The sequence below is a fragment of the Streptomyces sp. NPDC029139 genome, assembly GCF_055564335.1.
In genome coordinates, this window is sequence record NZ_JBVHWN010000003.1 from 264,379 (window position 1) to 320,144 (window position 55,766).

General features: G+C 71.2%; 64 protein-coding genes and 1 pseudogene (1 of these 65 running past the window's edge). 45 read left to right on the forward strand and 20 right to left on the reverse strand.

Annotation, left to right across the window (positions count from 1 at the left end; translation table 11 throughout):
• Positions 1-164: 164 nt before the first annotated feature.
• Positions 165-1,085 carry a helix-turn-helix transcriptional regulator gene (locus ACZ4VW_RS09070; RefSeq protein ID WP_467960086.1) on the reverse strand — a complete coding sequence of 307 codons (921 nt, stop codon included), beginning with the start codon at positions 1,083-1,085 and terminating at the stop codon, positions 165-167.
• 200 nt (positions 1,086-1,285) lie between these two features.
• Between ACZ4VW_RS09070 and ACZ4VW_RS09075 the strand changes: the two genes are divergently transcribed.
• The 9 genes from ACZ4VW_RS09075 to ACZ4VW_RS09115 all read left to right on the forward strand — a co-directional run bounded on the left by ACZ4VW_RS09075 (position 1,286) and on the right by ACZ4VW_RS09115 (position 9,404).
• On the forward strand, positions 1,286-2,227 hold the full coding sequence (locus ACZ4VW_RS09075; RefSeq protein WP_467960088.1) for an FAD:protein FMN transferase: 942 nt from the start codon (positions 1,286-1,288) through the stop codon (positions 2,225-2,227).
• Positions 2,228-2,281: 54 nt separating this feature from the next.
• Positions 2,282-2,734, forward strand: a complete 453-nt coding sequence (locus ACZ4VW_RS09080) for a hypothetical protein (protein WP_467960090.1) — start codon at positions 2,282-2,284, stop codon at positions 2,732-2,734.
• 199 nt (positions 2,735-2,933) lie between these two features.
• A complete protein-coding gene (locus ACZ4VW_RS09085; RefSeq protein WP_467960092.1) occupies positions 2,934-3,275 on the forward strand; it encodes a carboxymuconolactone decarboxylase family protein in 342 nt (113 codons plus the stop codon).
• A 14-nt stretch (positions 3,276-3,289) separates the two neighbouring features.
• Positions 3,290-3,703 (forward strand): (R)-mandelonitrile lyase, encoded by a 414-nt coding sequence (locus tag ACZ4VW_RS09090; RefSeq protein WP_467960093.1) that lies wholly within the window; start codon positions 3,290-3,292, stop codon positions 3,701-3,703.
• A complete protein-coding gene (locus ACZ4VW_RS09095) occupies positions 3,700-4,725 on the forward strand; it encodes an alpha/beta hydrolase (protein ID WP_467960095.1) in 1,026 nt (341 codons plus the stop codon). Before ACZ4VW_RS09090 ends, ACZ4VW_RS09095 begins: the two co-directional genes overlap by 4 nt.
• An 84-nt stretch (positions 4,726-4,809) precedes the next feature.
• Positions 4,810-5,835, forward strand: coding sequence for an alpha/beta hydrolase (locus tag ACZ4VW_RS09100; RefSeq protein ID WP_467960097.1), 1,026 nt, complete (start codon positions 4,810-4,812; stop codon positions 5,833-5,835).
• Between the two features lie 20 nt (positions 5,836-5,855).
• Positions 5,856-6,629: an SDR family oxidoreductase gene (locus tag ACZ4VW_RS09105; protein ID WP_467960099.1), complete on the forward strand. Its 774-nt coding sequence runs from the start codon at positions 5,856-5,858 to the stop codon at positions 6,627-6,629.
• A gap of 173 nt (positions 6,630-6,802) precedes the next feature.
• A complete protein-coding gene (locus ACZ4VW_RS09110; RefSeq protein ID WP_467960101.1) occupies positions 6,803-7,654 on the forward strand; it encodes an aldo/keto reductase in 852 nt (283 codons plus the stop codon).
• Positions 7,655-7,808: 154 nt separating this feature from the next.
• On the forward strand, positions 7,809-9,404 hold the full coding sequence (locus tag ACZ4VW_RS09115) for a Na+/H+ antiporter (RefSeq protein WP_467960103.1): 1,596 nt from the start codon (positions 7,809-7,811) through the stop codon (positions 9,402-9,404).
• A gap of 646 nt (positions 9,405-10,050) precedes the next feature.
• On the opposite strand, the gene ACZ4VW_RS09120 is transcribed toward ACZ4VW_RS09115, so the two are convergent.
• Entirely contained in the window at positions 10,051-10,935 is an 885-nt protein-coding gene (locus tag ACZ4VW_RS09120; protein ID WP_467960105.1) for a helix-turn-helix transcriptional regulator, read from the reverse strand.
• Between the two features lie 198 nt (positions 10,936-11,133).
• Here ACZ4VW_RS09120 and ACZ4VW_RS09125 point away from each other — a divergent pair, with 198 nt between their 5' ends.
• From ACZ4VW_RS09125 to ACZ4VW_RS09170, 10 genes and pseudogenes are all read left to right on the forward strand, one after another.
• Positions 11,134-12,150 (forward strand): zinc-dependent alcohol dehydrogenase family protein, encoded by a 1,017-nt coding sequence (locus ACZ4VW_RS09125; protein WP_467960107.1) that lies wholly within the window; start codon positions 11,134-11,136, stop codon positions 12,148-12,150.
• Positions 12,151-12,177: 27 nt separating this feature from the next.
• Positions 12,178-12,588, forward strand: a complete 411-nt coding sequence (locus ACZ4VW_RS09130; RefSeq protein WP_467960109.1) for a (R)-mandelonitrile lyase — start codon at positions 12,178-12,180, stop codon at positions 12,586-12,588.
• Positions 12,589-12,723: 135 nt separating this feature from the next.
• A complete protein-coding gene (locus ACZ4VW_RS09135; RefSeq protein WP_467960111.1) occupies positions 12,724-13,389 on the forward strand; it encodes an SDR family NAD(P)-dependent oxidoreductase in 666 nt (221 codons plus the stop codon).
• 226 nt (positions 13,390-13,615) lie between these two features.
• On the forward strand, positions 13,616-13,966 hold the full coding sequence (locus ACZ4VW_RS09140) for a cyclophilin-like fold protein (protein ID WP_467960113.1): 351 nt from the start codon (positions 13,616-13,618) through the stop codon (positions 13,964-13,966).
• Between the two features lie 33 nt (positions 13,967-13,999).
• A complete protein-coding gene (locus tag ACZ4VW_RS09145) occupies positions 14,000-15,256 on the forward strand; it encodes an MFS transporter (RefSeq protein ID WP_467960115.1) in 1,257 nt (418 codons plus the stop codon).
• A gap of 53 nt (positions 15,257-15,309) precedes the next feature.
• Positions 15,310-16,076 (forward strand): annotated as a pseudogene (locus ACZ4VW_RS09150) (glucose 1-dehydrogenase).
• A 76-nt stretch (positions 16,077-16,152) separates the two neighbouring features.
• Positions 16,153-16,920, forward strand: a complete 768-nt coding sequence (locus tag ACZ4VW_RS09155) for an SDR family NAD(P)-dependent oxidoreductase (RefSeq protein WP_467960117.1) — start codon at positions 16,153-16,155, stop codon at positions 16,918-16,920.
• Positions 16,921-17,677: 757 nt separating this feature from the next.
• On the forward strand, positions 17,678-18,538 hold the full coding sequence (locus ACZ4VW_RS09160) for a hypothetical protein (RefSeq protein WP_467960119.1): 861 nt from the start codon (positions 17,678-17,680) through the stop codon (positions 18,536-18,538).
• 33 nt (positions 18,539-18,571) lie between these two features.
• Positions 18,572-19,102 carry a carboxymuconolactone decarboxylase family protein gene (locus ACZ4VW_RS09165; RefSeq protein WP_467960121.1) on the forward strand — a complete coding sequence of 177 codons (531 nt, stop codon included), beginning with the start codon at positions 18,572-18,574 and terminating at the stop codon, positions 19,100-19,102.
• Positions 19,103-19,186: 84 nt separating this feature from the next.
• Positions 19,187-20,461, forward strand: coding sequence for an MFS transporter (locus ACZ4VW_RS09170; RefSeq protein ID WP_467960123.1), 1,275 nt, complete (start codon positions 19,187-19,189; stop codon positions 20,459-20,461).
• Between the two features lie 269 nt (positions 20,462-20,730).
• Here the strand turns inward: ACZ4VW_RS09170 and ACZ4VW_RS09175 are convergent, their stop codons facing one another.
• The 18 genes from ACZ4VW_RS09175 to ACZ4VW_RS09260 all read right to left on the reverse strand — a co-directional run bounded on the left by ACZ4VW_RS09175 (position 20,731) and on the right by ACZ4VW_RS09260 (position 35,099).
• On the reverse strand, positions 20,731-21,795 hold the full coding sequence (locus ACZ4VW_RS09175; protein WP_467960125.1) for a SpaA isopeptide-forming pilin-related protein: 1,065 nt from the start codon (positions 21,793-21,795) through the stop codon (positions 20,731-20,733).
• Between the two features lie 81 nt (positions 21,796-21,876).
• Complete coding sequence (locus ACZ4VW_RS09180; RefSeq protein ID WP_467960128.1) at positions 21,877-23,586, reverse strand: MSCRAMM family protein; 1,710 nt, start codon at positions 23,584-23,586, stop codon at positions 21,877-21,879.
• 94 nt (positions 23,587-23,680) lie between these two features.
• A complete protein-coding gene (locus ACZ4VW_RS09185) occupies positions 23,681-24,157 on the reverse strand; it encodes a hypothetical protein (RefSeq protein WP_467960132.1) in 477 nt (158 codons plus the stop codon).
• A gap of 19 nt (positions 24,158-24,176) precedes the next feature.
• Positions 24,177-25,010 (reverse strand): SPDY domain-containing protein, encoded by an 834-nt coding sequence (locus ACZ4VW_RS09190; RefSeq protein ID WP_467960134.1) that lies wholly within the window; start codon positions 25,008-25,010, stop codon positions 24,177-24,179.
• Between the two features lie 11 nt (positions 25,011-25,021).
• Positions 25,022-26,218: a hypothetical protein gene (locus ACZ4VW_RS09195; RefSeq protein ID WP_467960136.1), complete on the reverse strand. Its 1,197-nt coding sequence runs from the start codon at positions 26,216-26,218 to the stop codon at positions 25,022-25,024.
• A gap of 46 nt (positions 26,219-26,264) precedes the next feature.
• Positions 26,265-27,527 (reverse strand): MFS transporter, encoded by a 1,263-nt coding sequence (locus ACZ4VW_RS09200; protein WP_467960138.1) that lies wholly within the window; start codon positions 27,525-27,527, stop codon positions 26,265-26,267.
• Positions 27,528-27,561: 34 nt separating this feature from the next.
• The gene (locus ACZ4VW_RS09205) at positions 27,562-27,720 is read right to left on the reverse strand and encodes a hypothetical protein (RefSeq protein ID WP_467960140.1); all 159 of its coding nucleotides are present in this window, start codon (positions 27,718-27,720) and stop codon (positions 27,562-27,564) included.
• Positions 27,711-28,619, reverse strand: a complete 909-nt coding sequence (locus ACZ4VW_RS09210) for a winged helix-turn-helix transcriptional regulator (protein ID WP_467960142.1) — start codon at positions 28,617-28,619, stop codon at positions 27,711-27,713. Before ACZ4VW_RS09210 ends, ACZ4VW_RS09205 begins: the two co-directional genes overlap by 10 nt.
• 44 nt (positions 28,620-28,663) lie before the next feature.
• Entirely contained in the window at positions 28,664-29,080 is a 417-nt protein-coding gene (locus ACZ4VW_RS09215; protein WP_467960144.1) for a hypothetical protein, read from the reverse strand.
• Positions 29,081-29,506 (reverse strand): hypothetical protein, encoded by a 426-nt coding sequence (locus tag ACZ4VW_RS09220; protein ID WP_467960146.1) that lies wholly within the window; start codon positions 29,504-29,506, stop codon positions 29,081-29,083.
• Positions 29,503-29,946, reverse strand: coding sequence for a hypothetical protein (locus ACZ4VW_RS09225; RefSeq protein ID WP_467960147.1), 444 nt, complete (start codon positions 29,944-29,946; stop codon positions 29,503-29,505). Before ACZ4VW_RS09225 ends, ACZ4VW_RS09220 begins: the two co-directional genes overlap by 4 nt.
• 429 nt (positions 29,947-30,375) lie before the next feature.
• Positions 30,376-31,011, reverse strand: a complete 636-nt coding sequence (locus tag ACZ4VW_RS09230) for a hypothetical protein (RefSeq protein WP_467960149.1) — start codon at positions 31,009-31,011, stop codon at positions 30,376-30,378.
• A gap of 203 nt (positions 31,012-31,214) precedes the next feature.
• Positions 31,215-31,556 carry an SH3 domain-containing protein gene (locus tag ACZ4VW_RS09235; protein WP_467960151.1) on the reverse strand — a complete coding sequence of 114 codons (342 nt, stop codon included), beginning with the start codon at positions 31,554-31,556 and terminating at the stop codon, positions 31,215-31,217.
• Positions 31,557-31,676: 120 nt separating this feature from the next.
• Positions 31,677-32,357 carry a hypothetical protein gene (locus ACZ4VW_RS09240; protein ID WP_467960153.1) on the reverse strand — a complete coding sequence of 227 codons (681 nt, stop codon included), beginning with the start codon at positions 32,355-32,357 and terminating at the stop codon, positions 31,677-31,679.
• Between the two features lie 12 nt (positions 32,358-32,369).
• Positions 32,370-33,026, reverse strand: coding sequence for a DUF3631 domain-containing protein (locus tag ACZ4VW_RS09245; protein ID WP_467960155.1), 657 nt, complete (start codon positions 33,024-33,026; stop codon positions 32,370-32,372).
• Complete coding sequence (locus ACZ4VW_RS09250; protein WP_467960157.1) at positions 33,023-33,538, reverse strand: type II toxin-antitoxin system RelE family toxin; 516 nt, start codon at positions 33,536-33,538, stop codon at positions 33,023-33,025. Before ACZ4VW_RS09250 ends, ACZ4VW_RS09245 begins: the two co-directional genes overlap by 4 nt.
• Positions 33,535-34,170: a DUF4913 domain-containing protein gene (locus ACZ4VW_RS09255; protein ID WP_467960798.1), complete on the reverse strand. Its 636-nt coding sequence runs from the start codon at positions 34,168-34,170 to the stop codon at positions 33,535-33,537. The genes ACZ4VW_RS09250 and ACZ4VW_RS09255 overlap by 4 nt, the downstream gene beginning before the upstream one ends.
• Before the next feature lie 173 nt (positions 34,171-34,343).
• On the reverse strand, positions 34,344-35,099 hold the full coding sequence (locus tag ACZ4VW_RS09260) for a DNA-methyltransferase (RefSeq protein ID WP_467960159.1): 756 nt from the start codon (positions 35,097-35,099) through the stop codon (positions 34,344-34,346).
• Positions 35,100-35,803: 704 nt separating this feature from the next.
• Between ACZ4VW_RS09260 and ACZ4VW_RS09265 the strand changes: the two genes are divergently transcribed.
• The 26 genes from ACZ4VW_RS09265 to ACZ4VW_RS09390 form a co-directional block, all read left to right on the forward strand.
• Complete coding sequence (locus tag ACZ4VW_RS09265) at positions 35,804-36,910, forward strand: C40 family peptidase (protein ID WP_467960161.1); 1,107 nt, start codon at positions 35,804-35,806, stop codon at positions 36,908-36,910.
• Between the two features lie 138 nt (positions 36,911-37,048).
• Positions 37,049-37,381, forward strand: a complete 333-nt coding sequence (locus ACZ4VW_RS09270) for a DUF6112 family protein (protein ID WP_467960800.1) — start codon at positions 37,049-37,051, stop codon at positions 37,379-37,381.
• Positions 37,381-38,067 carry a hypothetical protein gene (locus tag ACZ4VW_RS09275; RefSeq protein WP_467960163.1) on the forward strand — a complete coding sequence of 229 codons (687 nt, stop codon included), beginning with the start codon at positions 37,381-37,383 and terminating at the stop codon, positions 38,065-38,067. Before ACZ4VW_RS09270 ends, ACZ4VW_RS09275 begins: the two co-directional genes overlap by 1 nt.
• Positions 38,068-38,100: 33 nt before the next feature.
• Entirely contained in the window at positions 38,101-39,441 is a 1,341-nt protein-coding gene (locus ACZ4VW_RS09280) for an SCO6881 family protein (protein ID WP_467960165.1), read from the forward strand.
• An 86-nt stretch (positions 39,442-39,527) separates the two neighbouring features.
• Positions 39,528-40,988, forward strand: coding sequence for an SCO6880 family protein (locus ACZ4VW_RS09285; protein WP_467960167.1), 1,461 nt, complete (start codon positions 39,528-39,530; stop codon positions 40,986-40,988).
• A gap of 40 nt (positions 40,989-41,028) precedes the next feature.
• On the forward strand, positions 41,029-41,466 hold the full coding sequence (locus ACZ4VW_RS09290; protein ID WP_467960169.1) for a DUF6238 family protein: 438 nt from the start codon (positions 41,029-41,031) through the stop codon (positions 41,464-41,466).
• Between the two features lie 22 nt (positions 41,467-41,488).
• Positions 41,489-42,979 (forward strand): ATP-binding protein, encoded by a 1,491-nt coding sequence (locus tag ACZ4VW_RS09295; protein WP_467960170.1) that lies wholly within the window; start codon positions 41,489-41,491, stop codon positions 42,977-42,979.
• 65 nt (positions 42,980-43,044) lie between these two features.
• Positions 43,045-43,533: a hypothetical protein gene (locus tag ACZ4VW_RS09300; RefSeq protein ID WP_467960172.1), complete on the forward strand. Its 489-nt coding sequence runs from the start codon at positions 43,045-43,047 to the stop codon at positions 43,531-43,533.
• Between the two features lie 18 nt (positions 43,534-43,551).
• A complete protein-coding gene (locus ACZ4VW_RS09305; protein ID WP_467960173.1) occupies positions 43,552-44,139 on the forward strand; it encodes a hypothetical protein in 588 nt (195 codons plus the stop codon).
• Positions 44,140-44,177: 38 nt separating this feature from the next.
• Positions 44,178-44,909, forward strand: a complete 732-nt coding sequence (locus ACZ4VW_RS09310; RefSeq protein ID WP_467960802.1) for a glycosyltransferase family 2 protein — start codon at positions 44,178-44,180, stop codon at positions 44,907-44,909.
• A gap of 2 nt (positions 44,910-44,911) precedes the next feature.
• A complete protein-coding gene (locus ACZ4VW_RS09315) occupies positions 44,912-45,271 on the forward strand; it encodes a hypothetical protein (RefSeq protein ID WP_467960175.1) in 360 nt (119 codons plus the stop codon).
• Positions 45,272-46,003, forward strand: coding sequence for a hypothetical protein (locus ACZ4VW_RS09320; protein WP_467960176.1), 732 nt, complete (start codon positions 45,272-45,274; stop codon positions 46,001-46,003).
• Between the two features lie 40 nt (positions 46,004-46,043).
• Positions 46,044-46,472, forward strand: a complete 429-nt coding sequence (locus ACZ4VW_RS09325) for a hypothetical protein (protein ID WP_467960178.1) — start codon at positions 46,044-46,046, stop codon at positions 46,470-46,472.
• A 2-nt stretch (positions 46,473-46,474) separates the two neighbouring features.
• A complete protein-coding gene (locus ACZ4VW_RS09330; RefSeq protein WP_467960180.1) occupies positions 46,475-46,813 on the forward strand; it encodes a hypothetical protein in 339 nt (112 codons plus the stop codon).
• A 26-nt stretch (positions 46,814-46,839) separates the two neighbouring features.
• Entirely contained in the window at positions 46,840-48,060 is a 1,221-nt protein-coding gene (locus tag ACZ4VW_RS09335; protein WP_467960182.1) for an MFS transporter, read from the forward strand.
• Between the two features lie 29 nt (positions 48,061-48,089).
• Positions 48,090-48,587 (forward strand): hypothetical protein, encoded by a 498-nt coding sequence (locus tag ACZ4VW_RS09340; RefSeq protein ID WP_467960184.1) that lies wholly within the window; start codon positions 48,090-48,092, stop codon positions 48,585-48,587.
• 107 nt (positions 48,588-48,694) lie between these two features.
• Positions 48,695-49,114, forward strand: a complete 420-nt coding sequence (locus tag ACZ4VW_RS09345; RefSeq protein WP_467960186.1) for a hypothetical protein — start codon at positions 48,695-48,697, stop codon at positions 49,112-49,114.
• Positions 49,115-49,188: 74 nt separating this feature from the next.
• Positions 49,189-50,073, forward strand: coding sequence for a relaxase/mobilization nuclease (locus ACZ4VW_RS09350; RefSeq protein WP_467960188.1), 885 nt, complete (start codon positions 49,189-49,191; stop codon positions 50,071-50,073).
• Positions 50,070-50,720, forward strand: a complete 651-nt coding sequence (locus ACZ4VW_RS09355) for a hypothetical protein (protein ID WP_467960190.1) — start codon at positions 50,070-50,072, stop codon at positions 50,718-50,720. The genes ACZ4VW_RS09350 and ACZ4VW_RS09355 overlap by 4 nt, the downstream gene beginning before the upstream one ends.
• Before the next feature lie 31 nt (positions 50,721-50,751).
• Positions 50,752-51,516 (forward strand): hypothetical protein, encoded by a 765-nt coding sequence (locus ACZ4VW_RS09360; RefSeq protein ID WP_467960192.1) that lies wholly within the window; start codon positions 50,752-50,754, stop codon positions 51,514-51,516.
• Between the two features lie 227 nt (positions 51,517-51,743).
• Complete coding sequence (locus tag ACZ4VW_RS09365; protein ID WP_467960194.1) at positions 51,744-52,127, forward strand: hypothetical protein; 384 nt, start codon at positions 51,744-51,746, stop codon at positions 52,125-52,127.
• The gene (locus ACZ4VW_RS09370; protein ID WP_467960195.1) at positions 52,124-52,900 is read left to right on the forward strand and encodes an SPDY domain-containing protein; all 777 of its coding nucleotides are present in this window, start codon (positions 52,124-52,126) and stop codon (positions 52,898-52,900) included. Before ACZ4VW_RS09365 ends, ACZ4VW_RS09370 begins: the two co-directional genes overlap by 4 nt.
• Positions 52,901-53,252: 352 nt before the next feature.
• The gene (locus tag ACZ4VW_RS09375) at positions 53,253-53,837 is read left to right on the forward strand and encodes a DUF317 domain-containing protein (protein WP_467960197.1); all 585 of its coding nucleotides are present in this window, start codon (positions 53,253-53,255) and stop codon (positions 53,835-53,837) included.
• A 107-nt stretch (positions 53,838-53,944) separates the two neighbouring features.
• A complete protein-coding gene (locus tag ACZ4VW_RS09380; protein ID WP_467960199.1) occupies positions 53,945-54,448 on the forward strand; it encodes a hypothetical protein in 504 nt (167 codons plus the stop codon).
• Positions 54,449-54,645: 197 nt separating this feature from the next.
• Complete coding sequence (locus tag ACZ4VW_RS09385; RefSeq protein WP_467960200.1) at positions 54,646-55,158, forward strand: hypothetical protein; 513 nt, start codon at positions 54,646-54,648, stop codon at positions 55,156-55,158.
• Positions 55,158-55,766: the 5' portion of an SPDY domain-containing protein gene (locus ACZ4VW_RS09390; RefSeq protein ID WP_467960202.1), read on the forward strand. It continues 144 nt past the right edge of the window; only the first 609 of its 753 coding nucleotides appear in the window; it begins with the start codon at positions 55,158-55,160; the stop codon falls past the right edge of the window. Before ACZ4VW_RS09385 ends, ACZ4VW_RS09390 begins: the two co-directional genes overlap by 1 nt.

Genomic DNA, 55,766 nt, shown 5'->3' on the forward strand with positions numbered 1-55,766 from the left:
GACCCTTTTTTGGATTGTTTGTTCGCGTTCTTTTTGTCGTATGGGCTAGTTGGGAAGGATTTCCCCCCCCTCCCAGGAGGGGGGTTCCCCTCCCCCCCCCCCCCTCCCTCCCCCCCCCCCCAGCGCCCGCATTCGTTCCTTCGGGGAGAGCCCCGCGTCCGTGTCTACTTCTCGCGCCGCGACTCCGCGGGCTCGGCCGGCGCCGCCGTGTTGCCGGCCGTGTGGGACGGGGCGGTCATGTCCAGCAGCAGCATGGCGTCGTGATCGGGGGTGGCCGGCTCGGCGACGTAGACGCTGAGCCGGTGACCGGGGGAGCCTTCCAGCGGCATGCTCTGCCCCATGAGGGTCAGCGTGCCGACGGTGGGGTGCCGGAAGGTCTTGAGGGTCTTCTTGCGGCCGGTGACCTCGTACCGCTCCCACAGGCGGGCGAAGTCCGGGCTCTTGAGGAGCAGCTCGCCGACGATGGCCACGAGATCGGGTGCGTCGGGGTCGGCGCCGGCGACGGCGCGCAGCCGGGCGACGCAGGTGCGGACCAGGTTCTCCCAGTCCGGGAACAGCTCGCGGGCCGCGGGATGCAGGAAGAGGTAGCGGGCGAGGTTGCGCTGCTTGACGGGCCAGTCGTCCAGCCCGGCGTACAGGGCGAGACCGCCCGGGTTCCAGGCGAGCATGTCGAAGTTGCGTGACACGACGTAGGCGGGGCTGGGCCGCAGCGTGTCCAGCAGGATCCTGAGGTGCGGCCGCACGGTCCGGCTCGGCGGCTGGGGAGGTTCCGAGGCGTAGCGGGCGGCCCGGACGGCCAGCTCCCGCAGGTGCTCGTGCTCCTCCTCGTCCAGCTTCAGCGCGCGGGCCAGGGCGTCGATGACGGCCGGGCTGGGCCGGGTCTCCTTGCCGCGCTCCAGCCGGGCGTAGTAGTCGATGCTGACTCCGGCGAGCGTGGCGAGCTCCTCGCGGCGCAGCCCAGGGGTGCGGCGCATGCCGGTCCCCGTGGGAAGGCCGGCCGCTTGCGGGCTGGTCTGGGTGCGGCGGGCTCGCAGGAAGGTGCCCAGCTCAGGACCGCTGTCGTGCTGCGGTGACGGTGACTCCATGCCTTCCAGTGTGCTGCGCCCCGGTCATGATCGACAGTGCCGAGGGGGGACCTGTCACAGCCTGGCACAGCCCGTCCTGGCAGGCGGGCGCGGTACGGGGGACTGTTGTTCTGCCGGCCGGTCCGCCCCCTCCGGACCGGCCGCCTCTGCCCCCGACAGGCGCCCGCGAATGGCCGGCGCGCTCGTGAGGAACCGCTGTCATGACACGCACCGCACCCGCTGCCGCGCCCAGGGCCCGCTTCGCCTTCGAGGGCATCGGAGCCCCGTGGCAGGTCCTCACCGGACAACCGCTGCCCGAGGAGGTCCGTATGGCCGTGCTGGACTGCGTGGATCGGTTCGACGCGGTGTGGTCGCGGTTCCGGCCGGACTCGCTGGTGAGCCGGATCGCCGCCTCGCCGGGCGGCGGCCGGTTCGTCTTCCCCGACGACGCGACCGTCCTGTTCGACCTGTACGACCGCCTCGGCGCGGCCACGGGCGGCGCCGTCGACCCGCTCGTCGGCCGCCGCCTCGAAGAGCTCGGCTACGACGCGGCGTACTCCTTCCGGCCCACCCTCACCCCCGAGGCATATGCGACGGACGCATGGCAGCAGGGGAGGCCACTGTGGACGCGGGACGTACGACGCGACGGGCCGGTGCTCACCACCCGGCGCCCCCTCGTGGTGGACGTCGGAGCCGCGGGCAAGGGACGGCTGGTCGACCTGATCGCCGGCCTCCTGCACCGGGCCGGGGTCCGCACCTACGTGGTCGACGGCAGCGGCGACCTCGCCCACGCCGACACCACCACCAGCAGCACGTCGGGCTGGCCGCTGAGGGTCGGGCTGGAGCACCCGGACGACCCCACTCGCGTGATCGGCGTTGCGCGCCTGTACGGCCGCTCGCTGTGTGCCTCGGCCACCAACCGGCGCCGCTGGGGCCCTGGTCTGCACCACCTCCTGGACGCCCGCACCGGGCAGCCCGTCCACGACACCGTCGCCACCTGGTCCGTCGCCGACGACACGGCCACCGCCGACGGACTCGCCACCGCCCTGTTCCTCACCGGCCCCGACCGGCTCGCCGAACACTTCGACTTCTCCTGGGTACGCCTGGGCGCGGACGGCCGGCTCGACGCCTCGGCCGGCTTCGACGGCGAACTCTTCGCCTGACCCCTCCTGCGAACCGGCACACCCTTCCCCGCACCCGAAAGCGAGCACCGCGCCATGAACACCCTCGGAAAGAAGGCCGCCGCCGCGAGCGCCGCCGCCCTCATCACGGCCGGCCTGGCCGCCTGCTCCAGCGGCGACGGCGACACCCCTGCCCCCGCAACGCCCACCGCCTCCGCACCGACGTCGGCTCCGGCGGCCTCCTCCGAGGCCCGGGACCGCGACTACCGCGACGGCACGTACTCGGCGGACGGCGTGTACGGCAACAACTCCCGCATCACCGTCTCGCTGACCCTGAACGACGGCGTCGTCAACGACCTGTCGGTCACCCCGCACGCCACCAACCCGACCTCCCGCGACTACCAGCAGGACTTCGCGGACGCGGCCCCGGCCGCCGTCAACGGCAAGCCGATCGACGAGGTGGAACTCGACCTCCTGGCCGGCGCGAGCGGCACCACCGAAGGCTTCAACTCCGCCATCGACCTCATCCAGGGCCAGGCCGCCCGGTGACCCGAAGCCCGGACGGGATGAGGGCCGCCCCGCGCAGCCAGGCTGTGACAGGGCACCCCACACCGGTGGCCGCGCCCACACCGTGAAGCAAGAATCATCACAAATGCCGCGAATAAATCTGTTCCGGTATATGAGTCCGGCGGGCTGACCTGCTCGTTCTGCAGTGACCCGTCGACCGTACGACCGAAGGGAACGCCGCATGTCCGCCCAGCCCACCCGAGCCGAGCAGCTCCTCGGCGACCTCGCGCCCAAGATGGTGCAGCTCACCGACGACGTCCTCTTCGGCGACGTGTGGAAGCGGCCCGGTCTCTCCCCTCGTGACCGCAGCCTGATCACCGTGGCGATCCTTGCCGCCACCTCCCGCCCCGGCCAGCTCGACAGCCATCTCAAGCTCGCCCTGGACAACGGCATGACGCGGGAGGAACTCGTCGAGGCCCTCACCCACACCGCCTTCTACGCCGGCTGGCCGGCAGGCATGGGCGGTCTCGTCCAGCTCAAGGAGCTCGTCGGCCAAAGCAGCGAACTTCCGGCCTCGAAGTGACAGGAGGCACACCCATGGAACTGCTCCCGAAGACGCCGACCTCCCAAGGCCCCGCCGAACGCTTCACCGGGGACGTCTGGGTGGACATGCTCGCCGAAGCCGCGCCCTCCTCCCGCCTGACCGCCGGGATCGTACGTTTCGCGCCCTGCGCCCGTACCGCCTGGCACCGTCACGCGCTCGGCCAGACCCTGTACGTCACCGAAGGCATCGGTCTCGTCCAGACCCGCGACGGTCACACGATCGTGTTCCGCCCCGGCGACACGGTCCACACCCCGCCCGGCGAGTGGCACTGGCACGGCGCCGCCCCCGACCGCTTCATGACCCACCTGGCCCTGTCGGAACGAACCGGCGAACCCGGCACCGCGGACGTCGAGTGGGGCGAGCACGTCGACGACGAGACCTACCGGAAGGCCGCACAAGCACGATGAACACCACCCCGGCCCCCAGCGACGGCTTCGCTCCGCTGACCCTCACCGGTCAGGGATCCTTCGCCGCCGGCGGCACCACCCGCACCACCCCCGGCACCTTCGACCCGCGCCGCCCGACCGACCCGGCAGGCCAGACCCTGCACGGCGACCACGCCCGCGTCTTCTACCAGATCCCCGCGGACCCGCGACCGCTGCCGCTCGTCCTGTGGCACGGCTACAAGCAGTGCGGCTCCGGATGGGGATCCACCCCCGACGGCCGCGAAGGCTTCCAGACGATCTTCCTGCGCCGCGGGTTCCCGGTCTACACCCTCGACCAGCCCCGCCGGGCCTCCGCCGGCCAGACCACCCAGGCCGCGCCGGTCGACACCGCCACCACCGACCAGTGGTTCTACAACCAGTTCCGCTTCGGCCTGTGGCCCGACCGCTACCCCGGCGGCCAGTTCCCGCCCGGCGACGAGGCACTGGAGCAGTTCTTCCGATCCATGCTCCCCGACACCGGACCCATCGACGCCGACGTCCTGACCGCCTCCGTCGAGGCGCTGTTCGACCGCATCGGGCCGGGAGTCCTCGTCACGCACTCCCACGCCGGCGGGTTCGGCTGGCTGGCCGCCATGCGCAGTACCGGCATCAGGGGCGTGGTCGCGCTGGAACCCGGCAGCGGCTTCGTCTTCCCCGAAGGCGAGGCCCCGAACCCGATGGACTCCGCCGCCGGCACCATGGCCGCGGTCTCCGTACCGCTCGCCGAGTTCGAGCGCCTGACGAAGATCCCCATCGTCGTCTACTACGGCGACAACATCCCCACCGAACCGACCGACATCGCCGGCCGCGACAACTGGCGCACCCGTGTCGCCATGGCCCGCCTGTGGGTCGAGGCGGTCAACCGGCACGGCGGCGACGCCCGTCTCGTCCTCCTCCCGGAGGCCGGCATCACGGGCAACAGCCACTTCCTCCACGCGGATCTGAACAACCTGGAGATCGCCGACCAGATCTCCGCCTTCCTGGCCGAGAAGAACCTCGACTGACCACAGGACCGGCCCCTCCCCAACGACACGTACGACCCAGACCCCGCCCGACGACAGGGTGCGACATTGAGAAGGAGAAACTTGATGACTGACACGCGACCGGACGTGACCGGTCCGGGCCTGGTGCTGGACTACCGGGACAACCCGTTCGGCCTGGTCTACGAGTACGCGATCACGGCGAACGAACCGGGCAAGGTCAACATCCACCCGGTCAGCTACACCCTGCACGGGCTGAAGATCGTCGCGAACGTCTACACACCGGCGGACTACGACCCGAACGGCGCGTTCCCGGCGATCACGGTGGCCCACCCGAACGGCGGGACCAAGGAGCAGGTCGCCGGCCGGTACGCGCAGCGGCTCGCCGAACAGGGCTACATCACGATCGCCGCGGACGCCTCCTTCCAGGGGCACAGCGAAGGCGAGCCCCGCAACGTGGACAAGCCCTACCACCGCACCGACGACGTCCACGGCATGGCCGACTTCATCGCGGGCTTCCCCGGCGTCGACACCGACCGGGTGGGCGCGCTGGGCATCTGCGGGGGCGGCGGATACACCCTGAACGCGGCGAAGTCCGACAAGCGGTTCCGGGCGGTCGCCACACTCAGCATGTTCAACTCCGGCCTGGTGCGCCGCAACGGGCTGCAGGACTCCCAGGTGGACACCGTCCAGGACCGGCTGCGCCAGGCGTCCCAGGCGCGCGCCGAAGAAGCCGCGGGCGGCACGGTGCGCTACGCCGGAGACGCCGACCTGACCGACGAGCAGATCGCGGCCCAGCCGTTCGCCCTGTACCGGCAGGGCTACGAGTACTACTGGAAGACCCACGCCTGCCCCGGCTCGACCTTCAAGTACACGATGAGCAGCCTGCTGGACCTGATGGCCTTCGACGCCACCGACCACCTCGACCTGATCGACGTGCCGCTGCTGATGATCGCCGGAAGCGAGGCCGACACCCGGTACATGAGCGACGACGCGCTCCCGAAGGCGACCGGCACCGACGACAAGGAACTCTTCCTCATCGACGGCGCTCAGCACATCGAGACCTACTGGATCGACCGGTACGTCGACACCGCCGTCGACAAGCTGACCGACTTCTTCGCCAAGCACCTCTGAGCACCCCGTAAGGCACCCCCATGCCCTCACCCAACGGCACCCCCATCACCGACGTCCTCATGGTCGGCGCCACCGGCAGCATCGGCCGCCACGCCGTCACCTGGGCCCAGCGTCTGGGCCTGAGCCCGCATGCCCTCGTGCGTGACCTGGAACGTGGTGAGGCCCTGCTGCCCGGCGTCGAGCTGGTCCAGGGCGACCTCGAAGACACCGCCTCCCTGAAGGCCGCCGTACGCGGCGTACAGGCGGTGGTCCTCACCCACGGCTCCGGCGGCGACCCCGAGACACGACGCCGCGTCGACTACGGCGGCGTCCGCAACCTCCTGGCCGCCCTGGACGGCGAACAACCGCGCATCTCCCTGATGACGTCCATCTACTCCACCCGCGACGACATCCCCGGCAACTCCCCCTGGAAGCGCCGCTCCGAACGCCTCGTACGCGCCAGCAAGCTGCCCTACACGATCGTGCGCCCCGGCTGGTTCGACCACGCCACCGAGACCCAACGCCACCTCGTCCTGGACCAGGGCGGCACCGCCGACGGCGGCGTGGCCCGCACCCAGATCGCGGAAACACTCATCCGCGCCCTCCTCGAGGACACCGCGCTGTCCAAGACCTTCGAACTCACAGCGACCGATGGGCCTGAGCAGACGGACTGGAGCACCCTGTTCGCTCCCCTCAAACCGGACCACGCCGGATCCGCGGACGGCGTGCTCGACCCGCACACCCTGCCCCTCGACGAGGAACCCGCCGACATCCGCGCCGACCTCGTAGCCGCGCAAGCCGCGCGAGCCGCATGACCCGAAAGCCGCCGCCACCGTTGGGGTGCCCTGTCACACCACGGCTGGCCACTGCCCGGAAGATCGCGGTCTGCCACCACAAGCGTTCTTGCCCCATCGTCGATACAGGCAGGTAACCGCGCACCACACCGCCTCCTGTCTCCCCTGAAGTGCCGAACGAAGAAGGAACTCCCATGCAGCACGTCACCCTCAACAACGGCGTCGAGATGCCCATCCTCGGCTTCGGCGTCTACCAGATCCCGCCGGAGGATACCGAACGGGCCGTCTCCGAGGCCCTCGCCGCCGGCTACCGCCTCCTGGACACCGCCGCCGCCTACGGCAACGAGGAGGCCGTAGGCCGCGCGATCAAGAACAGCGGCATCCCCCGCGAGGAACTCTTCGTCACCACCAAGCTCTGGGTCCAGGACGCCCCCGCCGAACAGAACACCCGGCGCGCGTTCGAGACCTCCCTGAACAAGCTGGGCCTGGACCACGTCGACCTGTACCTGATGCACCAGCCCTTCGGCGACGTGTACGGCCAGTGGCGTGCCATGGAAGCTCTCAACCGCGAGGGCCTCACCCGGGCGATCGGGGTCGCCAACTTCTACCCCGACCGGCTGATCGACCTGATCCTCAACAACGAGATCACCCCGCAGGTCAACCAGATCGAAACCCACCCCTTCTTCCAGCGCGCCGACTACCAGGACCTCATGCGTGAGCACGGGGTGCAGATCCAGTCCTGGGGCGGCTTCGCCGAAGGCAAGAACGACCTGTTCACCAACCCGCTGCTCGCCGAGATCGGCAAGGAGTACGGCAAGTCCGTCGCCCAGGTCGTGCTGCGCTGGCTCACCCAGCGCGGCGTCATCGCCATCCCCAAGTCCGTCCGCGCCGAGCGCATGGCCGAGAACATCGACGTCTTCGACTTCGAGCTCACCGACGAACAGATGGCCCGGATCGCCACCCTCGACACCGGCAGCTCCCTGTTCTTCGACCACCACGACCCCGCCATGGTCGACTGGCTCGCCAAGCGCCGCCTGGAGAACTGAACGGGGCCGTCAGGCACCCTAGACGAGTCGCGCGTACACACATGACGGGCCGAATCCCATGCGTACGTAGCGGCACCGCCGAGGAGAGCCGCCGTCTTGGCGGCCGTCGACGTCGGCACACGGCAAGTCGTTGCCCCGGGGCAGGAGGTGACCCGTGGAAGGTCTTGAGTTCGTCGTGATCCTGGGGATCGCGCTGCTGGTGAGCGGTGTCCTCGCCCATCGTCTCAAGATCGCCCCGCCGGTGCTCCAGCTGGCGGCGGGCGTGCTGCTGGGATTCGTGCCCTGGCTACGGGAAACGGAGCTGCCGCCCGACGTCCTGCTGCTCGTCTTCCTCCCGGTGCTCCTGTACTGGGAGAGCGTGACGACCTCGCTGCGAGCGATCCGCCGGGACCTGCGCGGCATCGTGCTCACGGGCACGGTGCTCGTCGCCGTCACCGCGTGGGCGGTGGCGGCCGTCGCCCACGCCCTCGGCCTGCCATGGGGGCCGGCCTGGGTCCTCGGCGCGGCCGTCGCCCCGACCGACGCGACCGCCGTCGGAGTGGTCGCCCGGCTTCTACCGCGCCGCAACGTCACCCTGCTGCGCGCCGAGAGCCTGATCAACGACGGCACGGCCCTCGTCATCTACAGCCTGGCCGTCGGCGTCACCGTCGGCGCCGAACACCTCAGCATCCCGCATGTCGGAGGCCGGCTGCTGCTCTCGTACGGAGGAGGCATCGCGGCCGGAGTGGTCACGGCGTGGCTGGGCATCCAGCTCCGCCGGCGCCTCCGCCACCTGGACGACGCCCTCCTCGGCAACCTCGCGATCATCCTGCTGCCCTTCACCGCCTACCTGCTCGCCGAACTCGTTGAGGCATCCGGGGTTCTCGCCGTGGTGGTATGCGGGCTGGTCATGAGCCAGGCCGGACCGAGCCTGGGCCAGGCCGACGGCCGCCTGCAGACCCAGGCGTTCTGGTCACTCGCGATGTACCTCCTCAACGGCGCCCTGTTCGTCCTCGTCGGCCTGGAGGCCCAGGCAGCCGTACGGGGTCTGTCCGGCGTGGACCTGGGTGGCGCTCTCATCCTGGTGGCGGCGGTCGCAGTGGCGCTGGTCGTCGTCCGCTACGTGTTCCTCGTCATCTCGGTGTACGCGATCCGCCTCGTGGACCGACGCCCGCAACAGCGTGAACGCCGCATGGGCCCCCGCGCACGCGTCGTCAGCGCCCTCGCGGGCTTCCGGGGCGCGGTCTCCCTGGCCCTCGCCCTCTCCGTGCCGTACTCGATCGACTCCGGTGCCCCTTTCCCCGATCGCGACACGATCGTCTTCGTCACCGCCGGCGTCGTGGTCGTCACCCTGGTGGTCCAGGGACTCGTCCTACCCGGCGTCGCACGCTGGGCACGGCTTCCGGAGGACACGGACGGCGACCGAGAACTCCACCTGGCTCAGACCACCGTCACCGAAGCGGCCCTGGCCGCCCTCCCCGGCACCGCCGCCGAACTCGGCACCGACCCGGACGTCGCAGAGCAGCTGCGTACCGAGTACGAGACCCACCTGAGAACCCTGCGGGCCCGCGATGCCACGGACGAGTCGGAACCGCTGCTGCTCCACCATCGTGATGAGGTCGAACTGCGCCTCGCCCTTCTGGCCCACAAGCGCGCTGCCGTCATCGCTCTGCGCGACGCCCACCACATCGACGACGCCGTGCTGCTCCACGTACAGGAACGACTCGACACCGAACAAGTCCGCCTGTCAGGCCGCGAGGCAGCCACATGACCGTACGCAAAAGGTGGATAGCGATCTGCTTCGTGCCAATGCGTAATCCTGTAGACACAGCCCCGCCACCTGAACATGCTCAACCATCCGAAGCTCGACTCCTCACCGCTTGCCGTGCACCAGCTCGTTGAGGGAGCCGACAGCTACACCGGCCCGCCGGTTCACTGGGGGGTCGGACGAGCATTGGTGCGAAGGAGCCGGTGACGGCCGCGCCGAGGATGTCGAGCCCGCCATCGAGGCGGCAGGTCTCTCAGGCACGGATGGCACGCCAAGGATGTGCCACGGCTCGTGAGACTGGGCCCCCTGCCTTCACTGTGAGACGGCTTGAAAGCCGCTGGCCAGAAGCTCGGTCTGTGCCACGGGCCGCGAGATCCTACAGCTCCTGTGGGTTCTCAATAGCGGCGCCATATTCTCAGCGGCAATCACATTCGCGGACCACATATGGCGTGGCGCTGATAAGTGCAGCTGGGCACCCTCACTCTTTCGGGTGTTGTTGTCCCAACTCGACCGTCCTCTCCGCCAGCGCGCACTGCACCGGCTGGGGATTCGGGACACCGGATCCCCCACTTACGGCTCACCACCCTGTGCCGATGCCGGCCCGTATGCCGAGCGGGCACACGCGCTCCCGAACTGCGGTCCCGTCCGTTCAGCGGGTTGCCGATTCCGTGGCGGAAGCGGACTGTGTGGCCGCCCAGGAGGCGAGCAGGCGCAGCCCCTCGTCGGAGGGCGAGCCGGGTTCGGCGGTGTAGATGGTCAGAACGAGGCCGGGGTCCGCCGTCAGCTCCAGCCCCTCGTAGGCGAGGGTGAGGTCACCGACCGCCTCGTGGTGGAAGCGCTTCATGCCCGTGCCGTGGAGGCGGACGTCGTGGGCACCCCAGCGCGTGCGGAAGGCATCGCTGCGGGTGGACAGCTCCCCCACGAGGTCGTGGAGCTCCTTGTCGTGCGGGTTGCGGCCGGCCTCGGTGCGCAGGATGGCGACGGTGATGTCCGCGGCCCGGTCCCAGTCGGGGTAGAAGCGGCGCGAGAGGGGGTCGAGGAACTGGAAGCGGGCGAAGTTCGCCTGGTTGTGCGGGTTGGCGTAGAGGTCGTGGTGGAAGGCGCGGGCCAGGCTGTTGGTGGCCAGCAGGTCCATGCGGCCGTTGCGGACGAAGGCGGGGCATCCGGTGACCGCGTCCAGGGTCCACTGCAGGCTCGGGTGTGGCTTCCACTGCCGGGTCACGCGGCGTCGACGGCGGGTGAGGGCGTCGGAGCCGTCGGCTGCCTGGGCCAGATGGAGCAGGTGGGCGCGTTCGGCGTCGTCGAGCCGCAGGGCACGCGCGACGGCCTCCAAGACGGCCGGTGAGACGCCGGCGAGGTTGCCGCGCTCCAGTTTGGCGTAGTACTCGACGCTGACGTCGGCCAGCGCCGCGACCTCGCTTCGGCGCAGACCGGGCACCCGGCGCCGGGGGCCGGCGGGCAGTCCGGCCTGCTCCGGGGTGATCTTGGATCGCCGCGAGGTGAGGAACTCGCGGACCTCTGCTTGGTTGTCCACACCTCGACCGTACGGCCTGGCCGCCGCGGGAGGGATGTACTGCTGGTACACCCCTTGTCAGTGACTCGCTGCGCGCGCGAAGTGCCGGTTACCTGGATGACGTGATGGTTCCTCCCCTGCTCTTCCGGCAGGGCGGGAACGCCGGCACGCGGGCCGTTCCCGTACGGTGCGGCCCCTTCGTACGTAAGGAAAACCCTCATGCGCGGCACGATGATCTACGCCCCCGGTGACGTCCGTTTCGAGACCCTGGACGACCCGCAGATCCTCAAGCCCACCGACGCGGTCATCCGGACGGCCGTCACCTGCGTGTGCGGCTCCGACCTGTGGCCCTACCGGGGTGCGGAGCCGATCGGCGACCCGCACCCGATGGGGCACGAGTACGTCGGGTTCGTGGAGGAGGTCGGCAGCGAGGTCACCTCGGTCCGGCCGGGCCAGTTCGTCGTCGGCTCGTTCGCGACCTCGGACAACACCTGCGCGAACTGCAAGAACGGGTTCCCGTCGAACTGCCTGCACCGCGGGTTCATGTCCACCTGCCAGGCCGAGTACGTCCGCATCCCCAACGCCGGCGGCACCCTGGTCGCCCTCGACGAGATCCCGGACGAGTCGCTCTGGCCGAGCCTGCTCGCCCTCTCCGACGTCATGGGCACCGGCTGGTGGGCGGCGGAGGCCGCCGAGGTGAAGCCCGGCTCGACCGCCGTGGTCGTCGGCGACGGCGCGGTGGGCCTCTCCGGCGTGATCGCGGCGAAGGAGATGGGCGCGGAGCGGATCATCGCCATGTCCCGCCACGAGTCCCGCCAGAAACTCGCACTGTCCTTCGGCGCCACCGACATCGTCACCGAACGCGGCGATGAGGGCATCGCCCGGATCAAGGAGATGACCGGCGGCATCGGCGCCGACTCCGTGCTGGAGTGCGTCGGAACCGCCCAGGCCATGAGCCAGGCCCTGCACTCCACCCGCCCCGGCGGCAACGTCGGCTTCGTCGGCGTCCCCCACGACGTCGCCGTCGACGGCCAGGAGCTGTTCTTCTCCCACGTCGGCCTGCGCGGCGGCCCCGCTCCCGTGCGCCGCTACCTGCCGGACCTGATCGAGCGCGTCCTGACCGGCCGCATCGACCCGGGCAAGGTCTTCGACCTCACCCTGCCCCTGGAGCAGGTCGCCGAGGGCTACAGGGCCATGGACGAGCGCCGCGCCATCAAGACCCTCCTCACCCCCTGAACCGTCCACCGCCTGAAGGAGCGAATCATGCAGATCACCCGCAGCTCGATCGACACCGTCAAGGGCCCGGCCGACTGGTTCACCGGCGACGTCTACATCGACGCCGTCGCCGCCGCCCCGGCCCCGTCCCGGGTCACCGCGAACCTGGTGCACTTCATGCCCGGCGCCCGCACCCACTGGCACCGCCACCCGCTGGGCCAGACCGTCTTCGTCACCGAGGGCGTCGGCCTGTGCCAGCGCCGCGGCGGACCGGTGGAGGTCATTCGGCCCGGCGACCGCGTCCTGTTCGAGGCCGACGAGGAGCACTGGCACGGCGCCGCCCCCAACCGGCTCATGGTCCACCTGGCCATCAACGAGGGCGACGACGACCACGACGTCGTGCACTGGCTGAACCCCGTCACCGACGAGGAATACCACGCCGCACCGGCCACCAGCTGAACCCGGACAAGGTCTTAGACCTCACCACATCCCTCTACCAGGTCGCCGGGGACCGCAAGGCCACGGACAGGCGCCCGTGCCATCAACCCCCGCCCCTGAACCACCCCGCCCACGTCATTCGTGAGGAGAACCATCGTGACCACGTTCGCCCTCGTCGGAGCCGGCCCGGGCCTGGGCCTGGCGGCCGCCCGCCGCTTCGGCACCGCCGGCCACCGTGTCGCCCTCATCTCCCGCAGCATCCAGCACCAGGACAACCTGGTGGCCGAACTGGCCCGGGAGAACATCCACGCCCGCGGTTTCACCGCCGACGTCCTCAACCCCACCTCCCTCACCTCGGCCCTCCACGAGGCCGCCGACACCCTGGGGCCCGTCGAGATCCTCCAGTTCAGCCCGGTGCCCCGCGCCGACTTCATGAAGCCGGTCCTCGACACCACCACCACCGACCTGGACGACCCGCTGGCCTTCTCCGTCAAGGCCCCGGTGACCTGCGTAAACGCCGTCCTGCCCGGCATGCGGGAGCTGGGCCGGGGCACGCTGCTGTTCGTCAACGGCGCCAGCGCCGTGCGCCCGAACCCCCAGGTGGCCGGCACCTCGATCGCGTTCGCCGCCGAGAGCGCGTACGCGGCGATGCTCCACGACGCCCTCGCCGGCGAGAGCATCCACGTCGCCCAGCTGATCGTCCCCGGCGCGATCCGCACCGACTCCGAGCACTCCAGCCCGAAGGCCCTGGCCGAGCGCCTGTATGCCATCCACACCGAGCGCGGCGCCTTCCGGTATTACGCCGAGCCCATGTCCGTATGACGGCCCCGGGATCCCCTTCATGAACCCCACAGTCCGCCGTGGTCTCGTCCGCGTCGCTCCGGCAGCAGCCCTGCTCCTGGCTGTGACCGCCTGCTCCGGCGACTCGCCAGAAACCACGCCGCCCTCCGCATCATCCGCTTCCCCAGGACAGCAGGAGCCGGCGGCTCCCACCGCGCCGTCCACCACACCAGCCACCTCGTCGTCCGCCTCCGGCAGGAGCACTGCCATGGACGTCCGCCTCACCGTCGACGGCGACCCGGTCGCCGCAACCCTCAACGACAGTGCGACCGCCCGCGACTTCGCGGCTCTCCTCCCGCTCACCCTGGACCTGAAGGACTTCCACCAGGCCGAGAAGATCGTCGATCTCCCCCGCCCGCTGTCCACCTCCGGCGCCCCCAAGGGAGCCGCTCCGAAGGCCGGTGACCTCGGCTACTACGCGCCCTGGGGCCAGCTCGTCCTCTACTACCGCGACGTCCCCTACGCCGACGGCATCGTCATCCTCGGCCACCTCGCCGACAACCGTGACACCGACCGGCTGGCCACCGCCTCCAAGGTGACCATCGAAACCGCCCGCTGACCGACCCGCCCGAAACCTGGCAAGGACCCCCGCATGCCCACCGCTTCTGGGACCACCCCCGGCAAGCTGCCCTTCGTCGTATGGGTGCTCGCCGCCGGCACGTTCCTGATGGGAACCACCGAGTTCGTCATCGCCGGACTGCTCCCCGAGATCGCCTCCGGCCTCGGCGTCGGTGTCTCGCACGCCGGTCTGCTGATCACCGCCTTCGCCATCGGCATGATCGTCGGCGGGCCGGCCACGGCCCTGGCCACCCTGCGCCTGCCCCGGCGCCTGACCCTCGCCCTGGCCCTGGTGGTCTTCGCCCTCGGGCATGTCGTCGCCGCGCTCAGCTCCTCCTTCACCGTCGTCCTGGCCGCCCGGGTGGTGACCGCGCTGGCCACCGGCGCGTTCTGGGCCGTCGGCTTCGTCATCGCCACCGCCGCCGCGGGCCCCGCCCGGGCCACCCGGGCCGTCGGCATCATGATGGGCGGCCTGACCCTCGCCAACGTCGTCGGCGTGCCGATCGGCTCCTTCGTCGGCCAGTACACCGGCTGGCGCGGCCCCTTCTGGGCCCTGGCCGTCCTCGCCGGCCTGGCCGCCGTGTTCGTCGGCCGCTTCGTCCCCCGGACAGGGCAGCGGGCCGAGATGTCGGTCCGGGCCGAGGTCCGTGCCCTGCGGCAGGGCCGGCTGTGGCTCGCCCTGGCCGCCGCCGCCCTGATCATGGGCGGTGTCCTGGCCACGTACACCTACATCACCCCGCTCCTGACCGACCGCGCCGGCATCCCGGCAGGGGCCGTCCCGCTGGTCCTGGTCGTCTTCGGACTCGGCGCCCTGGGCGGCACCGCCATCGGCGGCCGGCTCGGCGACCGCCATCCCATGGCGACCACCATCGCCGCCGCCGCGGTCACCGCGCTGGCCCTGTTCCTGTTGATCCCGCTGTCGACCGGCCCCGTCACCGCCGTCGGCCTGGTCTTCCTCATGGCCCTGGCCGGGTTCACCGTCAACCCCGTCGTCACCTCCCTGGCCGTCCGTATCGCCGGCGACGCTCCCACCCTCACCTCCGCGCTGACCACCTCCGCCTACAACACCGGCATCGCCGCCGGCTCCACCCTCGCCGGCACGGCTCTGGACTCCTCCCTCGGCCTGACCGGACCGGCCCTGGTCGGCGCCGTCTCCGCCACCCTCACCCTCCTGCCGCTCATCGCCCTCGCACTCAGCGGCACCCGCGGTCCGACACGGATCGTGAGCCAGCGCACCACCCCGGTCCCCGTACACGACGAGACCACCGCACCGGTGCCCTCACGGCACTGACCCACCCCCTCGGACCCCTGGACGACGGCCCACCTCTCGACGGGAGAACACGCGTGACCACCACCTACGACTTCCACGACAAGACCGCCTTCGTCACCGGCGCCGCCAGCGGTATCGGCCGCGCGACCGCTCTTGCCTTCGCCCGTGCGGGCGCGCGGGTCGCCCTCGCCGACCTGTCCGCCGATGGCCTGCACGAAACCGCCCGCCTCATCGAGGCCGACGGCGGCGAAGCCCTCGCTCTCACCTGTGACGTCACCAGCGAAGAGGACGTCCAGACCGCGGTCGGCCGAACCGTTGAACGCTTCGGAAGCCTGGACGCGGCCTTCAACAACGCCGGCGTCGAACAGCCCATCCAATCGGCGGCCGACACCGCCAAGGAGGACTGGGACCGCATCCTGGGCGTCAGCCTCACCGGTGCGTTCCTGTGTACCCGCGCCCAGATCCGGCAGATGCTCCGGCAGGACGGCGGCGGCGCGATCGTCAACGTCTCCTCCGGCGCCGGCGTCAAGGGCTTCAAGGGCCAGGCCGCCTACGCCGCGGCCAAGCAGGGATCATCGGCTTCACGCGCTCCGCCGCCCTCGACCACGCCGCCCGGGGCATCCGTATCAACGCCGTCTGCCCCGGCATCATCGACACCGAGATGATCCGCCGCTTCGGCGACACCCGCCCCGGCGGACGCGAAGGACTCATCGCCGACGAACCCGTCGGCCGTCTCGGCAAGCCCGAGGAGATCGCCTCCGCCGTCCTCTGGCTCTGCTCCGACGACGCCGCCTTCACCACCGGCACCGCCCTCGTCATCGACGGCGGCCAAACCACCTGACCCCACCGGCATCCCTGTGGAAGACGTCCCGCCCGAATCGCCACCCCGCCGAAATCCCCACGTGAGGAGTCACCCCGTGAATCCCACCTACGACTTCACCGGCCAGGTCGCCTTCGTCACCGGCGCCTCCTCCGGCATGGGCCTGGCCACGGCCCGCGCCTTCGCCGAAGCCGGCGCCGCCGTCGGCCTCGCCGACATCGACGAGAACACCGTCACCAAGGCGGCGAAGGAACTCACCGACGCTGGCCACCGGGCGCTCGCCCTGGTCTGCGACGTGTCCGACGAGGACCAGGTCGCCGCAGCCGTCGACCGCACCGTTCAGACCTTCGGACGGCTCGACATGGCCTACAACAACGCCGGCATCATGCCCCCACCCACCAACGCCGCCGACGAAAGCGCCGAGCAGTTCGACCGCGTCCAGAACATCAACCTGCGCGGCATCTGGGCGAGCATGAAGCACGAACTGCGCCACATGCGCGACCAGGGCAGCGGCGCGATCGTCAACTGCTCCTCCCTCGGCGGCCTCGTCGGCAACCCCGGCCGCGCCGCCTACCACGCCACCAAGCACGGCGTGATCGGCCTGACCAAGAGCGCCGCCCTCGAATACGGCCCGCGCGGCGTACGCATCAACGCTGTGTGCCCCGGCACCATCGCCACCCCCATGGTCGACGCCATGGTCGAAGGCGGAGAACTCGACCGCGACCAGGCCGAAACCGGGCAGGCCATCGACCGCCTCGGCACCGCCGAGGAGATCGCCCAGGCCGTCCTGTGGCTGTGCAGCCCTGGCTCCAGCTACGTCACCGGCATCGCCCTCCCCGTCGATGGCGGCTACACCGCCCAGTAGCCGGACCACGGACGCGTGGCCCCGGACCAGGTGAAGCGGATAGAAGACGTTGTCACTCACCTGGACCGCTACCCCGAGCGGGGCGACGCCGTGGACCTGGCCTTCCGGGCAGAGCTCCTGGCGTTGCTCCACGGTCCGGGTCACCGATGCAACCCACCGCCGTCCGACAGCCGCGGCCTCATGCACAGGCGTCCGCTTCTCGCCCCAGCGCCACCCCTGCCTGAGGAAGTGCCATGGATCTGAGACAGGGTGCGGACACGCGCTCTGAGACTGCCCCAAAACCTGCTGATCAGCTCGCTGCGTCATGACAGGAGCCGCGAGAACCTACAGTGGTTGCGCAAGTTCCCGCCGCCCCCCTTTTCCCGTCGGCGAAGTGCACCGAGCAGCCAGTCGGGCAAGGGCTCCCGTACGCAACGAGGGGGACCGCTCGCCCACGGGGCATGCATCCCGTCGCCCAGGGGTCAGTGGACTGGCGGACGCCACCGAGCACACGAAGGCAGGCGACAGCTCCCCGGCTTCCTGTAGTCAGAACAGCTCCCGTCTTCACCTCCCAGTGCGGAGTCGCGTGCCTGCTCGTGGGCCGCTGACGCCGACTCCCAGCCATTGGCGGGTGCTCCACCCGGTCGATCCGCCTCAGTGAGACCCCTCGCGAGATTTCCCCCATCGAAGCCGCCGGAATACCCCCCAGGGGTATATGGTTACGATCAACGTCCTGAACGGACACCGCCAGAAGGCGCACCACAACCATGGAGATGTCATGAGGAATCACTCCGGCCACGACCAGACCAACCACGGCGCCCACGGGGGTCATGGCGGACACGGCGGAGCGCAGGCCGGGGGGCTGGCGGTCTCCGCGAACGGGTACACCCTCGAACTCGACGCGACGATCCTCACCGCCGGCGTGCAGCCGGTCAGCTTCAAGGTGATCGGCCCCGACGGGCAGGCGGTGACCGCGTTCGTCCCAGAACACGAGAAGGAACTGCACTTCATCGCCGTCCGGCGTGACACGGCCGGATTCCAGCACGTGCACCCCGTGAGGGACGACAAGGGCACCTGGAGCACCGAACTGGCCCTGGAGCCGGGCGACTGGAGGTTCTTCACCGACATCCACCCGGCCGGCCACGACGGGACCATGACGCTGGGGATCGACGTCGCGGTCGCCGGGCCGTACGACCCGCGCCCCCTCCCCGAGGCGACCCGCGTCGCGCGGATCGGCGAGTACGCCGTCGCGCTCGACGGCGACCTCGTGCCCGGCGAGGCCAGCGAGCTGACCCTCACCGTCAGCCGGAACGGCCACCCCGTCACCGACATGCAGCCCTACCTGGCCGCGTATGGGCACCTCGTGGCCCTGCGCGTCGGCGACCTGGGCTACCTCCACGTCCACCCGGAGGGCGAGCCCGGCGACGGCGTCACCGCGCCGGGGCCCGAAATCGCCTTCATGGCGGTCGCGCCGTCGGCCGGCACCTACCGCCTGTACCTGGACTTCCAGCACGACGGCGTCGTACGGACGGCCGAGTTCACGGTACGGACCACCACGGCTGCTCCCCACTCGGACCCGACGGCCCCGGTCGCATCGGGGCACGGTGGCCACCACCACGGCCACCACGCACACCACTGACCACGTGAACGCAGCCACATCGAAAGGAGCGTCATGCCCCGTCTGACCCGCCTCACGCCCGACACGGCGGTCGGCGCCTCGCGCGACCTCCTCGCCGACTTGGTCTCCCGCCATGGCCAGATCGGCGACATGGTCTCGACGATGGCGCACTCGCCGGCCGTCCTGGGCGGCTACCTTCAGCTCAGCCGCGCCATGGGACGAGCCAAACTCGACCGCAAGATCAGCGAGCGGATCTCGATCGCCGTCCAGGCACTCCAGGGCTGCGGGCTCTGCCTCGACGCGCACGTCAGTGCCGCCCGCTCCATGGGAGTGGACGAGGACGAGATCGAGCGCGCCCACGCGGGCACCTCGGCCGATCCCGCGATCGCGGCGATCATCACCGTCGCCCTCCAGGTCTACCGCGAGCCGACGTCGATCACCGACGAACAGGTCGGCGCGCTCCGTGAGCACGGCTACAGCGACCGCGCGATAGCCGATGTCGTCGGCGTCGTCTCGCTCAACATCCTCACCGGCGCCTTCAACCTGCTCGCCGGCCTCACACCGGGGAGCGACTCCGGTGCCTAGAGACACCCCCGCCTGTACTCGCGGGACACGGCCTCCACCAACCCAGGGCCGTGCCCCGCCGCATGGAAACGGAAGGAACCCGCCATGCGTCTGTTCGCCAACCGCGACTACCGCCACCTGTTCGGCGCCCAGGTCATCGCCCTCTTCGGCACCGGCCTGACCACCGTGGCCCTCGGACTCCTCGCCTACGACCTCGCCGGTCCGCGCGCCGGCATGGTGCTCGGCACCGCCCTGACCGTCAAGATGGTCATGTACGTGGTCATCGCCCCGCTGGCCGCCGCGTACGTCGACCGACTCCCCCGGAGAACCTTCCTGTTCGTCCTCGACGCGATCCGCGGCGTGGTGGTCCTCGCGCTGCCACTGGTCACCGAGGTCTGGCACATCTACGTTCTGATCGGCTTGCTCCAGGCCGCCTCCGCGGCGTTCACCCCGACGTTCCAGGCCGTCATCCCCGACATCGTCACCGACGAGGCCGACTACACGCGGGCTCTGTCCGCCTCCCAGGTCGCCTCCACCATGGAGAGCCTGCTCAGTCCCGTGCTTGCAGCCGTCGCCCTGACGTTCATGAGCTTCAACTGGCTGTTCCTCGGCACCTCCGCCGGATTCCTCGCCTCCGCCCTGCTCGTCCTGTCCACGCGCATCCCCGACGCCGGCCCCAGTACCCACACCAAGGGATGGGACAAGGCGGCAGCCGGGATAAGGACCTTCTTCAAGACACCGCGGCTCCGCGGCATCATGGCGCTCAACCTCGTGGTCGCGGCGGCCGGATCGATCGTCATCGTCAACACCGTCAACTACGTCCGCGACGAGCTCGGCGGCTCACAGTCGGACGTCGCCTGGATGCTCGCCGCCTCCGGTACGGGAACCCTCCTGGCCGCCCTGGTACTCCCCCGCGTCCTCGACCGGATCGCCCCCCGCACCGTCATGATGACCGGTGCCGGAGTCCTCGTCGCCGCCACGACCGCCGCGGTGACACTCATCGCGGCCGGCCTGACCACATGGACCGGCACGGCGATCATCTGGACCGTGATCGGCATCGGCATGGCGCTGATCATCACCCCGACCGGCAAGGTCCTGCGCGCCTCCGTCGATCGGGCCGCGATCCCCGAGGTCTTCGCAGCCCAGTTCTCCCTGTCGCACCTGGCCTGGCTGATCACCTACCCCGTCGCGGGATGGCTCGGCACGAGCGTCGGCTTCATCCTCGCCTGGTCCGTCCTCGTGGTCCTTGCCGGAATGGGAGCGATCGGTGCTCTCCTCCTGTGGCCGCGCCAGGACGGACGAGGAGCCACGACCAGCCTCGTGACAACTTCCCGGCACGTGCCCAGCACGGACCGAACCACCCTGGCCAAGGCCGCGTGAGGCGCCGCGTACAGCGCTCCGAGAGCGTCTATCTCGTGCGCAGCGCACACTGTTGGCCAGACACACCGAAAAGGCCGTGGCCGCCGTCCCGCTCCACGCGGGCAGCGGCCACGGCTCTCGTGTGAGAACGGGCACGACGAAGGAACGTAACGGCAGGACGAACCCTCGTCGCCATGGAGTGCCGCACTCGCGAAGTCACCGTCCACACAGCCGAAGGCCCCGGGAACCCTGCTCAGGTTCCCGGGGCCTTCGAGTGGGTTACGCCTGGATCAGTTGCCGTCGGTGCGTCGGTGTTGACCGGTGTCGGAGGTGGACTCTGTGCCGACTGCCTTCTTGCGGCGGCGGGAGAAGTAGACGGTGACGCCTCCCGCGACGAGGAGGACGCTACCGGCGACAAGCAACACGGGGGTGGCGTAGGTGGAGCCGGTGTTCGCGAGGGAGCCAGTCGGTTCGGCTCCGGCGGTCGGCGATGCAGGGACCGTGGTGGCGGGGCTGGTGGAGGAGGACGAGGAGGGAACCGCCCCCGTGGGGGAGGCACTGGCGGACGGAGAGCTGCCGGGTGTCGGCTGGTCGGTGGCTGACTCGGTGGGTCGGCTGATCGGTCGTTCGGTCGGCTTCTGGGCGGGGGGCGCCGTGTTGGTGGCGATGTTGGTCAGGGAGACGGTGACGGATGCGCCGGGGGTGGCGGTGACGTCGACGGGTGCGGCCTGCAGGCGGTGGCCAGCGGGTGCCTTGGTCTCGGTGGCGGTGTAGGTGGTGCCGGTCTTCTTCCCCACGGGGAGGGGAGACTTGGCGGTGCCGTCCTTGCCGGTGGTCAGGGTGAAGGCGCCCTTGGCGCCCTTGGCACCCTTCGGGGCGATGTTGACCACGGCGCCGGCCAGGCCCTTGCCGGTGGTCTTGTCGGTGACCTTGAGTGTGAGCTCGGCGGGCTTGTAGGGGTCGGTGATCTGCAGATCGGTGGGCTCGCCGGGGGTGATGACGACGTCCTGATCGGGCACGGTGCCGAGCAGCGGGCTGCCGGAGTTGACCTCCTTGAGGCGGGTAATGCCGGGGGCGATTCCGGTGAAGGTAAGGGTCCCCTCGGCGCTGGTCTTGCCATCGGCGAGGGTCTTGCCCGCGGTATCGAGCAGTTGGAAGACGGCACCGGCTGCCGGCCGTCCCTCGGGATCCTTCTTGTGGATGCGCAGCCCACCGACCTCCGTGGCCTCGACCTGCGCGGTCCGGGGTGAGCCGGTGGTGGGTGTCGGAGATGGGACCGGGGCCGCGAAGGCGGCTGGGGCGGTGGTGAGGGCGGTCGCGGTGAGCGCGAGGACGGGGACGAGACGGGTGCGCATGGCGGGGTCAGTGCTCCGGGCTTCGTGCGGGACGGGTCAGGGGGCGCCCCGGGGCCGGTAATGGCGTGCCCCGGGCGTGAGTCAGTCGGCGGACGTGTCAGTGCGTCGGCAGCGGCTGAGGAAGTAGAGTCCGCCGCCGGCGGCGAGGAGGCCGGTAGCGCTGGCGATCAGCCAGGGCGTGGTGTCGCTGCCGGTGTGGGCCAAGGAGCCGGAGGGCGGGGTGCTCGGCGAAGCCGGAGGTGTTGTGGGCGGGGCCGGGGACGTCGTGGGCGGGGTGCTCGGGCTCGGCGGCGGGGTGGTCGGGACGCGCTGGTCGGCGAGGGTGACCGTGACGTCGGCGCCCGGCCGGGCGGTGAAGGGGACGGGCGTGGTGTCGAGCTGGTAGCCGTCGGGAGCCTTTGTCTCAGCGGCCCAGTAGTGGGTGCCGGCCTTGAGTGTGACGTCGAGGTCGGCCTCGGCGGTGCCGTTCGTCCCGGTGGTCAGCGTGGTGACGACCTTGCCGGGGGCGTGCTTGCCGGTCTTGTCGGTCCGGTCGGCTCGGATGGCGATGGTCGCGCCCGCGAGCGCCTTGCCGGTGTTCTTGTCTATCTTCTTCACCGCCAGATCGGCCTTCTTGAACGGATCGACCAGGTCGAACGGGTTGGCCTGTGCGGTACGTCCGGCGGTGATCGTAATGGTCTGCTCGGGAACGAGGTCGTGGACGGGGCTGCCGGAGGAGGTCTCTCGCAGGCGGTAGGTGCCGGCCGGGAGCTGGTCGAAGGCGAGGACGCCCTGTGCGTCGGTCTTGCCCTCGGCGACCTTCTTCCCGTCCTTGTCCAGAAGCTGGAAAGTGACGCCGACCATGCGCGTGCCCTCGGGGTCCTTCTTCCGGATGGTGATGCCTCCGGTCGCCTCGCCCACGGTGACGGTGGCGGAGTCCTTCGCGCTCGTGGTGCCGCCCGCGAGCAACATGCGCTGGGCGGCAGCGTTCTTCGGCGTGAGGACCTGAAGGTCAGTGGCGGGCAGGCCGTCAGCCGTCGCGGTGACACTGGCGGTGCCCGCCGTCTTCGCGATGAACTCCCACTGGGCGGTGCCGCTCGTGCCGGTGGTGACCTTCCCCGAGGCGGTGCCGGAGCCGGACTCGGCCAGCGCGACGGTCACCTTCGGCACCGGGGCGCCCGCGCTCGTGGTGACCTTCACGGCGACGGTGACCTTCGTCCCGGCGGTGGTGGTCTTCACCGAGGGGGTGATGGTGAGGGTGTAGGGGCCGGCGAGCCGCTGGGCCTCGGTGATGTAGCCCTGGGCGAGGGTACGGGCGGTCGGGGACACGACGGGGTACGCGAGGCGCTGCTTGCCGCGGGCGCCGTCGAGGGCGTACGTGCCGCCGGCCAGGTACTCGTACACGACCGCGTCCACCGCCGCCGCCTGCGCGTTGTCACGAGTCTGCCCGTACTTGCCGATCACATACGCAGCCTGCGCAAGACGCTCCTTGGGCACGGCCTTGCCAGTCACCGACGACGTCCAGGAGATGACCGGTCGCGGGGTGCTGTAGCCGCCGGCGTCGGCAGGGCCCTTGCGCTCGGGATCGGCGCAGTAGGTCTCGATGTCGCCATGGACGGCGGGGCCGGGCGGGCCGTAGGCCCCGATGTGGCTGGAGGCGGCGTGGCCTTCGGAGTCCGGGATGGTGTAGCCCGGGCCGAGGATCTCGCCGACTGACGGCGCAGCGAAGGCGGGGGCGGCCAGGAGAGTGCCTGCGGCACACGCGGCGACGGCGACGGCCAGCTGGACGGGGCGAGCAGAGCGAAGACGCATGAAGATGGGGAAGTCCTGTCGATGTAGGAGAGGGAAGCAGGCTCGAGTCGGCGGACGAGGAGACGGGCGCCGAGGACGCCGGGGAGTGTGCGCGCTACCGGCTCCGAGCAAGGCGGGCGGCGGGCAACGCGGGCACAGCGGCGGGAGTTTTCGGTCCCGTATGGACCGACGGGGCACCGGGGAACCACAGCTGGACGTATCGATCGATCGCCCTCCGGAGGCCGGCGGTGCCGATTCCTTGCCACGGCGGGGTGTCGGTGGGGTGCCAGTCGGTGAAGGTGCCGTACCTCGCATCGTTCCGCGCAGTGTCCAGTCGCTTGTCGCGGGCTGCGAAGGCACCGTGCTCCGCGAAGTTCAGCAACTGGGCGTCGATCCGGCCCTGGTCGGGGTGCACGACTTCGATGCGCAGGGCGTCGTAGCGCTTGTGGTAGCTGGTATCGGCAAAGCTAACGCGCAACCGGAGACGAAGGTCGGGGGCGGGTCTGGCGTAGTAGGTGTCTCCCACGACGACCGCCTCCGGATACGGGAGGGTGAGGTGGTCGGCGAAAAACTGTTCGGCGAAGAGGGGCAAGGTGCGGGTTTCCTCGTGGTCAGCGGCGTGCGGCGGGCCGGGCGGGCAGGAGTGCCGAGGGGGTGGTGGTGCTCCAGCGCGGGACACTGCCGACGGCGACTGGCGGGCGGACGGCGATTCGGGACCGAATGTCGCGGGGCGTCGGGGCCGGCGACTTGGGCGGCTCGACCGGGGTGAGCGTGGCGTACGCGGCCAGACGCGGGTTGAGGGTCACGCGCCAGCGGGGTACGGGGGCCGGGTCGGTGAACGCCTTCGCGGTGGCGGCGATCAGGTGGGGCGGCGTCCGGGAGCTGAAGACGATCCCGGCGCGAGTGCCCCACCCGGCGGGCCCCGCCCACAGCGTGATCGACTCGTCGGGGTGCCGGTTGCCGACGTCTACGGTCACCCCGGCCTGCCCGTCAGGGGCGTTGATACGCAGCCACCCCCGGTCCAGTCCGCCGAGCGTCCAGCCGGCGGTGATCAGCGGTTCGAAGGCGTCGGACCGGCGGCAAGGGCCAGCGAGGAAGCGATCGCTGTCCTCCGCCCAGTCCTGTGCGAGCGCGGCAGTCAGGGCCCCGACTAGTTCCGCGGGCGTGTTCTGGTTGGCGACGGCCATCCACTGCGGCGGGGACATCGCGTCCGGTGCGGCGCTGATGGTCCACAGGTCGTAGTCGTCCCCGGCCCAGCCGATGCGGATCCGGTGGTCCGGGCTGGTGACGACGAGCTGGTGCGGGCCGTCGTCGAGGTGGTGGTGGGGCCAGTGGGCGACGGGTGCGAAGCCGGCGTGGCCGTCGCCGGAGGATCCGGCCAGGTATCGGGGGGTGACGTAGACGTCACCGTCCACGGGCAGCGGGGAGGACAAGGGCAACTCCACGATGGTGTCGGTCAGCGGGCGGCAGCTGCGGCAGCGAGGCGCGCGGGCGGGGCCGGAGGCAGCGCGGTGCCCAGCGGGCGAGGTGTCTGTGCGGCGGCGCGGGCCTCGGCGATGAGTCGGCGCTTGAGATCGGTCCGCTCCTTGGCCGACAGTTCGATCAGGCCGTCTCCGGTGATGTGTGGGCACAGTCCGGTCAGGAGGCGGGCTGCGGCGGTCGGCTGCTCGTTGACGAGGCGGTCGATGGCGGCACCCACGGCACGGCGCCGCTGTTCTTCCTCCGGGGTCGAGCGACGGCGTTCGGTGACGGTGGCGGCGTAGTGGTGGATGAGGCGCTTGTGCTCGGCCTGACGCTGCCACACGGCGGTGAGGAACCGGCGGGCGTTGAAGATCTTGTACGCGTCGGCCTCGGGCATGTCGTAGACGCCTTCGGGGAGCGGGCCGAGAGCGGAGGCACTGGAGGCGCGGGCCACGGGCACCGTGAGGTCGGTGAGTTCGGCCAGTGCCCTGGCCCAGCGCCGTTGAAGGAGCGGGTGGCGCAGCCCCGCCACGCGAGCGCTCTGGGCTCGGGCGTCGTCAGCGACCAGGCCGCGGAAGGCGACGGGACCCTTGGCGAACAGTTCCTCCGCCTGCGGCGTATGCGTCGCTGTGAGGTGTCCGTCGCGCCACCCCTCCTCGACGGTGTCGAAGACATCGGCCGCAGCCGGTCGGGGAGAGAGCCCCGCGTCGGCGAGCGTCTGGGTGAGCTGCCGGCTGAAGTGGTCGGGAAGGGCGTCGACGAGCCAGCTGCGAGCCGTGACGATCACATCGTTGGACAGCGGTTCGGCGTCGGCCTCCCGCCGACGTGCCTCGGCGTGCCGCGCGGCGGCGGCTTCGCGGTTGACCTCGTGCAGGGCGGTGCGGACCCTTCGCAGGAGCCGAGCGGTCCGTGCTGCGCGGGCGTCGTGCTGATAGGTCATCCGCTCGAAGCCCACCTGGAGGTCGCCCTCGGCGAAGATGAGGGCGTCGCGAAGCTGCTGGAGACGTTCGGGGGCGTGGAGGACGGTGTGCTGTGCGGGAAGGAGCCGGCCGTCGGCGTCGGCGATCGCGGCCGTGACCAGCTGGTCGAACCGCTCCCCTATATAGAGGTCGAAGGAGCGGTCGTCGAGGGCTGCGACGTCGCGCAGGCGCAGACGCGGTCCGTGCCGCTTGTCGTCGGTCGGCTGAGTCATGGCGGGTGCTCCTTCTACGGACGGTGTGAGCTGGGCCGGCGATGGGTCAGGCGGTCGCGGGGCGGCGGGCGGCGGGATGGGTGCGGAGCTTGGCGAAGGAGACGGCGAGTCCGAGGGCCTGCAGGACAGCGCAGGCGGTGATGGCGTGGCCCAGCAGGTCGGGCGGGGTGAGGGCGACGAGGGCTCCGGCGATCGGGAAGGGCGCCAGGAGCAGCAGGATGATCAGGCTCAGGGTGCTGCCGAAGACCTCGGCGGGTACCAAACGGGCGCGCAGGGTGCGCAACACGACGGTCATGCCGGCTTCGCCGGCCATCAGCAGGGCCACGAGGACCAGGAAGACGGTGTAGGTGTCGGCGGCGGCCAGGGCGAGGCAGGTGGCGGAGGCGAGGGCGGCGGCTGCGGCGCCGACCGGCCACAGTCCGACGCGGTCGATGGCGAGGCGGGCGAGGGCGACCATGGCGAGGGAGGCGACCGCCGCGGCCGACCAGACCAGACCGACCTGGCTGCTGGTGCCGCCGAGCTGCTGGATGACCAGCACGGGGCCGGCGGCCTGGACGAGACCGATCGCCGTGTTGGACAACAGCAACCCGACGCACAGCCAGCCCAGGGCGGGCAGTGAACGCAGCGTCTTCCAACCGGTCTTCATGCCCTGGACGACCGGGACGGGAGACTCCTGCGGCCAGGTCGGACGCTGGCGGGGGGCGAGCACGGCGCCGAGCAGGGAACAGGCGGCGATCGTCAGGAGCATGCCGGTCGCCCCGACGTACTGCAGGAGGACGCCGGACAGGGCCGGGCCGGCGAGCGTGGCGCACTGGTCGATGCCGAGCAGCACGGCCTGGACCCGGTGGGCATGCTCCCCTGCGTCCCGGCTCGCCACGCCGCCTGCGGTCTCGGCCGCGATGTAGGAGAACTCGGTGAGAACGCCGGTCACTGCGGCCAGGGTCATGACGGTGACCACGGCCCCCGCGCCGTCGCCCACGACGGGCAGGACGGCGGCAGCGGACAGCACGACCACGGCGCGCAGGACCGAGGCGATCCGCAGCACCCGAGTGCTGCCGACCCGGTCCACGGCCGCTCCCGCGAGCGCGAACGCCGAGAGTCGGGGCAGCCATTCGAGCACGAACGCCAACCCGGTCAGGGCAGCGGAGTCGGTGACGGCGAGGACGAGCAGCGGGATGCCGTAGGTGCTCATCGCGAAGGCACCGGCGTCCGCGGTGCGTGGTACGTAGACACCGCGCACAGGGCCGAAGGCGGGGATGCGGGCGTGGCGACCGGCCGGTGGGCGGGCCTGGGCATGCTTGCGGGACATCGGTGCTTTTTCCGGTGAGGTGGCGCGCGGTGCGTCAGCCGCGGGCGGAGCGGCGGACCGGGGCGGGACTCGGCGCGGTCGCGACGGCGGTGACGGGTCGGGTCGCGGGCTGGTAGGCGGCGCACAGGGCGATCACCATGGCCTCGCCCAGTCGGGGGTCCCGTCGCTGCCTCGTACGGCCGGTCACCGGCACGGCCCGGTGGTGGGCGAGGAGAACAGCTCGTTCGGTCGCCACGTCTTCGCAGGGGCGGGGGCGGGCGGCTGGGCGACCGGCACGGCGGCGCGCGCGGTATGCCGGACCTGGTGTGCGGCCCACTGTCCGGACCGCACGGTGGCCGGCAGCCGGACGGTCCCCCACAGAGGATGGTGGCCGGCATCCGTGTGCGGCCGGCCGGTCGCCCAGGCGGCCACGGCCTGGTACACCGGCGCGAGGGAGCGGGCAGCCGCCGTCAGGCTGAGCCTGGCGGTGTTGAGCGTCGGGGTGTCCTGATCCGCCCCTGCCTGGGGAGCGATGGTGACGAGGCGGTCCTCGCTCAGCTTGTACACCGGGTGGTAGACGGCGGCGACGCTGAGTTCCGGCATCGTCTCCTGGTGGAGGGCCGCCATGGTCGAGGAGCCGCGCTCCTTGAGCGTCCACAGCAACGCTGTGGCGTGCTTGTACGAGATCAGGGCGAGGGCGTCTTCGGCGTTCTGCGCGGCCGGTATCCGCTCGGGCAGCATCTCCACCTGCGTCGTGCCGTTCGAGGTCACCTTCGTTTCGATGAGCTGCTTGTCGAGGTGCTGGTCGCCGTAGGAAGCCAGTGCTTCCAGGGTCGGCAGCAGGGCCCGGCCCCGGTCGGTGAGCCCGTACGTGACGTGCTTGCGGGACAAGGCGGTGCGCTCGATCAGGCCGGCCTCGGACAGCGCGCGAAGGCGGGGAGTGAGCTGGCCGTCGACGAGCCACGGCAGTCGGGCGTTGACCTCGCTGTAGCGCAGCGGCTGGGTCTCGGCGGCGAGCGTCATGAGCACCCATACGCTCCAGCGCGGTGCGATCATCTCCAGCGCCTCGACGACGCGGGGCAGGTCGGTGGACGGGACTCGGGCAGCGGCCACGGGAGAACTCCAGACGGGGCGGAGGTACGAGGGAGGGAAGGGGGTTACCGCGAGCGGGCGGTGACCGGAGCGGGCGCCGACGGCAGGGCCGCCGTGGGTTCGCAGACCTTCGGGAGGTCGGGTGCGCCGTCGGGGACGCGGCGCAGGCTCTGCAGGACATCGCCGAGAACCCGTGCGTGGGAGTCGCGGGTGGTGACGGCGTGGGCGAGGCGACGGGCGCCGTCGATGATGTGGCCGACGTCCACGGCCTCGATGGTGCGGTCGGGGGCGGTCAGGCGGTGTAGCTGCTCGGTGTGGAAGACGACGCCGCGGTCGGCGTGCTGGAGGGCGTCGAAGCTGTTGAGCAGGGCGTAGCGCATGCTGCCGGCCTCAGCACTGGCGGCGAGTTCGGCGATCGGGCGGCCGTAGAGGGCTTCGATCCGTTCCCCCGCGGTCCGGGAGGCGGCGTACGGATCGGGCACTCAGCGGCCCCGGGCCAACACGCCCGCCTCCGCGGACGTGGCCGGTCGAGCAAGAGGAAGGCTGGTCTCCACAGCGGGTGCCGGCCGGGTGGTCAGCGGCGGCATGGCGGACAACAGCGAGTCCAGCGCACGGCGATAGCCGCGCCGACCGTCCAGCGCGGCCTCCAGCCAGTACACATCGGACTGGAGGACCTCTGCGGACAGCAAGTCCATGTCACCGTCCGGCCCCATGCTCGCGCAGACGCGGTCGCGGACCCGGACGACCTGCTCCTCGGCCAGGGCGAGGAAGGACCTCAACTCCAGGGCCCGGACGAGCGCGGGTGAGGCGCCCGGGCGCACGGCCTGCTCGTACAGGTCGGTCAGCGGGGCACCGAAGGCGCTCTCCAGAGCCTCGTCCTGGCTGCTCGGCTTCCGGGAGCCGGTCATCGTGCGACACCCGAGATCCGGACCGGCTGGGCCGAGGCAGCAGTGGGAAGGGTGGTGGTCAGGCGCGGTACCAGGCGTGTCCGAATGTCCGGCTTCCCGGTCGGCACGTCGAGGAGGAACCGCAGTCGCTCCGCGTTGGCATCACGCAGTTCAACGGCCTCGTTCACCCGCTGGGCCAGGCCCATGACCGGGTCGTCGAGAATCTCGCCCACGGCGGTCTCCAGCGCGGCAAGGAGTGCGTCCTCTGACTTCTCTACCGCGGACTGGGCCTGGGTGAGCAGGCCGTAGGCGTGGACGACGTTGGTGGCGCCGGCGTGGGCGTGCGGTGCGGTCTTCACGGCCCGGGCGAGCTCGGGAAGCGTCATCTCGAAGTGCGTCTCAATCTGCTCGGCGAGCACGGCCACGATCTCGCCGTCGAGGAAGTCGGGGGTCTCGGACACGGAATGGTGCTCCAGGGGAAGGAAACGGTGGGGAGGCGCCGGGCGGCTACGGGCGAACGCGCTCATCGCGGCGGAGTTGATCGGGGGTGTCCGACGCGGCATCGGCCCGTGCGTGGATGGCGAGGGCGAAGGGCGACGCGATCCACGGCGCCGGACGGCTCGCGGGTGCCGGAGCCGCGCGGGGATGGGTTGCCGCTGGGCCGCCATCAAGGACGACGGAGGTAATGGCGGCGGGCGAGTAGCACACGGCGAAGGACTCCAGACCAGGCTGAACAGGGAGAGAAGGCCGCCTCCACAGGCGTGGCGGGGACAGAGGCAAGGGTCCGGAGAATCCCCGGTTTCGGAAACCGGGCAACCGCCGATATATTGAGCCCCTCTTCCGCCCGCTGATCACGGAGTCAAGCCCCAACTCGGAGTCCAGAACCGGCTTCACCGGCTCCTGCCCTGAAGGCCCGTCGAGGTCGGCGGAACCGGCCGGGAGGCGCAGACTCCTCGCCGATGGACGGGCACTGGAGTGGGCAGCGGGGGCGGATCGCCTTGCTGCCAGGCGTTCCACCAGGCGCGCGCCTGGTCGTACGTGGCGAAGCCGCCTTCGCGCAGGGTGTGGGTACCGTGGTCGGTGTCGTAGCGTTCCCAGAGAATCCGGAACTTCGGCTCGACACCCGGGTTGGAGCGGAGCATCACCACGACCTGGAGTGGTTCGCTGTCGTGCGTGTAGCTGTCCAGCACAGCCAAGCGGACGGCGTCGCGACGGACACGGGCTTCCAGGGCGCGGGTGACATCGTCGGCAGCGACATGCACGTCAGGTGGCCCGATGGCACCAGGCGGACAGCCCCGGTCGAGGAGCCATGACTCCGCCATGGCGAACAACGGGAAGCCCTCCGTGGCGACTTCGAAGGTGCGAGCGTGCAGGTCCCGCGAGAGGTGCACGGCCCGAAGCTGGGGTGAGCCGGGGATGCCCCAGGTGGCGGACTCGTCATGAAGGATGAAGTAGCCGTCGGCCGGCGTGTGGGGTTCGGCCAGGACCTTGAGTTCCGGTGCCTCGACGCCGAGGAGGAGCTTCACCTGACTGTCGTCAGCCGGTTCGAAGCCATCAATCCCATAGTCGGGGTGCTGATAGAGCACGGCGGGAGGCGCTTTCGCGAGGGGAGTGGATGGGGATGGCAGAACGCGGACGACGCTCGGTGACGCCGACCCCTCTCGCGAGGAGAGGGGCCGGCTGGAGGGGGCGCGCCCTGCTGCGCAGGCAGCGACACGAGACAGGGATGTCAGTCGAGGCACATGTACGCGTCGCGGTAGACGTAGCTGCCGGACACCCAGCCCTTCACGCCCGTCGTGCGGTCCGTGATGTAGTGCCAGCCGCCGCGGGAGGAGTGCACGGTGAACCGGTGGCTGCGGTAGAGGACGCCGACGATGGAGGAGCTGGTCGTGGGGCTCTTGCGGATATTGACGGCGCTGGTGCCGATGGTCCACGGGCCGGGCCGGTCGCAGTCACGCACGAGCGGGAGCGACGCCGGTGCGGCGGTGGATGCGGTGGCGACGCCGGCGGTGGCGGGGATGGCCACGCTGGCGAGGGCGACGGCACAAAGGGCGGTACGGGTGAAACGCAAGGGGGTCTCCTGAGGGTCGGGAGGAAACAGGGAAGGGAAGGTGCGCTGCGCCGGGGCAGCGGTGTGGCCAGGGCTGAGGCCCCGACAACCCGTTCGTGCGGGAGCGAGCGGGCAGGGCGGTCAGCGGCTGCGGGCCGGAGTCGGCCATGCGCCGACCGGACGGGCCGGCGCGGTGGCCTGGGGCGTCGCGGTGCGGCGGAAGCCGAGCAGAGCGGAACGGCCGGAGTCGGTGAGGGCGACGGGCTGGCCCACGATCAGGCTTCGGGAAGTGTCGCGGACGACAAGGCCGTGGTATTCGAGGCGCTGGAAGGCTGCATAGTCCACGAGCCGTCCATGGGCGGTCCGCACGGACACGCGGTGGGTGTGCAGGTGCTCCCGCACGGTGCCGCCCGAGGCCAGCGACAGCAGAGCGGCGAAATGGTGCGGGGTCAGCTCGTTGTCCGCCGGGACGGGGACCGGGGCAGCCGAGCGAACCGTGTCGAGCGCGCTGGCAGCGCGGTCCTGCCTCTCGTCGCGGACAGCGGCAGCGCGGGCGAGGTCGCTCAGTGTCCGACGCATCCGGTCGAGTAGGGCAGGATCGACGGGGTGGGTGCCCGAGGAGAGCTTCATCAGCACGTTCAGGTGGTACGCGACAGCGGTCTCCGCGAGTCCGAGGTCCCGGTGAGCTGCGGCTAGGGCGGCGCGCTCGTCGGCGAGCAGTCCGGCCATGTGGTCGTGGTGGAGGGCCGAGAGGTCTCCGACGGTCTGCTCTATCTGTCCGTCGAGGGCGGTCGGCGCCGTCGTGCGGGTGGGCAGGGTCATCGGGCCGGCCCGTCAGCAGGCGAAGTCGTCCGGGAGAGCAGCCAGGAGGGCGGTGCGCCGGTAGGACTTTCGGCGGCGGCCGTCGGGAAGGGTGATGTCGCGGCTGGCGACCTCGTACGGGCGCAGAAGTGTGGCGAGGCGGGCCTGGGTGAGTTCCGCGTAGGCCCAGCGTCCTTCGGCGGTGCCGTGCATGGTGCGCAGGGCGGCAACAATGTCGGCCGAGGCCAGGGCGTCCGGGCAACCGTAGTCGTCGAAGACGGACAGGCAGGCGGAGACGATGCACGAGTCGGCGACGCGCGGCGCGCGGCCGGCGCAGTCCGCGGTCGCGGCGAAGGGTTCGGAGACGTCGACCGGCTCCTCCTCGTCGTCCGTCGTCATGCCGGTGCAGCAGGTGTCGTCGCCGAGCAGGAGGCCCAGGTCGCGAGCGACATCGAGCCTGTCGATGAGCAGGTTGACGATGTCGTCCAGCTCGGCCTCCGCCTCGACGTGGTTCCTCGGCCTGGGGCCGGCGAGTATGGCGCGCAGTTCCTTGTCGAGCTCGGCCTGGCGGTCCTTCATCTGCAGCAGGGTCTGGTGGTGCGGGTGCGGCACGGGGACGGGATAGAGGACGTCGGTGACGAGGCGGCCGATGAGGTCGGGCAGGGCGCTGATGTGCAGGCTGGTGGTCAACGTCGGTTCCGGTTCTGATCGGTGTCGGGCTTCGGTGAGGTGAACAGGTCCGCTGACCGCAAGGCAGGGGCCGGCGTTGCCGTGGAGGCGTCGAGCGGAGCGGGGTGCGGTTTACGGCCCTGCAACTGGGGTGGCAGGGTGCGGGCCGCATGAGCGCGGGGGCCGACGGCCGAGCGTGGGCGGTTCACGCGGGCGCGGACGGTGTCGTAGACGTCGTGCCGGGCTCGGGGCCGGACGGCGACCACGTGAGCCTCGTGGTCATGATGGGATCCCGGCGGGGCCTTCTGAAGGCGGTAGACGACCCGCCATTCGGACCTCTCGCCCAGGTAGAGCTTTCGGTATTCGCGCAGTTCGCCGGTGAGCGCGCCGCCCGTGACGCGGGCCCGGACGACGTCCTCGATCAGCCCCAGCGCGCGGTCTCGGATGTCGCGCGGGAGGGCCCGCAGGTCGGTCAGAGCCTCCGGGTTGAACGACAGCCCGTACGCCGGCGGCTGCGGCTGCGGCTGCGTCACGGTTCGAGTCCGAGGTCATCCTGGGCGGAAGTGCCGCTTTCCGCCTGGGCCTCGGCATCGCGGGCGATGGACCGCGTCGAGGGGCCGGGGGCACGCAGAAGGCGGTGCTCGGGCCGGTCCGGGTCGGTCTGGCAGGCACTCAGTGGGCCGCCCGGACCCCGGACGTGAGCCATGGCGTGGGTGAGGAAGTCGCGGTGCCAGACGAACATCCCACTGGGCCCGGCTTCGGGGTCCTTGTGCTGCTGATAGGCCATCCACAGGGCGTGCAGCCAGGCCACGACGTCCAGGTGATCCTGCCACTGGGGGCACCAGGGCGCGGCGGTGGTGATCTCGGCGCCGTAGACGTCCATGAGGTGGTCGTCGACCCAGTCGGTCAGGGCGACCAGCTCGTCCTCGAACTCCTCGCCTTCCAGCTCCAGGATCGGCTTGGGTTCGGGCGGCAGGGTCGGCGGGGTGAAGGCCGACATGCCGGGGAAACCCGCGTATGGCATGCCGGCCGTCCTGGGGCCGGTCGGCGGGGCGGCGGCCAGGTTGTCGATCATGCGGGCCTGCTCGGCAGACCGGTCGAGCAGTTTACGCACGGACGCCTCGATGGATTCGAGGTCGCCTTCCGGAAGGCGGACCGGTTCCATTTCCCCGCCGCCGCGGGTCTCGGTGGATTCGGACACGAAAAGGGATCTCCTTGCAGCCGGGCCGGTAACTCAGCGACCCCGATGCTCCGGAGAATCCCCGGTTTCGGAAACCGGGGATGTCCCGCTATATTGCGCCGCTTTGGCAGGAATGCGGATCGGTGGCGCAGTCCGGTTCAGGCGGTCAGGGAGAAGTCGTCCTGGCACACGGCCTGCTGGAGGGTCTCGGTCAGCCGATCGGCTGCGACCGCCGCGTACTCCTTGGTCTTCTCGATGCCGATGAACTGCCGTCCTTCGAGCAGGGCGGCCACCCCGGTGGAGCCGGATCCGGCGCAGAAGTCCAGGACCGTCCCGCCCGGCGGGCAGATCTTGACCAGCTCACGCATCACCGAGACGGGCTTCTGCGTGATGTGCCGGCGCTCCTTGCCCGAGGGCTGGGAGGCGCTGTAGAGGCCGGGCAAGTAGACCGGGTTGGCGGCGGCATCGATGCGGCCCTTCGCGCCCCAGACGATGAACTCGCAGTCCTGCCGGAACTTGCCCTTCTGAGGCCTGGCCTGCGGCTTGTGCCAGGTCAGGACGCCCAGCCACAACCATCCGGCGGCCTGGAGAGCGTCCGTGGTCGCCGGAAGCTGGCGCCAGTCGGTGAACAGCAGCGCCGTGCCGCCGGTCTTCGTGGCCCGGTGCGCCTCGGTCATGATCTGCGTCAGCCAGAGCGTGTACGAGCGCTGGTCCATGTTCTCGCCGGTGAAGTCCGGCAGCACGTGCTGGGCATCCGCGGAGACGTACTTCTGCCGGGCCGACCGGCTCGTACGCTCCTTAGCGGTGCGGCCGCCCGAGTTGTACGGCGGGTCGGTGATGACAGAGTCGACGCAGCCGTCGGGCAGGGTCGTCAGGACGCTCAGCGCGTCACCCTGGTGAAGGGAAAACGTCAAAAGGGGGCCCCAATTCGGGAGAGGGATACGGGAGGAAGAGCTCCAGACCGCGCAGAGGCTCACGGCGAGGGAATGCTGGTGAGGTCGCGGGGAGGCCAAAACTGTAGGGCACGATCCCCGGTTGAGAAGCATCGTCGCCAAGAGTCCCGGAATCACGGGAGTTTCAGGCGGCGATTTCGGTGACCGGGGATTCGGGCTTACTGTCTTGTCACTGCCCGGCGGACACCGCTGATGGCGCCCCTCTCCCTCTCCTGCCCAGGAGGTCCCTGTGTTCCGTCCGTGACCCCTCACGCGTTCCCGCGCCGCCCCGTCTCCGCTCCCGATCTCCGCACAACGGAGGTACGTCCTTGTACCGCCCCTGACACTGCAGCCGCTCACCGCGCCCTCACCGCTTCGCCAGGCCCAGGAGGTTTCGCTGATGTTCCGCCCGTAACGCTCCCCGCGCCCCAGCCCACTCAGGCGGGTTCATCCGCCGACCGAGGAGGTCCGCCCATGTTCCTCCCGTAACTCCACTCGCCCGACGGGTGCGTGAGGCAACACGCACCCGGCCCGGGCCCCGCCCGGCTCCAGCCCTCCGGCCGTACGGCCCTTCCTCTCGCACACCATGCGGCCGGAGGCCCCAACCCCCGAGGACTCGCCGTGACCCGTCCCTTCCCTTCCCCACGTGACCACTCCGCTGCCCGCCGGCCCGAGGCCGCCCGCGAGTGAAGGGCATCGCCGCCGCGATCGGCGCGCTCTGCCTCTCCCCACTACTCCTTGCCGGCATGGCCGTCGTCGCCGCGGCTGGCGACTCCTCGGCCACCACCGCGACCTCCTGCGACGCCGACCCGGTCGACACCACTGCGGTGCAGCATCAGGTCGCCGCCGTACTAGGCGGCTCCGGAGCCAAAGACCTCCGCATCGAGGGCTTGGATCTGCCCGACGAGCAGATCCCGCACGCCCGCACCATCGTCGCCACCGGCATCACGCTCGCCGTCCCCGAGCGCGGCCAGGTCGTCGCACTGGCCACCGCGACCCAGGAATCCCGCCTGCGGAACCTCGCCTACGGCGATCGAGACTCGCTCGGCCTGTTCCAGCAGCGGCCCAGCCAGGGCTGGGGCTCCCCCGCCCAGATCCGCGACCCGGTCTATGCCAGCACGAAGTTCTACAGGGGGCTGCTGAGGGTCTCCGGCTGGCAGCAGATGACGATCACCCAGGCCGCACAGGCTGTCCAGCTCTCCGGCTTCCCCGATGCCTACGCGCAGTGGGAGCCGCTCGCTCGGGCCCTGCAGAAGGCCATCGTCCCCACGCTCAATAAGCCCGGTCGCCCCGCGGGCGACGGACCGGACCAGCCGGCCGACTCCTGCGACCCGCTCGACGACGGCAGTACGATCGGCCCGATTCCCGAAGGCGCCGTCCCCAAGGGCTACGCCATTCCCACCGACGCCGATCCCCGTGCGAGGACGGCCCTCACCTGGGCCATGCACCAGCTCGGCACCCTCTACCAGTGGGGTGGCACCTGCCGGGCGCCCCACGGGCCGGACCCGATGGGCCGGTGCGACTGCAGCTCACTGACCCAGCAGGCGTACAAGGCCGCAGGCGTCACCTTGACCCGGACCACGTACACGCAGATCGGCGAGGGCCGTGCCGTCCCGCTGAATCAACTCCGCCTCGGTGACCTGGTGTTCAGCCGAGGCACCGTGGCCAGGCCCGAACACGTCGGTCTCTACGCCGGCCACGGCCTCGTCATCGAGGCCCCGCGCACCGGCAAGCCGGTCCGGTTCGCCGCGCTCGCCGACTACGCCGCGCACAGCGCGCGCCGGGTTCTGTGACACCGGTCCGCCCGGCCAGCCCCATAAGGCGCCGGGCGGACCGGGCCACCTCCGCGCCGCAGAGCGCCTCCCTCTCTCCTTCCTTCCCGTTCCAGGCAGGGCCCCGCCGCGCCCTGCGCACACAAGGAGCGCACCACCATCTCCCCCGCCACCACCTCCACCCCACCCCTGTACGACCAGTTCCTCCACCTCGCCTTCGACCCTGGCATCTCGCCGAAGAGCGGAGGGCTGCCCGGCCTTGATGTCCTGCGCACCGTCGTCAGCTCGCTCAATCTCTTCTGCATCGTGGGTGCGGTCGGAGCGCTCGCCCTCAGCCTCGGTGTGTGGGCGTGGGGTCACCACACCGGCACCCACCAGGCCGAGGCCAACGGAAAGAAGGGCGCCGTGACCGCAGCCGGGGTCGCCCTCGGCCTCGGTGCCGCCAACGGGATCGTGGCGTTCTTCTCCGCCCTCGGTTCGCAGGTCCGCTGATGAGGAAACATTCCCTCGACGCGCTCGGCATCGGCTGGCGACCCTCTCGCCGCTTGATCGTCGTGGTCGGTGCGCTGGCCGCTCTGCTCGTCCTGGCCGGAGCGGTCGCATGGTGGTCCGGCGACGACAAGAACACCGCCACCGCGCCGCCGAAGCAGACTCCGTCCGCCTCGGACTCGACCGGCGGCGCGTCCCCCACGCCACCGTCAGCGGTTGACGGAACGTCGGCCGCACCTGGGCCGCCGCCGATCTCCGACCCGCTCGCATTCGCCCGGGCGAGCGCGGTGATGCTGTGGACCTTTGACGCCCGCACCACCAGCCACGCCGAGCAACTCGTCGGCATGCGGGCGTGGATGACTTCGGAGTCCGCCTACGCGGACTGGGACTCCGTTCAAGCCCAGGTTCCCGACCCGGTGCTGTGGTCGCGGCTGAAGGACAACGGCCAGCACGCCACCGCCACCGTCTCCGAGGCGCGCTTCCCGTCCGCGTTCAAGCAGGCCCTCGTCGACGACCCGGCCGCGATCACTGAGGCGTACATCTACGCCGTCACAGTCCGCGGCAAGACGCAACTCGCCTGGGCGGGCGGCGGGTCCGGCGCGGAGAACCGGCAGATCACCCTCGCCGTCCAGTGCCGCCCCGGCACGGACTGCCGCCTGGTCGCCGTCGCCCCGCGCGTCGCCCCGTAGCTCCCTCCCGTACCTCCCGAAAGGACGCCCGACGTGGGCTTCTGTGACCTGCCCGTCGCCGGCTCGATCTGCGACGTCGGTGACGCGATCGACTTCGCCTCCGATCCCGTCGGTGCGATCGGGGACTGGATGGTTCAGAGCGCCGGCGACCTCGCCGCCGCGGCGGCCGACCTGGCCGCCAAGGCCATCGACCGCACCACCAACATCGACCTCGGCGCGCGCTGGTTCCGCGACAACTACGAGACGATCCTGCCCATCGGCCTCGTCCTGCTGGTCGCCACCTTCTGTGCCCAGCTCGTCAGAGCTGCCATCAAGCGAGACGGCCAAGCCCTCGTTCAGGCGCTGACCGGCACCGCCTCGGGCGTGCTGTTCGCGTTCTGCGCGATCACCTTCACCACCGTGGCCATCGAGGTCGTCGACGCCCTCTCCAACGGGCTGCTCGCGGCAGCCGGCACCGACATCTCCTCCGCCGTACGCCGAATCGTCAAGGTCTCGCAGATCGGCGCCGTCGCCGGGCTCGGGTGGCTCGTGGCCGTCGTCGCCGCCCTCGCCTCGGCCGCGGGAGCGTTCCTGTTCTGGTGCGTGATGATGGTCCGCAAGGTCGGCATCCTCATCCTGGTCACACTCGCCGTCTTCGCGGGAGCGGGCGGCGGCTGGGAGGTCGCCCGACGCTGGCGCCGCGGCTGGATCGAGGCCACTGCCACCCTCGTCGTCTCCAAACTGCTGATGACGATCATCTTCGTGCTCGGCATCTCCGCCCTCGGCAACGCCGACAGCAAGGACGGAGTGGCCGCCCTCGCGGACATCGCGGCAGGCATGGTGATCATGCTGCTCGTCCTCCTCTGCCCCTACATGGTCTTCAAGTTCGTCCACTGGGCGTCCGAGAGCACTGACGGCGAGGCGATCCACCGCGCCGGTGGCGCCGGAGCTTCGATGGCCCGCCAGCACGCCGAGAACGCCGGACGCAAAGCCGCAGCGGCAGCCGCGACCGCCGGAACCGGCGGCGCTGCGGGAGCCGGGGCCGGAGCGTCGGGCGGGGCCCAGGCCGCCGGCGGTGGAGGGTTCCCCGGCGGCATCGCCGCCAACCCGACGGGCGGGATGAGCATGGACAAGGGCGGCTCGGACGACTCCTCCGGCGGTGGTCTACAGGATCTGCTGCAGCAGGCCGCGCCCCCGCAGGCCCAAAACGCTTCCCCGGCCAGCGGCCAGGACGGCGGCGTACCGAGCTGGAGCGGAGGCGGCACCGACACCGCCGGTGCCGGGCAGCAGACCGGCTGGGACCACGGTGTCCCGTCCGACCCGATGCCGCCGGCCCACGGCTCCCCGTCCACGAGTGACGGTGCCGCGCAGCCCGGCTCTCCGGCCGGCCTGTAGTTCCCTCGCCCGCGCCCGTCCCGACAGGGCCCGCCGCCCCGCGCGGTGCGCCCTGCCTCGGGCCCGACCCGTCCCCGGAAGCGATCGTGTCCTCCGAAGTCCTCCCGCTCACCGTCAAGTTCCCCACTCGGTCCCGTCGGGGCATCCTGCTCGGCCTGACCCTCCCGCAGCTCGTCCTGGTCTCCTCGGCACTCGCCCTGCTCCTGGTCGCCGTCGTGGCGGCAGGTCTGGTCGGCGCCATCACCCTGACGCCCCTCTGGATCGCCACCGCGGTCCTGGTCGGCGTACGGCGCGAAGGCCGGTCCCTGATCGACTGGGCCCCGCTCGTCGCCCGCTACACGAACCGCCGCCGCACCGGACAGACCTTGTGGCGGGCCCGCCCCGTTTCCCGTCCGAAGAGAGAAGGGCTGCTGCATCTGCCCGGCGCGACCGCCTCGCTGCGCGTGGCCACCGCCGAGTCCGGTGCCGCCGCCGTCCACGACCCGCACAGCCAGACCCTGACCGCGGTCGCCCGTGTCAGCTCCCGCGCCTTCGCGCTGCTCGACCCGGCCACCCAGAACTGCAACGTCGCCGCGTGGGGCCGGGCCCTTGCCGGCATCGCCCGCACCGGGCACGTCACCACCGTCCAGGTCCTGGAGCGCACGGTGCCGGACTCCGGCGACAGCCTCGCCCGACACTGGGCCGAACACGGCAACCCCAAGGCCCCCGTCGCAGGTCAGATCTACTCCGCGCTCGTGGACTCCGCAGGTCCGGCCGCCGCCCCGCACGAGGCGTACCTGGCCATCGCCCTGGATCTGAAGGCTGCCAAGCGTCTGATCAGCCAGGCCGGCGGTGGCCTCGGCGGCGCCTTCACCGTCATGGAGCAGACCACCGCCGCCATCGCCCAGGGCGCCCGCAGCGCCGGTCTCACCGTCACCGGCTGGCTCGGCGCCCGCGAGATCGCCGCCGTGCTGCGCACCGCCTACGACCCGGCTTCCACCGCTCACCTGCAGCAGTGGTCCTCCACCGGCCGGGCTGAGGCCGACCCGGCCGCCGCCGGCCCCGTCGCCCAGGTCGAGGAACCGGACCGGCTGATCACCGACAGCGCCCGGCACGCCACGTACTGGATCGAGAACTGGCCTCGCACCGAGACGAACGCGGGCTTCCTGCACGGCCTGATGTTCAGCACCGGCGTCCGCCGCGTCTTCTCCCTGATCTACGCGCCCCAGGGGATCGAGTCCGCCCTGCGGGACGTGCAGCGCCGCAAGGCCGCGATCATCGCGGACGCCTCCGAGCGCCAGCGCCGCGGCCAGGTCGACTCCGAGGCCGACAGCGTCGAGTACGCGGACGTCAAGATCCGCGAGAAGCAGCTCATCTCCGGCCACGCAGACGTCGCCCTGACCGGACTGCTCACCGTCTCTGCCGACACCGACCAGGCCCTCGACGCCGCCTGCGCCCAGATCGAGACCGCCGCCGCCGGAGCCCAAGTCGACCTGCGACGGCTGAAATTTCAGCAGGCCGACGCCTTCACCACCAGCGCTCTCCCGCTCGCCCGCAACACCCTCTGACCGGCCCGCCGCCCCGACGGCCCCTCCCAGTGAGAAGACGATGTCCCCCGACGACCGCCCCGGTGGCCCGCCCACCGGCGATGCCCACCCCTTTCTGCGGGCAGCCACCGCCGGTCTGCGCCACCACACCAGCACCATGGTTCCGGGCGAGGCCGCCCGGCCGGCCGACCGGCCCCATCTCGACGCCCTCCACGCCCACCTCACCACCGTCCACCGCCTGGTCGACCAGCTGACCGAGCACACCCGCCCCGAGCGACCCGCTGCCGGACGACACCTGGCCACCGCGCACACCCGCCTGTGGCAGGCCGCCGACTCCGTCCACGCGGCCTTCCACCTGCTGCCCGCCTCCGTCGATGACGGTGAGTGCCACCCCGAGCGGATCCCAGAAGGACCGCCGGTGCTGACCATCTGCCAGCGCCACCTCGCCGCCGTCCACGCCGTACGGCACAAGACCACCGCCGCCGACCTCGCGTCCTGACCTCCCCGACCGGAAGCGAACCGTGTCCCACCGCCGCGCCAGCGCGACCCCCCTGTTCACCCCGCACGGCATCGACCGTGCTCAGCGCCGCGCCCTGCGCAAGCAGACCGCCCGCGCTGAAGCCCGCGCCCGAACCGTCGCCGGCACCGCCACCGACCAGCAACCTGTCGAAGCCCCCTTCCCCGAGGCCGTCTACCCGCCCGCCGGGCGCCCCGGACCCGCCTCCGCCCGCGGCAGCCGCCTCAAGCTCCCGGCCCACCGCATGACCACCGCCGTCGCATCCGCCGCCTACCCCTTCCTCGCCGAAGGCGGACTCGGCGCCGACGGCGTCTACATCGGCCGCGACCTCCACGCCGAGGGCAGCTTCACCTTCGACCCTTTCTCCCTGTACGGGCGCGTCGAAGGGTTCACCAATCCCAACCTGCTGCTCGCCGGGGTGATCGGGCAGGGCAAGTCGGCGCTCGCCAAGAGCCTGGCTCTGCGCTCCGTCGCCTTCGGTTACCGGGTGTACGTGCCGTGCGACCCCAAGGGCGAGTGGACGGCCGTCGCCCAGGCCCTGGGCGGCGCCTCCATCGCCCTGGGCCCGGGCCTGCCCGGCAGGCTCAACCCACTGGACGCGGCACCGAGGCCGGCGTCGGTTCCTGAAACGGAGTGGGCGGGCGAGGTCCGAAAGCGCCAGCTGCTGCTCCTCGGCTCCCTGGCCCGCACCGTTCTCGGCCGCGAGCTGCTGCCCATGGAACACACCGTCCTCGACGTCGCGCTCGACGCCGCGGTCACCCGTGCGACCGCCTCCGGCCGCCCGCCGCTGCTCGGCGACGTCGCCCACGCGCTCGCCGACGGGCCCGGCCTCGAACTGGCCGGCGGCATGCTGGCCGGACGCCTCGGCGATGCCGCCCGCGACCTCGCCCACGCCATACGGCGCCTGGTCTTCGGCGACCTGGCCGGCATGTTCGACGCCCCGTCCACCACGGCGTTCGACCCGTACCGGCCCATGCTGTCCATCGACCTCTCACGCCTCGGCGGCACCGACGACGCCGCCCTCGTCCTTGCCATGACCTGCGCCTCGGCCTGGATGGAAGCCGCCCTCACCGACCCCCACGGCGGCCGGCGATGGGTCGTCTACGACGAGGCGTGGCGCCTGATGCGCCACCCCCCCCTCCTCATGCGCATGCAGGCCCAGTGGAAGCTCTCCCGCGGCCTGGGCATCGCCAACCTGCTGGTCATCCACCGCCTGTCCGACCTGCTCTCCGCCGGCGACGCCGGCAGCCAGAGCCGCGCGCTCGCCGAGGGCCTGCTCGCCGACTGCAGCACCCGCGTGATCTACCGACAGGAGACCGACCAGCTCGCCGCAGCCGCCGGACTGCTCGGCCTGACCTCCGTCGAGACCGGAGCCCTGTCCCACCTCACCCGCGGGCGGGGCCTGTGGAAGGTCGCCGGCCGGAGCTTCGTCGTCCAGCACCACCTCCACCCGGCCGAACTGCAGCTGTTCGACACCGACGCTCGTATCCACTGAAACGTCTGCGGGCTACCGATTTCCGCAACGCGGGCCACATCGGCCGGACACATCGCCCTCTCGCCGTGACCGCTCTCCTCTCCAAGAACCGCCGCCGACAGCCTGGAGACCCCTTGCCGGCATCCGTCCCTGACCGCCCCCTCACCGACGCGCGCGCGACCGCTTACGTACATGGGCACACCGTGGCCGAGCTCATCGACCTCCTCAATGGGCTCGAGGGGCTTGCCAAGTTCAAGACGAGCTCGATGTTGCTGGACCAGTTCCTGCACCCCACACACGGGGTCCTGGAGAAGGTCGCCGACCTTCTGGAAGCCGCCGCCGAGAAGGTACGAGAGTCGCCCAGCGACGACGGGTGGGACCTCTCCGCTGATCTCCAGTACGCCGCCGAGGAGACACGCGCCCTCGTCGGCGACCTCAACAGCGACGACCTAGTCGAACGCGCCCGCGTCCTTCGAGCGGGCCCGGCCGTCCGTACCGGGGACGCGTCCGCCGCCGTCGCGCCACGCGTCACCCTCCCGCAGTTTCCCGCAACTCCGCGACGCCGCACTCACTGAGACAGCTCAAGGAGCCCCATGGGCACACCCAGCTTCATCGCCCGCCCGACCGACACTTCGACTGGCAGCCGCTTCCGAGGGGTCTACTGCCTCTTCGACGGCTACCCGGACTACCAACTTCCACTCCTGCTCGGCGCTTTGCGCTACCGGTTCGCCGGTGACCTCAGCGCCCTGCGCCAACACCTGCTCGATGGTCCCCACGATTGGCAGGGCCTCGGGTTGGACCTCCTCCAAGGCGCCCCCAAGCACGTCCTGGACCGGCTCGACCCCCACGCCGAACGCTTCCCGAGCATGCCCCTCACCGACGTCGTCACCCTCAGCGGGGAACCCGCCGAATCCATCCCCATCACGGAGAACAACACCGATGGCGACCTGGAGTGGGGCTACGTCCTGCACGACCAGGGGATCGAGGTCATCGCCCTTACGTGGTACGACCGCGGTCCGCTCGTGAGCTGGAGCACCTCGCCGCTTGCCCGGATTCACCGCTCGCCGTTGCTCTGGGCCCCGGACAAGCCCGCTCCCATCCAGTCCCCCCGCACCGGGCTGACGCTCGTCAAGCCGCCCGGCCCGGCCCTCGCGTCACCTGCGCCGCGGCCCACCCGCTGACCACGCCGACCACAGGAGACTCCCTGTCCTCCCCGCAGATCACCGTCGTCATCGCCACCCAGCTCCGCCCCGAACGCCTCCCCTACCTGCGAGAGATGCACGCCAGCCTCACCCGGCAGACCGTGCCGTGGGAAGCGGTCCTCGTCCTCGACGGCGCCGACCCCGGACGCGTCCCGGACACGATCGCCACCGACCCGCGCGTCCGGGTCCTGGCGCTGCCCCGACCGGTCGGCGCCGCGTGCGCCCGCAACCTCGGCCTCAACGAAGTACAGACCGAGTTCATGAACTGGGCCGACGACGATGACGCCTTTCACGACTGGAGCCTGGGCGTACGGCTCGCGGCGTTCACCGACCGGCTCGGGTGGGTCGCCGGATACAGCGAGGACTGGCTGCCGGACGGCACCACCCGCCGGTGGGAGTGCCCCGCGCCGCCCGGCTTCCACGACGCCGGGGACGTGGTCACCTACTGGCCGCTCCCGCAGGACACCATCCCGATCGGGCCCACGACGATCCTGGCCCGCACGCGCCTGGTACGCGCGGCCGGCGGCATGGGCGGCCTCGTCCAGGGCGAGGACTACATGGCGGCCGTCGGCGTCACCGCCCTGGCCCCTGGCGTCCTGCTGCCCCTGCCGGTGTACAAGTACCGCAAGCACGAAGGGCAGATGACGCAGGGCACGGCGTACGACGATCTGGAGCTCGGCGCCCGGCGTCACGCCCACGCCTTCGGCCACGCCCTGCGCAACACCTTCGTCGCGGCACGGGCAGCGTGACCATGTCCGATCGTACGGAGGTGCAGCCGCGCCCCGATGCCGAGATCATCCTCTCCACCAGCGCGTCCATCGGCCTGGTCGCCATTCCCGTCGGGGAGCGGTACAGGTGGGCGGACACGGCCCTGCTCGTCACCGGCGGTTTCGAGCGGCACAAGAACGGCGTCCACTTTCTGCGCGACCTCAAGGCGATGCCGGAGGTGATGCCAGCCCTCGCCCACGCCGCGCGGCAACACCGCGTCGTTCTCAGCGCGAGCCCCCGCCCTTACCTCGGGGACTACGCGCACGAGCTGGCCATCCATCTCCCCGGTACCTGGACGGCGAAGGTCGAGGTCTACGCCCGTCCGGCGTGGCAGGAGGACTGAATGTCCCTGCTGTGGGACAGCGGCGAGCTGGCCGAGGCGATAGAGCACCGCCGCGTCCCGTACGGCGCCGTCCTGTCCAACGGTTCCGACACGGAGCTGCTCCTGATCGAGCGCCCCGGAAGCGCCCACGGGTACCTGCTCGGTGCCTGCGCGAGCAGCACCTTCGACGACAACTACCAGAACCCCCACGCGCCGGAGTCCATCACGCTGCCCACGATGCCGCGCCTGGCAGCCTCCCACGTGGCGGCGGAGTTCCTCCCGGCGTACGAGTTGGCCCTGCACGAGCGGCTGTTGGCCGCAGCCGAAGCCGGGCACGCCCGACTGGATGAGATCCACACTGCCCAAGGTGGGATCGACCAGGCCGGCCAGAACAGCGAGGAGGCCACGACCGTCTTCCGGCGGCTGCGCCCCCACGCCGCACAGCTTCTCGACCGGACGCGCAATTCCTTCGCCTTGGAGCCCGAGGACTCCGTAGTCCTGGACCGGCTGCACATCCTGCTCAACCTTCCGGGGGCGACCCACAATGCGCGTTCTTCGGTCTTCGTCCCTCCCCAGCCGCTCATGCCGGCCTCAGCCGACGAGGTCCGCCAGTGGCTCGCCGACGGCCCCCGGCTCCTCGAGCATGCCCGGCTCGCCCGTCCATCGGCGCCGGCATCCGGCCCGGGCCTCGCGCTCGCTCCGCCTCCGCCCTCCCTCGCCGGTTCGCTCGTGAACCCCCTCCGGACCCGGTGACCGTCCGGACGCCGCCCGACCCTCGCCTTTGAGGACGTACATGCCCCCGCACTTCCATTTCGGCCTGCACCCCGAGCACGGTGTCGTCGCCCGGTCAACGCCAGCGATCACGCCGCACCTGGCCAACTGGTACCTGATCCGCGAGCAGTTCGAGCCCGTCCCCGGCAGGGCGGACCTGTACCGGCTCACCAGGCCGGACCAGGACCCGCGGCGACGCGGCCGACAGGCTGTCCACGACCTCCGTCGTCACGGATTCACCGTCCAGGCCGACATCAGCCTCGATCCGGCCCGGTCTGCTCTGCCGCCCGCCCCGGCACGGAGCACCGGGCTGGCCGAACGCCGGGCCCGCATCGCCCAGGCGGCAGCGGCACGTTCCACTCAGCGCCACGCCGGCACTTCACCCTCGATCGCGGTGCAGATACCCGCCGCTGGTACCCCGCCCGTGGCCGCGGCCAGCCGGAGGCGATGACCATGACCGAAGACCAGATCGAGATCGCACGCCGTCCCGGCGGCGAGGTTGACGTCACCGGCCCGCTGGACGAGCTCGCCCTCGCGCTGCTCAAGCGGGCCGGGTTCCTGACCGAATCAACGCTGCGCGGACTGTGGGTCCGACTCCCCTTCGACATGGGCGGGTCCTGGGAGTACGAGCGCAGCCGGTGGGCTGCCGAGATGTCGACGCCGCCCGGTACCCCGTCGTGCTCGACGACAGCCTGCGGTCGATCGCTGCCCACACTCCGCGCACCCGTGCGCCGGCCCTTCGAGCCGCCCCACCTCGCCGCCGCTGAACCACGTTCCCGGAGTACACACTGACTTCCGCCCACGTCGATAACGCGCCCGTGCACGTACTGCGCAGGCCGTACGTCGCCCGATTGCTGGCGGGCACCATGATCGCGCGTCTACCCAACGGCATGGTGCCTGTCGCCCTCCTTCTCCTGGTCGCCGACCAGGGCGGGTCTCTGTCAACGGCCGCGCTCCTGTGTGCCGCGTACGGGCTGGCCTCCGCGCTCGGGCAGCCGGCCCTCGGGCGCCTGGTGGACCGCCACGGACAGACCGCCGTGACCTGGGCCTCGACCCTCCTCACCAGTCTGGCCTTGCTCACCCTGCCCCGCCTCGACTCGACCGACCAGACGGTGCTGTTCGCCGGGGCGGTCGTCCTCGCCGGGGCATCGACCCCACCGATGGAGGCGAACCTTCGGGCGCTGTGGCCGAGCGTGCTACCCGATCCGGCCCAGCGCAGAGCCGCACTCGCCCTCGACACCGGTTCGCAGGGGCTGATCTTCATCACGGGCCCGCCGCTGGTCGCCGCCCTCACCACGTTCACCGGTCCGAGTACCGCCCTGACCGCGACAGCCCTCCTCGGCCCGGTCGGCGCCGCGGCCGTCCTGACCGCCGCTCCTTCCCGCCGGTGGCGGCCGGTCAAGACCGCGCCGTCCGGCATCCTCGGACCGCTGCGCTCACCTGGGCTTGTCGCCCTCTTCGTCGCCCTGACCGGGACCGGCGTCGCTCTCGGCGCCCACACCGTGTGGGCGGTTTCGGTCGCCGAGCGCACGCATGCCGCTGCCCTCTCTGGGCTCATCCCCGCGGCGCTGTCCGTCGGCAGCCTCATCGGCGGCGCCGTCTACGGCCGGCGAACCTGGCCCGGGAGTCTCACCACCCAACTCCTGGTCGCAGCCAGCGCCTTCACGGCCGGCTGGTTGTCGCTGCTCACCAACCCCGGCCCGCTTGCGGCCGTCGCCGTCTCGGGACTGCCGGGCCTTTTCCTGACCGCACTGGTCACCAGCTCATTCCTGACCGTGGACGCCCACGCCCCGGACGGAACCGTCACCGAGGCGTACGCGTGGCTGATCGCCGCCGTCGGCATCGGCCAGGCCACGGGCACCGCGCTCGCCGGCCCGCTCGCCGCCCACTCCCAGCTGGGTGCCTGGCTCCCCGCCGCAGGCGCGCTGTTCACCCTCGCCGTGCTGACCACGGCGCGCCGCCGGATCTACGTACCCGGGCCCCCCGTACGGCGCGGTCGGCACCGCCGTGTACCGGCACACGCCGCCCGTCCCGCCTGACCGAAACCCGCCCTTTCAAGGAGACCTTCATGGCCGTACCCACAACGTTCGAGGTCGTCCACAACTGTGGCCATGTCCTCACCCATGACCTGGCAAGCCGTTCGGCCGACCAGCGCGCCGGATACGCCCGTTGGCTCGCCGCCCGTAAGTGCACCGACTGCTGGCGCTCCGACCACCAGGCGGACGCCGCCAGCTTGAAGGAGTGGCTCGCCCAGAAGCGCGCCGAGGAAGAGGCCGCCGCCACCGACTGGGAGACCCAGTTCGACATGCCGCCGCTGGAAGGCCCCGAGACGATCCTGAGCTGGGGCTCGCGCAGCCGGCATCAGCTCGTGACCCGCGCGTACACGGGACTCGTCACCGAAGGAACGTGGGACGACGCCGATTGGGCACAGCTGGAGGAGCAGATCCGGCTGGTGACCCGGGCCGGGTGGTGGGTGGACCAGCGTGATGCCGAAGGCGCCGACCTTCCGGAGCTGCTGGACGCCGCGAGCGACCGGGACCGGCCCACGGAGAACCCGTTCCGGTAGGCGCGCGGCGCGCAATATAGCGGCCAAGTCCCGGTTTCGGAAACCGGGGATTCTCCGGACCCTTTGTCTTCCACCACCGCCCCACGCCCCTGTGGAAGGACCCGTCCGTGCCGGAGACCCGCCCCGTGTATCTGCCGCCCGACCCGCTCACCCCGGAGCGGGACGTCACCCACGCCCACTTCCGGCCCGGGGAGCACGTCGTGATCCTCAAGGGCGCGGCCGAAGGGCAGCTGTGGGGCGACGCGATGAAGGTGATCACGCCGTCGTGGCACACGCCGACCGACGAGAACGGCTGGCGGCTGCTCGACCCGAACGGCGGCGACCGCTCCTACATCACCGCCCACCCCCGCTACATGGTGCACCTGTCCACCCGCTGCCCCGAGTGCCTCGTGCACCAGAAGGCCCTGCGCGAGTACCTGGTGCCGCGCGTCGGAACCGCCGGGGAGCCTGTCGACTGCCGCTGGTACTCCGTGACTGCGCTCAACCAGCTCGTCCACGTCGCCGACGCCGGCCACGCGGACCGATAGGCGGGCCAGCCGACGTCCCTCCGTACCCCGGCATCGCCCCGCCCCTACCTGTCGGCCCGACAGCGAGCGAGAACATGATCATTCATCTGTATCGGCGTGGCTTCGAAGCCGCCGATGCCCTTGCCGATGCGCTCGGTCGTCCCCTCAGCGCGGACGAAGGGCTGACGACCGAGCCCGGCGGCATCGTGGTCGCCTACTGGGACCGGCTCGACCGTTACACCGACGAGAGCCGGTACTGGACCACACCGGAGTGGGCCCAGCACCTCGCCGACCCGCTGGTCGAGCATCCCTTCGTCGCCGACCCGGACGGGTCCCGACGCGCGATCCTCCACCTGTACGTGCGCCTGCACCCGCTGGACCGGGAGCTCTCCCCGGCCGAGTGGTCCGAGATCGGCCACCGGCTTGCGCGCACGGCCGGCCTCGCTCCGCCCGGCGACGACCGAGCCTGCCGCTGGATCGCCGTACGGGACAAGGCCAACCGCATGGACCTGATCGGCAACCTCATCCGCCTCGACGGCGCCTGGGCGACCACCCCCCGCCGCCTGGCCAAGGTCCTGGAGGCGGAAGCACGGCGGATCGAAACCGACCTGCTGCTTCACACCGGGCACCCGTCAGCCCAGGACAAGGCGCCCGCACCTACCCTGCCGACTGCCGCCGCACTGCCGCGCAGGCCGACTGCGACAAGCCCGCTCGCGGGCATCCTGAACCAGCTGGCGGCCGAGCAGTCCGGGCCGATCGCGGCGGTGCGGCAGCTCGTCGAGCAGGTCGGCCGCCAAGCCGCCGCCCTGCCCGGCCACGAAACCGCCGCCGCCGGCCGGGACCTGTTCTGGGCGGCCCGCCGCCTCCACGGCGTGCAGGATCAGCTCGGACAGATCGCCACCCGCCTCGCCCCCACTCCCCCGGGCCCGGCACCCCTGCCCCCGCAAGCACCTGCCCCCTCCACGTCGGTGCAGCGATGAGCGCGGCAGGCGTGACGGCCGGACCGACGGTGGCGATCGTGCGCGATCCGGCAACCGGACTGATCACCGCGAGCGGCGGGGACGGCCTGGCCCACGGCATCCTGGAGCGCACCTTCTTCCTGCGGGAGACGCACGGGTTCACATGGCACCGACTGTCCCCCACCGTCTCTCCCGAGGAAGAGCGGAGCGTCGCCCGTATGGCCGTAGCGCGTCTCCAGGCCGCCGGGTACCGGGTCCTCGCCGATTCGGAGTTCGCTTGGGACGGCACCGAAGCGCGCTACGTGACGACGGGCCGGGAGATCGAGAACCTCGCAGGCCGCATCCGCGAGGCCGCCTCCGCGGACGAGCTCACCTACGAGCTTGCGGAGCTCACCGCCACGCACGACGGCATCCTCGCCTCACTCGGTCTCGTCCTGCACGCGCTCGCCGACGCCTACGACCGGTTCAGCGGGCCAGCCGATCCACGCTGGGGTGCCCGTCTGCGCAGCGAGGCCGAGCACGAACTCCGCCTCCTCGCGACGGAGCTGCGAAGCGTGCGCGTCAACCTCGCCGACCGCAGCGCGCCCCCGGGCCGACGCGGACCTCACCTCCCACCGCCCGCGCCGCCCGCCCCACCGACGTCTACCGCCTTCGGACGGACCCGATGACCTTCCTTCCTGTCCCCTCATCGAGGAGCCCATGTCCCTCCCCCGATCCCTTCCCGACGACGACCGCAACCTGGAGTCGTTCGCCACAGTCCTCGCCGAGATCCTTCCCGGCACCTGGACGGTCGATTACCACCAGCACCAGCGCTACGAGGACCAGTTCGAGCACGCCGAAGACGTCTGGGACCTCAACCTGGTCAGCGGCGCCATCGCCGAGTTCGTCCTGGGCCAGGACGCCCACCTCATCCGGCAGGACGGGACGCGGCTGTACGTCACGATCCGCCCGCTGCACGAGGACGAGTTCCTGGTCGCGGCCATCGCCCCGACCAGGGCAATCACCGCCGAGGCGTTCGAGGGCGTCCGCGAACCCGAGGGAATCGCTGTGCCGGCCGATCCAGAGCGGGCTGCCCACGCCGTCAACGCCGACCTCATGCCCCGCTACGAGGTCGCACTCGCCCAGGTCCGCCACGCCGCCATGAACCCTCCGCAGCCCGCCCCCCGCCCTGACACGATGGTCGTGATGACCTGGCGAGACGACGGCTTCCTCGCGGCGACGACCACGGCCCGGCCGGCCGCCGAAGTGCTGCTCGCCGAGGGCTTCGTGTGGGAGACCGCCTCGAACACGTACGTGCTGACCGGTGACGACACCCGCGCCCAGGGCCACGCGGTCCAGGCCGCCGGCGCTCGCCTCGCCCGCCTCGGCATCGGCACCGCGCTACGAACGGCCCCCCGCCCCTCAGCCGACATCGCCGTGCCAGCGCCGCAGCCCGGCGCCCGCGCCACCACGCGCAGCCGGTGACGCCCGCCCCGCGAACCCGCTCGTCCGTCCCCCCTCTCGACGCCGCCCGCCGTCCACGCCTCGCCGTCTTCCTCCTGCGCCGCTACCTGCGCACAGCGGTCATCAAGGCCGGCGGACCCGGCCCTTCCCCCGCAGGACCGGTCGCGGTCGCCAGGCCACCTACTCCCGTCCACCGTCGCATCCGCTGACCACTGTCACGGGCTTCGGACCAACGCTCTGGATCGCTCATGAACCCGCCTGTCACCGACGACGCCCTCTTCCATGCCGTCACCCAGCAGCTCGACCAGCTCACCGAACGCCTGCGGCGGGCAGACGCACAGCAAGCCGCACAGATCCTGGCGCGGGTCGTCGCCATGGAACGCGGCATCCTCAGCAAGCTGCACGATCTCGTCAGTTCCGGCAGCCGGGCCTCCCGGAACCACGCCGCAGATGGAGCGTTCCCGGCGGAGGCATGGCTGGCGTTCGGACGCGCCGCCAATACCCTGGCCAACCTCACCATCGACCTCGATCAGCACCAGGAGGTCTTCGAGCAGATCGGCAAGCAGCCACCGTCCCCGGCCACCACGCCGCAGAAGGCCACCGCGTTCGTCGCCAGAGGGCGTCACCGGTGAGCAAGCGACAACAGCAGTGGCCCGGCTGGAGTGGCCGGCAGACCGCCCAACAGCACTACTTGATCGAACCCCGCTACCTCGCCGGCGGCGGCGACCTGCGGCACGTCACCGAATACCTGCGCGCCTCCGGCTGGAGGGACAACACCCCCAGGTCCTCCGTCGCCCTCGTCTTCGACTCCCCGGACAAGACGGTCCGCGTCGCCTACCAGCCGCCGGGCGGCTGGCAGATTCACGGCGCCGCCCATGGCCAACAGCCGGCCTGGCAGGTCGCGCTCACCGCGCAAGCCCCGGTGGAAATCGTCGCCGGCCTTACCGACGCGCTGACCAAGGGCCGTTCCGCACACGCCCCGAACGTGTGGGCGCCGCTCTCCGAGCGCGGGTGGTCCACCGACACCGGCCAGGAGCACACCGCCGTCAGCCCCAACCGGGACGCCTTCGTCCAATACGTCGCCACCGGGCCGCAGCACTGGTGGATCGGCGCCCGCAACGAGCACGGGCCCGTCTGGAACCTTCAGGCGACCTCGACCACTCCCCTGTACCTCCTGCAGGCACTGACCGAGGCCCTGGCCGATCCAGATCCGGTGATGCGCCCGCGCAGCCATGTCCCGCCGAGCAACCGCATCCGCACCACCTCCGTCTCCGTGCTCCCCGACCAGCTCCGCGCCTGGCAGCAGGCCCGCATCACCGCGGCCCGCGCCGCCACGTGGGGACGGAACTGGGTCGCCGCCCGGGCCCAAACCCCCGCTCCTGCCCGATTCGCGCGCAGCCGATAACCGCGCCACCTCCGACCGGAGTCCCTTATGACCAGCCCCACCACATGCCGAACGATCAACCAGACGGTCCGCAAACGCGCTGCCGGACCTGGTGGCGTCCCTGCCCCTGCCGAACCGGACGCATGGCCGTAACCCCCGCCCAGCGGGCGTCGTACGCCTACGACCATCGCTCGAAGATCCCCTTCCACACCGCACCCCGTCACCTCGCCGGTCCCGGCGACCCCCGACATGTCACCCATGCCCTGCTCGCCGCCGGCTGGAGCATCACCTCCGCCCCCGGCGACCCCCGCACCGTGCTCGCCGTCCCCGACCAGGCCCGCCACCAGCTCGTGCTCGACCCGTTCGCGAGCCCGTGCTGGCGGATCCAGCCCGCGACTGGTCGTGGTACGCCTCCTTCGACCGGATGGTGCCCGCCGAGATCATCGCGGGTTTCACCGACCGCCTCATCGGCACACCGGGCCGCACCGACACCGGGCCTTGGCGGCTGATGGCGCAGGCGGGATGGACCGTCGAGCGACGACCCGATGGAACGCGCCAGGCCGTCTCCCCGGGCTCCCATCCGCTGCGGGTCGAACTCATCCCCGTCGGCAAGGCCGGTCCCAAGCAATCGGCTTGGCGCGTCGAAGCCCATCCTCCGTACGGCGGCGCGCGTCTGTGGCACATCTGGATCAGCGGCGCCGTCCCGGACCGTCTCCTGAACGGCCTCGTCGAGCAGCTCGTCGCCACGGCGCCCGTCGTACGAGGCATGCACGACACCGAGAGCCACGGTGCCCGGCAGGAGCTGAGCGGCATGTCCCCCGAGCAGGTGGTCGAAGCGCACTTCGCCCGGCTTGAGGCCGTCAGCCGCCGGGCCCAGGCCGAACGTCGCACGCGCCTCTCGACTTCCCTGCCCAGGCCCCTATCGAGCGCGGCACCCACGTCCGTATCCCACCGCTGAATTTTCGAAAGAACTCCGTGCCCCAACCCCCTTCGCCCGATGCATCCGCCTCGGCCCTTCGGGCCCCGCTAGCCCGCCTGTCAGCCTTCCTGCTCCGGGCGGACGACGTGACCGCCGCCTGGGAGCGGTACTCCGACGAGCACACCGATCTCGACGGCTGGCCGTACGACCAGGACACCTACGACAGACGCATGGCAGTCCGCGACGCGGCGCTCTGGCGCCTGTTCACCCCGCTGCGCGACGAAGCCGCTCATCTCCTCGATACAGCCGAAACCGTAGTCGACCAACTCGCCGGCAAGTCCGTTCAGACCCGCTGGGTATGGCAACTGGACCAGCTACGTGGCGCCTTGGAACGAATCAGCGCCGCTCAGACGGCTTTCACGGACTGGCAGGACACGTACCCGCGCACGAGCGACGAGCTCGTCGACCGTGCAAGGGCAGCCCGGGACAAGCGGGCATGGGAGGGCCTGAACGACTGGATCACCCACGGCCGCGCCATCCTGGAGATCCACGCCACCGCCCTGCGGGCCGGCCGCCCCGGCATTCGCCGCCCCTCCCCCTCCCCGGCGGCGGTCCGATCCACAGCCATCGCCCAAGCAGCGCGTCGCTGAAGCGGTCTTCGCTGGTCTCGCTTCCCCCGAGCCGCTGCTGCCGCCGCCTCAGCAGCCGGCCGGGTCCCTCCCCCCGCCGTCCCCGGTGACCACCGCCCCGAACCGAAGGAGCCACCCTGACCTCACCGTTCCCCCATCGCGCCGACCAGCACGCCGTCGCTCTCCAGGGCCTGGCGACGTTCCTGCTGCAGAGCGAGATGATCCTCGCTTCCTGGGACGCCTACTCCGAGAAGCACACCGACGCCGACGGCTACCCGTACGACGAGGAGTCGTACGGCTGGCGCAAGGTCCAGCGGGACGTCCAGACCTGGCGGGCCTTCGAGCCCGTCCGCCGATCCGCACGCGATCTGCTCGCCACAGCCACATTCCAGGTACGGCACATGGCCGCCAGCGACCTCGACTCCCGCTGGCCGTGGCAGCTGTCCGAGCTCACCAAGGCCCTCGACCGCCTGGACGCTCTCCGCGACGAATGGGCGAAGACCCGTGAGGCGGGACGGTCCTCGCCCCCGACACGCGAGCAGTTCATCGACGCCCTCGCCGAACGGAACGCCGAGGCGTGGAGCGAACTCGGCACCTGGGCCACCCAGGGGCGTGCCCTCCTCGACGTTCATTTCGCCGCCTTCAAAACCCCGGCTTCAGCCCCGACGAAAGTCCCGGGCCCCTCCCTCATGGCCACCGTCACCGCTAGCCGTCCGGCGGTGAGGCGTTGATGAGCGACATGGTCGACCAGGCGTTCATCTCGCCCCGCTACCTCGCCGGCCCCGGGGACCCCGTATGGGTCACCGTCCCCCTGCACGAAGCCGCCGGCTGGAGTCACGGGCACGAGCCGCTGCTACCCCGGGTCATCCTCTCCAGCCCGGACCAGAAGACGCTTCTGCGGCTGGAACCGGCCCCCGGCGACCAGTGGTGGCGCATCAGCCACAACGGCGGGAGCCCTTCGAACAGTTGGTACGCGTCCTTCGGCGGCCGGACGCCGGTCGAGTTGATCGCCGCGGTCACCGACATGCTCACCGACCCCGCCCACAACGAGCGTGCCCTCGTCGACCCGCTCCGGCCGCTGCGCCGGCAGGGGTGGGACACGGCGCCGTCCGGCGAGTTCCGCTCCCCGGACGGCATCGTGAAGGGCGAGCGGATCACCTTCTCTGGCTCCAGCAGTCGGTTCATCACGGCCTCCGTCGACGAGGACTCCGTGCTCTGGCAGGCGCGCTTCGACGGCCGCACCCCCGCCAGCATCGTGGCGGCCTTCACGCAGGCGCTGTCCGCTCGCGAACCGCTGCGGCGCACCCACGAGCAGCCCCTCGGTCTCCGCCGGCAAGGG

Excerpts from the sequence above, each read along its gene's own strand:
- ACZ4VW_RS09070 (WP_467960086.1), bottom strand. The coding sequence starts at position 1,085 with ATGGAGTCACCGTCACCGCAGCACGACAGCGGTCCTGAGCTGGGCACC.
- ACZ4VW_RS09075 (WP_467960088.1), top strand. The coding sequence starts at position 1,286 with ATGACACGCACCGCACCCGCTGCCGCGCCCAGGGCCCGCTTCGCCTTC.
- ACZ4VW_RS09080 (WP_467960090.1), top strand. The coding sequence starts at position 2,282 with ATGAACACCCTCGGAAAGAAGGCCGCCGCCGCGAGCGCCGCCGCCCTC.
- ACZ4VW_RS09085 (WP_467960092.1), top strand. The coding sequence starts at position 2,934 with ATGTCCGCCCAGCCCACCCGAGCCGAGCAGCTCCTCGGCGACCTCGCG.
- ACZ4VW_RS09090 (WP_467960093.1), top strand. The coding sequence starts at position 3,290 with ATGGAACTGCTCCCGAAGACGCCGACCTCCCAAGGCCCCGCCGAACGC.
- ACZ4VW_RS09095 (WP_467960095.1), top strand. The coding sequence starts at position 3,700 with ATGAACACCACCCCGGCCCCCAGCGACGGCTTCGCTCCGCTGACCCTC.
- ACZ4VW_RS09100 (WP_467960097.1), top strand. The coding sequence starts at position 4,810 with ATGACTGACACGCGACCGGACGTGACCGGTCCGGGCCTGGTGCTGGAC.
- ACZ4VW_RS09105 (WP_467960099.1), top strand. The coding sequence starts at position 5,856 with ATGCCCTCACCCAACGGCACCCCCATCACCGACGTCCTCATGGTCGGC.
- ACZ4VW_RS09110 (WP_467960101.1), top strand. The coding sequence starts at position 6,803 with ATGCAGCACGTCACCCTCAACAACGGCGTCGAGATGCCCATCCTCGGC.
- ACZ4VW_RS09125 (WP_467960107.1), top strand. The coding sequence starts at position 11,134 with ATGCGCGGCACGATGATCTACGCCCCCGGTGACGTCCGTTTCGAGACC.
- ACZ4VW_RS09130 (WP_467960109.1), top strand. The coding sequence starts at position 12,178 with ATGCAGATCACCCGCAGCTCGATCGACACCGTCAAGGGCCCGGCCGAC.
- ACZ4VW_RS09140 (WP_467960113.1), top strand. The coding sequence starts at position 13,616 with ATGGACGTCCGCCTCACCGTCGACGGCGACCCGGTCGCCGCAACCCTC.
- ACZ4VW_RS09145 (WP_467960115.1), top strand. The coding sequence starts at position 14,000 with ATGCCCACCGCTTCTGGGACCACCCCCGGCAAGCTGCCCTTCGTCGTA.
- ACZ4VW_RS09160 (WP_467960119.1), top strand. The coding sequence starts at position 17,678 with ATGAGGAATCACTCCGGCCACGACCAGACCAACCACGGCGCCCACGGG.
- ACZ4VW_RS09165 (WP_467960121.1), top strand. The coding sequence starts at position 18,572 with ATGCCCCGTCTGACCCGCCTCACGCCCGACACGGCGGTCGGCGCCTCG.
- ACZ4VW_RS09170 (WP_467960123.1), top strand. The coding sequence starts at position 19,187 with ATGCGTCTGTTCGCCAACCGCGACTACCGCCACCTGTTCGGCGCCCAG.
- ACZ4VW_RS09175 (WP_467960125.1), bottom strand. The coding sequence starts at position 21,795 with ATGCGCACCCGTCTCGTCCCCGTCCTCGCGCTCACCGCGACCGCCCTC.
- ACZ4VW_RS09180 (WP_467960128.1), bottom strand. The coding sequence starts at position 23,586 with ATGCGTCTTCGCTCTGCTCGCCCCGTCCAGCTGGCCGTCGCCGTCGCC.
- ACZ4VW_RS09195 (WP_467960136.1), bottom strand. The coding sequence starts at position 26,218 with ATGACTCAGCCGACCGACGACAAGCGGCACGGACCGCGTCTGCGCCTG.
- ACZ4VW_RS09200 (WP_467960138.1), bottom strand. The coding sequence starts at position 27,527 with ATGTCCCGCAAGCATGCCCAGGCCCGCCCACCGGCCGGTCGCCACGCC.
- ACZ4VW_RS09220 (WP_467960146.1), bottom strand. The coding sequence starts at position 29,506 with ATGACCGGCTCCCGGAAGCCGAGCAGCCAGGACGAGGCTCTGGAGAGC.
- ACZ4VW_RS09240 (WP_467960153.1), bottom strand. The coding sequence starts at position 32,357 with ATGACCCTGCCCACCCGCACGACGGCGCCGACCGCCCTCGACGGACAG.
- ACZ4VW_RS09255 (WP_467960798.1), bottom strand. The coding sequence starts at position 34,170 with ATGGAACCGGTCCGCCTTCCGGAAGGCGACCTCGAATCCATCGAGGCG.
- ACZ4VW_RS09275 (WP_467960163.1), top strand. The coding sequence starts at position 37,381 with ATGAGGAAACATTCCCTCGACGCGCTCGGCATCGGCTGGCGACCCTCT.
- ACZ4VW_RS09290 (WP_467960169.1), top strand. The coding sequence starts at position 41,029 with ATGTCCCCCGACGACCGCCCCGGTGGCCCGCCCACCGGCGATGCCCAC.
- ACZ4VW_RS09305 (WP_467960173.1), top strand. The coding sequence starts at position 43,552 with ATGGGCACACCCAGCTTCATCGCCCGCCCGACCGACACTTCGACTGGC.
- ACZ4VW_RS09315 (WP_467960175.1), top strand. The coding sequence starts at position 44,912 with ATGTCCGATCGTACGGAGGTGCAGCCGCGCCCCGATGCCGAGATCATC.
- ACZ4VW_RS09320 (WP_467960176.1), top strand. The coding sequence starts at position 45,272 with ATGTCCCTGCTGTGGGACAGCGGCGAGCTGGCCGAGGCGATAGAGCAC.
- ACZ4VW_RS09325 (WP_467960178.1), top strand. The coding sequence starts at position 46,044 with ATGCCCCCGCACTTCCATTTCGGCCTGCACCCCGAGCACGGTGTCGTC.
- ACZ4VW_RS09330 (WP_467960180.1), top strand. The coding sequence starts at position 46,475 with ATGACCGAAGACCAGATCGAGATCGCACGCCGTCCCGGCGGCGAGGTT.
- ACZ4VW_RS09340 (WP_467960184.1), top strand. The coding sequence starts at position 48,090 with ATGGCCGTACCCACAACGTTCGAGGTCGTCCACAACTGTGGCCATGTC.
- ACZ4VW_RS09350 (WP_467960188.1), top strand. The coding sequence starts at position 49,189 with ATGATCATTCATCTGTATCGGCGTGGCTTCGAAGCCGCCGATGCCCTT.
- ACZ4VW_RS09355 (WP_467960190.1), top strand. The coding sequence starts at position 50,070 with ATGAGCGCGGCAGGCGTGACGGCCGGACCGACGGTGGCGATCGTGCGC.
- ACZ4VW_RS09360 (WP_467960192.1), top strand. The coding sequence starts at position 50,752 with ATGTCCCTCCCCCGATCCCTTCCCGACGACGACCGCAACCTGGAGTCG.
- ACZ4VW_RS09365 (WP_467960194.1), top strand. The coding sequence starts at position 51,744 with ATGAACCCGCCTGTCACCGACGACGCCCTCTTCCATGCCGTCACCCAG.
- ACZ4VW_RS09385 (WP_467960200.1), top strand. The coding sequence starts at position 54,646 with ATGATCCTCGCTTCCTGGGACGCCTACTCCGAGAAGCACACCGACGCC.